General features: G+C 37.5%; 65 protein-coding genes and 1 riboswitch (1 of these 66 cut by a window edge). Of the genes, 59 read left to right on the plus strand and 6 right to left on the minus strand.

Annotated features, from left to right (window positions below; genetic code table 11):
- Both lysA and ACRX5O_RS02980 read left to right on the plus strand, forming a co-directional pair.
- Positions 1-1,036, plus strand: a 1,036-nt coding sequence (gene lysA, locus ACRX5O_RS02975) for a diaminopimelate decarboxylase (RefSeq protein WP_433904543.1), incomplete at its 5' end; no start/stop codon positions are given.
- A gap of 351 nt (positions 1,037-1,387) precedes the next feature.
- Positions 1,388-1,741, plus strand: coding sequence for a GNAT family N-acetyltransferase (locus ACRX5O_RS02980; RefSeq protein WP_119708997.1), 354 nt, complete (start codon positions 1,388-1,390; stop codon positions 1,739-1,741).
- A 20-nt stretch (positions 1,742-1,761) separates the two neighbouring features.
- Here the strand turns inward: ACRX5O_RS02980 and ACRX5O_RS02985 are convergent, their stop codons facing one another.
- Positions 1,762-2,286, minus strand: a complete 525-nt coding sequence (locus ACRX5O_RS02985) for a DUF309 domain-containing protein (RefSeq protein WP_433904544.1) — start codon at positions 2,284-2,286, stop codon at positions 1,762-1,764.
- A 174-nt stretch (positions 2,287-2,460) separates the two neighbouring features.
- Between ACRX5O_RS02985 and ACRX5O_RS02990 the strand changes: the two genes are divergently transcribed.
- The 18 genes from ACRX5O_RS02990 to ACRX5O_RS03075 all read left to right on the plus strand — a co-directional run bounded on the left by ACRX5O_RS02990 (position 2,461) and on the right by ACRX5O_RS03075 (position 19,153).
- The gene (locus tag ACRX5O_RS02990) at positions 2,461-3,204 is read left to right on the plus strand and encodes a segregation/condensation protein A (RefSeq protein WP_433904545.1); all 744 of its coding nucleotides are present in this window, start codon (positions 2,461-2,463) and stop codon (positions 3,202-3,204) included.
- A gap of 8 nt (positions 3,205-3,212) precedes the next feature.
- Positions 3,213-3,800 (plus strand): SMC-Scp complex subunit ScpB, encoded by a 588-nt coding sequence (gene scpB, locus ACRX5O_RS02995; protein WP_433904759.1) that lies wholly within the window; start codon positions 3,213-3,215, stop codon positions 3,798-3,800.
- 124 nt (positions 3,801-3,924) lie between these two features.
- On the plus strand, positions 3,925-4,347 hold the full coding sequence (locus tag ACRX5O_RS03000; RefSeq protein ID WP_433904546.1) for a hypothetical protein: 423 nt from the start codon (positions 3,925-3,927) through the stop codon (positions 4,345-4,347).
- Between the two features lie 59 nt (positions 4,348-4,406).
- On the plus strand, positions 4,407-4,895 hold the full coding sequence (locus ACRX5O_RS03005; protein ID WP_433904547.1) for a YpuI family protein: 489 nt from the start codon (positions 4,407-4,409) through the stop codon (positions 4,893-4,895).
- A 105-nt stretch (positions 4,896-5,000) separates the two neighbouring features.
- Positions 5,001-5,897, plus strand: coding sequence for a superoxide dismutase (locus tag ACRX5O_RS03010; RefSeq protein ID WP_433904548.1), 897 nt, complete (start codon positions 5,001-5,003; stop codon positions 5,895-5,897).
- 103 nt (positions 5,898-6,000) lie between these two features.
- Positions 6,001-7,134, plus strand: coding sequence for a D-alanyl-D-alanine carboxypeptidase family protein (locus ACRX5O_RS03015; RefSeq protein ID WP_433904549.1), 1,134 nt, complete (start codon positions 6,001-6,003; stop codon positions 7,132-7,134).
- Positions 7,127-7,714 carry a nucleoside recognition domain-containing protein gene (locus ACRX5O_RS03020; protein ID WP_433904550.1) on the plus strand — a complete coding sequence of 196 codons (588 nt, stop codon included), beginning with the start codon at positions 7,127-7,129 and terminating at the stop codon, positions 7,712-7,714. Before ACRX5O_RS03015 ends, ACRX5O_RS03020 begins: the two co-directional genes overlap by 8 nt.
- Positions 7,715-7,722: 8 nt before the next feature.
- Entirely contained in the window at positions 7,723-8,256 is a 534-nt protein-coding gene (locus tag ACRX5O_RS03025; RefSeq protein WP_433904551.1) for a spore maturation protein, read from the plus strand.
- 147 nt (positions 8,257-8,403) lie between these two features.
- On the plus strand, positions 8,404-9,126 hold the full coding sequence (gene rluB / locus ACRX5O_RS03030; RefSeq protein WP_433904552.1) for a 23S rRNA pseudouridine(2605) synthase RluB: 723 nt from the start codon (positions 8,404-8,406) through the stop codon (positions 9,124-9,126).
- A 115-nt stretch (positions 9,127-9,241) separates the two neighbouring features.
- Entirely contained in the window at positions 9,242-9,769 is a 528-nt protein-coding gene (resA, locus tag ACRX5O_RS03035; protein WP_433904553.1) for a thiol-disulfide oxidoreductase ResA, read from the plus strand.
- 19 nt (positions 9,770-9,788) lie between these two features.
- The gene (gene resB, locus ACRX5O_RS03040; RefSeq protein ID WP_433904554.1) at positions 9,789-11,435 is read left to right on the plus strand and encodes a cytochrome c biogenesis protein ResB; all 1,647 of its coding nucleotides are present in this window, start codon (positions 9,789-9,791) and stop codon (positions 11,433-11,435) included.
- Entirely contained in the window at positions 11,432-12,619 is a 1,188-nt protein-coding gene (gene ccsB, locus ACRX5O_RS03045) for a c-type cytochrome biogenesis protein CcsB (RefSeq protein ID WP_433904555.1), read from the plus strand. Before resB ends, ccsB begins: the two co-directional genes overlap by 4 nt.
- An 87-nt stretch (positions 12,620-12,706) precedes the next feature.
- Positions 12,707-13,423, plus strand: a complete 717-nt coding sequence (locus ACRX5O_RS03050; protein WP_433904556.1) for a response regulator transcription factor — start codon at positions 12,707-12,709, stop codon at positions 13,421-13,423.
- Positions 13,420-15,195 (plus strand): ATP-binding protein, encoded by a 1,776-nt coding sequence (locus ACRX5O_RS03055; RefSeq protein WP_433904760.1) that lies wholly within the window; start codon positions 13,420-13,422, stop codon positions 15,193-15,195. Before ACRX5O_RS03050 ends, ACRX5O_RS03055 begins: the two co-directional genes overlap by 4 nt.
- Positions 15,196-15,376: 181 nt before the next feature.
- Positions 15,377-15,904, plus strand: coding sequence for an RNA polymerase sigma factor SigX (gene sigX, locus ACRX5O_RS03060; protein WP_391557932.1), 528 nt, complete (start codon positions 15,377-15,379; stop codon positions 15,902-15,904).
- Positions 15,901-17,097: a hypothetical protein gene (locus ACRX5O_RS03065; RefSeq protein ID WP_433904557.1), complete on the plus strand. Its 1,197-nt coding sequence runs from the start codon at positions 15,901-15,903 to the stop codon at positions 17,095-17,097. The genes sigX and ACRX5O_RS03065 overlap by 4 nt, the downstream gene beginning before the upstream one ends.
- Positions 17,098-17,327: 230 nt before the next feature.
- On the plus strand, positions 17,328-18,269 hold the full coding sequence (locus tag ACRX5O_RS03070) for a peptidoglycan DD-metalloendopeptidase family protein (RefSeq protein ID WP_433904558.1): 942 nt from the start codon (positions 17,328-17,330) through the stop codon (positions 18,267-18,269).
- Between the two features lie 71 nt (positions 18,270-18,340).
- The gene (locus ACRX5O_RS03075; protein WP_433904559.1) at positions 18,341-19,153 is read left to right on the plus strand and encodes a histidinol-phosphatase; all 813 of its coding nucleotides are present in this window, start codon (positions 18,341-18,343) and stop codon (positions 19,151-19,153) included.
- Positions 19,154-19,342: 189 nt separating this feature from the next.
- Here the strand turns inward: ACRX5O_RS03075 and serA are convergent, their stop codons facing one another.
- Both serA and ACRX5O_RS03085 read right to left on the minus strand, forming a co-directional pair.
- A complete protein-coding gene (gene serA / locus ACRX5O_RS03080) occupies positions 19,343-20,917 on the minus strand; it encodes a phosphoglycerate dehydrogenase (RefSeq protein WP_433904560.1) in 1,575 nt (524 codons plus the stop codon).
- 175 nt (positions 20,918-21,092) lie between these two features.
- On the minus strand, positions 21,093-22,028 hold the full coding sequence (locus ACRX5O_RS03085; protein ID WP_433904561.1) for a manganese-dependent inorganic pyrophosphatase: 936 nt from the start codon (positions 22,026-22,028) through the stop codon (positions 21,093-21,095).
- Positions 22,029-22,183: 155 nt separating this feature from the next.
- Positions 22,184-22,319, plus strand: a riboswitch (FMN riboswitch).
- A 163-nt stretch (positions 22,320-22,482) separates the two neighbouring features.
- Here ACRX5O_RS03085 and ACRX5O_RS03090 point away from each other — a divergent pair.
- Complete coding sequence (locus ACRX5O_RS03090) at positions 22,483-23,067, plus strand: ECF transporter S component (RefSeq protein ID WP_433904562.1); 585 nt, start codon at positions 22,483-22,485, stop codon at positions 23,065-23,067.
- 41 nt (positions 23,068-23,108) lie between these two features.
- Here ACRX5O_RS03090 and ACRX5O_RS03095 read toward each other — a convergent pair whose 3' ends face one another.
- Complete coding sequence (locus ACRX5O_RS03095; protein ID WP_066047499.1) at positions 23,109-23,357, minus strand: ferredoxin; 249 nt, start codon at positions 23,355-23,357, stop codon at positions 23,109-23,111.
- A gap of 245 nt (positions 23,358-23,602) precedes the next feature.
- On the opposite strand from ACRX5O_RS03095, the gene ACRX5O_RS03100 reads away from it, so the two are divergent.
- The 12 genes from ACRX5O_RS03100 (at position 23,603) to ACRX5O_RS03155 (ending at position 34,200) form a co-directional block, all read left to right on the plus strand.
- Positions 23,603-24,652 carry a YpbB family protein gene (locus ACRX5O_RS03100; protein WP_433904563.1) on the plus strand — a complete coding sequence of 350 codons (1,050 nt, stop codon included), beginning with the start codon at positions 23,603-23,605 and terminating at the stop codon, positions 24,650-24,652.
- Positions 24,649-26,148, plus strand: coding sequence for a RecQ family ATP-dependent DNA helicase (locus ACRX5O_RS03105; protein ID WP_433904564.1), 1,500 nt, complete (start codon positions 24,649-24,651; stop codon positions 26,146-26,148). Before ACRX5O_RS03100 ends, ACRX5O_RS03105 begins: the two co-directional genes overlap by 4 nt.
- Positions 26,141-26,743 carry a CPBP family intramembrane glutamic endopeptidase gene (locus ACRX5O_RS03110; protein ID WP_433904565.1) on the plus strand — a complete coding sequence of 201 codons (603 nt, stop codon included), beginning with the start codon at positions 26,141-26,143 and terminating at the stop codon, positions 26,741-26,743. The genes ACRX5O_RS03105 and ACRX5O_RS03110 overlap by 8 nt, the downstream gene beginning before the upstream one ends.
- Positions 26,736-27,431: a LysM peptidoglycan-binding domain-containing protein gene (locus ACRX5O_RS03115; RefSeq protein ID WP_433904761.1), complete on the plus strand. Its 696-nt coding sequence runs from the start codon at positions 26,736-26,738 to the stop codon at positions 27,429-27,431. The genes ACRX5O_RS03110 and ACRX5O_RS03115 overlap by 8 nt, the downstream gene beginning before the upstream one ends.
- A 96-nt stretch (positions 27,432-27,527) precedes the next feature.
- Complete coding sequence (locus ACRX5O_RS03120) at positions 27,528-27,986, plus strand: YpbF family protein (protein ID WP_433904566.1); 459 nt, start codon at positions 27,528-27,530, stop codon at positions 27,984-27,986.
- 79 nt (positions 27,987-28,065) lie between these two features.
- Positions 28,066-28,698: a CBS domain-containing protein gene (locus tag ACRX5O_RS03125; protein WP_433904567.1), complete on the plus strand. Its 633-nt coding sequence runs from the start codon at positions 28,066-28,068 to the stop codon at positions 28,696-28,698.
- Between the two features lie 62 nt (positions 28,699-28,760).
- Entirely contained in the window at positions 28,761-29,153 is a 393-nt protein-coding gene (locus tag ACRX5O_RS03130) for a hypothetical protein (protein ID WP_433904568.1), read from the plus strand.
- A gap of 17 nt (positions 29,154-29,170) precedes the next feature.
- The gene (locus ACRX5O_RS03135) at positions 29,171-29,953 is read left to right on the plus strand and encodes a metallophosphoesterase (RefSeq protein ID WP_433904569.1); all 783 of its coding nucleotides are present in this window, start codon (positions 29,171-29,173) and stop codon (positions 29,951-29,953) included.
- An 82-nt stretch (positions 29,954-30,035) separates the two neighbouring features.
- A complete protein-coding gene (locus tag ACRX5O_RS03140; protein ID WP_433904570.1) occupies positions 30,036-30,944 on the plus strand; it encodes a MerR family transcriptional regulator in 909 nt (302 codons plus the stop codon).
- An 84-nt stretch (positions 30,945-31,028) separates the two neighbouring features.
- Positions 31,029-31,607: a genetic competence negative regulator gene (locus tag ACRX5O_RS03145; RefSeq protein ID WP_433904571.1), complete on the plus strand. Its 579-nt coding sequence runs from the start codon at positions 31,029-31,031 to the stop codon at positions 31,605-31,607.
- Between the two features lie 274 nt (positions 31,608-31,881).
- Positions 31,882-33,159 carry a Glu/Leu/Phe/Val family dehydrogenase gene (locus ACRX5O_RS03150; RefSeq protein ID WP_119708969.1) on the plus strand — a complete coding sequence of 426 codons (1,278 nt, stop codon included), beginning with the start codon at positions 31,882-31,884 and terminating at the stop codon, positions 33,157-33,159.
- A 75-nt stretch (positions 33,160-33,234) separates the two neighbouring features.
- Positions 33,235-34,200, plus strand: coding sequence for a YpdA family putative bacillithiol disulfide reductase (locus ACRX5O_RS03155; protein ID WP_433904572.1), 966 nt, complete (start codon positions 33,235-33,237; stop codon positions 34,198-34,200).
- Between the two features lie 31 nt (positions 34,201-34,231).
- On the opposite strand, the gene ACRX5O_RS03160 is transcribed toward ACRX5O_RS03155, so the two are convergent.
- A complete protein-coding gene (locus tag ACRX5O_RS03160; RefSeq protein WP_433904573.1) occupies positions 34,232-35,200 on the minus strand; it encodes an asparaginase in 969 nt (322 codons plus the stop codon).
- Positions 35,201-35,341: 141 nt separating this feature from the next.
- Between ACRX5O_RS03160 and prsW the strand changes: the two genes are divergently transcribed.
- The 9 genes from prsW (at position 35,342) to fni (ending at position 43,316) form a co-directional block, all read left to right on the plus strand.
- Positions 35,342-36,034 carry a glutamic-type intramembrane protease PrsW gene (prsW, locus tag ACRX5O_RS03165; protein WP_433904574.1) on the plus strand — a complete coding sequence of 231 codons (693 nt, stop codon included), beginning with the start codon at positions 35,342-35,344 and terminating at the stop codon, positions 36,032-36,034.
- Positions 36,035-36,163: 129 nt separating this feature from the next.
- Complete coding sequence (sleB, locus tag ACRX5O_RS03170) at positions 36,164-37,183, plus strand: spore cortex-lytic enzyme (RefSeq protein ID WP_433904575.1); 1,020 nt, start codon at positions 36,164-36,166, stop codon at positions 37,181-37,183.
- Positions 37,184-37,196: 13 nt separating this feature from the next.
- A complete protein-coding gene (gene ypeB, locus ACRX5O_RS03175; protein ID WP_433904576.1) occupies positions 37,197-38,549 on the plus strand; it encodes a germination protein YpeB in 1,353 nt (450 codons plus the stop codon).
- A 101-nt stretch (positions 38,550-38,650) separates the two neighbouring features.
- Positions 38,651-39,313 (plus strand): flagellar brake protein, encoded by a 663-nt coding sequence (locus tag ACRX5O_RS03180; RefSeq protein ID WP_433904577.1) that lies wholly within the window; start codon positions 38,651-38,653, stop codon positions 39,311-39,313.
- Positions 39,314-39,367: 54 nt separating this feature from the next.
- Complete coding sequence (locus ACRX5O_RS03185; protein WP_433904578.1) at positions 39,368-39,550, plus strand: YpfB family protein; 183 nt, start codon at positions 39,368-39,370, stop codon at positions 39,548-39,550.
- A 148-nt stretch (positions 39,551-39,698) separates the two neighbouring features.
- Positions 39,699-40,376, plus strand: a complete 678-nt coding sequence (gene cmk / locus ACRX5O_RS03190; protein ID WP_433904579.1) for a (d)CMP kinase — start codon at positions 39,699-39,701, stop codon at positions 40,374-40,376.
- Positions 40,373-40,954, plus strand: coding sequence for a lysophospholipid acyltransferase family protein (locus tag ACRX5O_RS03195; RefSeq protein ID WP_433904580.1), 582 nt, complete (start codon positions 40,373-40,375; stop codon positions 40,952-40,954). The genes cmk and ACRX5O_RS03195 overlap by 4 nt, the downstream gene beginning before the upstream one ends.
- A gap of 163 nt (positions 40,955-41,117) precedes the next feature.
- Positions 41,118-42,254, plus strand: a complete 1,137-nt coding sequence (rpsA, locus tag ACRX5O_RS03200) for a 30S ribosomal protein S1 (protein ID WP_433904581.1) — start codon at positions 41,118-41,120, stop codon at positions 42,252-42,254.
- A 12-nt stretch (positions 42,255-42,266) separates the two neighbouring features.
- Complete coding sequence (fni, locus tag ACRX5O_RS03205) at positions 42,267-43,316, plus strand: type 2 isopentenyl-diphosphate Delta-isomerase (RefSeq protein WP_433904582.1); 1,050 nt, start codon at positions 42,267-42,269, stop codon at positions 43,314-43,316.
- A gap of 27 nt (positions 43,317-43,343) precedes the next feature.
- Here fni and ACRX5O_RS03210 read toward each other — a convergent pair whose 3' ends face one another.
- Entirely contained in the window at positions 43,344-43,487 is a 144-nt protein-coding gene (locus ACRX5O_RS03210; protein ID WP_119708959.1) for a YpzI family protein, read from the minus strand.
- Between the two features lie 106 nt (positions 43,488-43,593).
- Between ACRX5O_RS03210 and ACRX5O_RS03215 the strand changes: the two genes are divergently transcribed.
- The 17 genes from ACRX5O_RS03215 to aroC all read left to right on the plus strand — a co-directional run.
- Complete coding sequence (locus ACRX5O_RS03215) at positions 43,594-44,202, plus strand: YphA family membrane protein (protein WP_433904583.1); 609 nt, start codon at positions 43,594-43,596, stop codon at positions 44,200-44,202.
- Entirely contained in the window at positions 44,199-45,086 is an 888-nt protein-coding gene (locus ACRX5O_RS03220) for a YIEGIA family protein (protein ID WP_433904584.1), read from the plus strand. Before ACRX5O_RS03215 ends, ACRX5O_RS03220 begins: the two co-directional genes overlap by 4 nt.
- A 1-nt stretch (position 45,087) precedes the next feature.
- The gene (locus ACRX5O_RS03225; RefSeq protein ID WP_433904585.1) at positions 45,088-45,273 is read left to right on the plus strand and encodes a capping complex subunit for YIEGIA; all 186 of its coding nucleotides are present in this window, start codon (positions 45,088-45,090) and stop codon (positions 45,271-45,273) included.
- 226 nt (positions 45,274-45,499) lie between these two features.
- The gene (gene der / locus ACRX5O_RS03230) at positions 45,500-46,810 is read left to right on the plus strand and encodes a ribosome biogenesis GTPase Der (protein ID WP_119708955.1); all 1,311 of its coding nucleotides are present in this window, start codon (positions 45,500-45,502) and stop codon (positions 46,808-46,810) included.
- A gap of 18 nt (positions 46,811-46,828) precedes the next feature.
- Positions 46,829-47,881: an NAD(P)H-dependent glycerol-3-phosphate dehydrogenase gene (locus ACRX5O_RS03235; RefSeq protein WP_433904586.1), complete on the plus strand. Its 1,053-nt coding sequence runs from the start codon at positions 46,829-46,831 to the stop codon at positions 47,879-47,881.
- 228 nt (positions 47,882-48,109) lie between these two features.
- A complete protein-coding gene (locus tag ACRX5O_RS03240; protein ID WP_430773005.1) occupies positions 48,110-48,310 on the plus strand; it encodes a DUF2768 domain-containing protein in 201 nt (66 codons plus the stop codon).
- Between the two features lie 38 nt (positions 48,311-48,348).
- Positions 48,349-49,056: a YphF family lipoprotein gene (locus tag ACRX5O_RS03245; RefSeq protein WP_433904587.1), complete on the plus strand. Its 708-nt coding sequence runs from the start codon at positions 48,349-48,351 to the stop codon at positions 49,054-49,056.
- 189 nt (positions 49,057-49,245) lie between these two features.
- A complete protein-coding gene (gene spoIVA, locus ACRX5O_RS03250; protein ID WP_119708952.1) occupies positions 49,246-50,724 on the plus strand; it encodes a stage IV sporulation protein A in 1,479 nt (492 codons plus the stop codon).
- A gap of 343 nt (positions 50,725-51,067) precedes the next feature.
- A complete protein-coding gene (locus ACRX5O_RS03255; RefSeq protein ID WP_066047575.1) occupies positions 51,068-51,340 on the plus strand; it encodes an HU family DNA-binding protein in 273 nt (90 codons plus the stop codon).
- 203 nt (positions 51,341-51,543) lie between these two features.
- Positions 51,544-52,110 carry a GTP cyclohydrolase I FolE gene (gene folE / locus ACRX5O_RS03260; protein WP_251514661.1) on the plus strand — a complete coding sequence of 189 codons (567 nt, stop codon included), beginning with the start codon at positions 51,544-51,546 and terminating at the stop codon, positions 52,108-52,110.
- 64 nt (positions 52,111-52,174) lie between these two features.
- Complete coding sequence (gene mtrB, locus ACRX5O_RS03265; protein WP_066047579.1) at positions 52,175-52,414, plus strand: trp RNA-binding attenuation protein MtrB; 240 nt, start codon at positions 52,175-52,177, stop codon at positions 52,412-52,414.
- Positions 52,415-52,565: 151 nt separating this feature from the next.
- On the plus strand, positions 52,566-53,384 hold the full coding sequence (locus ACRX5O_RS03270) for a heptaprenyl diphosphate synthase component 1 (RefSeq protein WP_433904588.1): 819 nt from the start codon (positions 52,566-52,568) through the stop codon (positions 53,382-53,384).
- A gap of 5 nt (positions 53,385-53,389) precedes the next feature.
- Entirely contained in the window at positions 53,390-54,091 is a 702-nt protein-coding gene (gene menG / locus ACRX5O_RS03275) for a demethylmenaquinone methyltransferase (RefSeq protein ID WP_433904589.1), read from the plus strand.
- A 39-nt stretch (positions 54,092-54,130) separates the two neighbouring features.
- Complete coding sequence (hepT, locus tag ACRX5O_RS03280) at positions 54,131-55,093, plus strand: heptaprenyl diphosphate synthase component II (RefSeq protein ID WP_433904590.1); 963 nt, start codon at positions 54,131-54,133, stop codon at positions 55,091-55,093.
- A 92-nt stretch (positions 55,094-55,185) separates the two neighbouring features.
- Positions 55,186-55,632, plus strand: coding sequence for a nucleoside-diphosphate kinase (gene ndk, locus ACRX5O_RS03285; protein ID WP_433904591.1), 447 nt, complete (start codon positions 55,186-55,188; stop codon positions 55,630-55,632).
- A gap of 166 nt (positions 55,633-55,798) precedes the next feature.
- A complete protein-coding gene (locus tag ACRX5O_RS03290; protein WP_433904592.1) occupies positions 55,799-56,575 on the plus strand; it encodes a CheR family methyltransferase in 777 nt (258 codons plus the stop codon).
- A 114-nt stretch (positions 56,576-56,689) separates the two neighbouring features.
- A protein-coding gene (gene aroC, locus ACRX5O_RS03295) for a chorismate synthase (protein WP_433904593.1) crosses the window boundary here: on the plus strand, positions 56,690-57,671 show its 5' portion. The gene runs 182 nt beyond the window's last position; 982 of the gene's 1,164 nt are visible here — the first part of the coding sequence; the start codon lies at positions 56,690-56,692; the stop codon falls past the right edge of the window.

Below are 57,671 nucleotides of genomic sequence, written 5' to 3' on the forward strand. Positions count from 1 at the left end.
AATAGCAGCTGAATTCCCTGTGGAGCGAATTCATTTTCATGGAAACAACAAAAGTCGTGAAGAACTTGAAATGGCATTAAACTATCAAATCGGCTGTATTGTTGTTGATAACTTTTATGAATTAGAACTATTAGATTCCATCTGTGCGGAGAGAAAGCAATCTGTCTCTATTTTGCTTCGAGTCACACCAGGGATTGAAGCTCATACACATGACTATATTCTAACGGGCCAAGAAGACTCGAAATTTGGTTTTGATCTACAAAATGGACAAGCGGCAGAGGCGCTGCAAAAGGCTATGGAATCTGAGTATTTAGACCTACTTGGAGTGCATTGTCATATCGGTTCACAAATATTTGAAACAACTGGATTTTTGTTAGCAGCAAGAAAAATATTTTCTAAGCTTCATGAGTGGAAAGAAATGTTTTCTTTTGAATCAAAGGTACTAAATTTAGGTGGTGGCTTCGGTATTCGTTATACGAGTGAAGACGAGCCAATTCCTGCTTCGCAATATGTAAAAGAGATTATTGAAGAAGTAAAGCAGCAGGCCGGGGAGTTCTCAATGGCAATGCCAGAAATTTGGATTGAGCCAGGTCGTTCCCTTGTTGGTGATGCGGGGACCACACTTTATAAAATTGGTTCAAAAAAGGATGTTCCCAATGTTCGTAAATATTTAGCCGTAGATGGTGGAATGAGTGATAATATTCGTCCTGCATTGTATGAGGCAAAATATGAAGCGATCCTAGCGAACAAACCACTTCAGCCAGTCGAAGAGACGGTTTCTATTGCAGGGAAATGCTGTGAATCGGGAGATATGCTGATTTGGGATTTACCGTTACCGAAGACGGACAGTGACGATCTTCTAGCCGTTTTCTGTACCGGGGCTTACGGTTATTCGATGGCAAACAACTACAATCGTATTCCAAGGCCACCAGTTGTCTTTGTTGAAAATGGAAAAGCGGTATTAGTTGTTCGTAGGGAGACGTTTGAAGATATTATTAAACAAGATTTGCCATTTGTACAGCGAGTAAAAAGCTAATTTAGAGAGCTGTCGCGATTGGGACAGCTTTTTACATTACATAGATCTTTTGGAGGTATTTGTGAAAAAAAATAATGCGCTTTTATTTATTTTCATTTTACTTATTTCGCTCATTTGGGGCGCGTATTATTGGTTATTCTTATCACCAGGGCTGTAAAGAAAAAAGACTCACTTTATGATCCAAAAGTTGTTGAATTTGAAAATACATTGAAGAAATGTAGAGAATCTTGTATGATAATATCGTATTGAGGAATATACATTGAAACAAATAGAAATAATTGACATATAATACAAATGTATTTAAAGGAAATTTAACTCCTTAAAAGCTCAGGATATGATGAGGGATCACTTATGTTAATTCGCTACAAAAAAGCTTTTGAAAAGATTGCGATGGGCTTACTGTCATTTATGCCTAATGAAAAAGACCTGAAAAAGCTACAGCAAACAATGAAGCAGTATGACCAATCTGAGGACTGGCAATTGTTTCTTTGGAAAGAAGAAGATATTATCGGTTTAATTGGGGTAACGACAGTGTCAGAGGACATGCTAGAAATTCAACATATTTCAGTGAATCCTTCGCATCGGCACCAAGGAATTGGAAAAACGATGATAAAGGCATTAAAAGAGTTTTTCCCTGGAAAAGAGATACGAGCTAATGAAGAAACTTCAGCTTTCTTTGAAAAGTGCGACTCTCTTTTATCATAAATAGAAAAAGGAAACAGTGATTAGTCACTGCTTCCTTTTTTTTGTTTTAATGCGTGTAATCTGCTCTTGATGACCTCTGAACGATCTCTCATCGAGTGTCGATGAATAATTTCACTGTTTGTTAAATTGCTATCAACACCCCAAATTAGACCAGCTTTTTCGGCTTGACGCTCGCAAGTGCTTAATAATGAGGCATCGTTTATAGGAAGGTGCATGCTTTTATAAGGAAGTGTAAACTCAATCTCTTCTTTTTTTCTTAAAATGGCCTCAAGTAGCTTATCCTCATCAATACCGTACTCTTTGATTGACTGTTTATGGACGGTTAGTATCGATAATGCTTTTTGTATCGTGCGCAAAGCTCCAGCAAAATTTCCTCGACGGTGGTGATATTGACTGACTGCTAGTTGAATCCATCCAACTAAAATAGATTCCTTATTACGCGCATCTACATCCTTCCAGTGTTCTTCTAGAATCTCATGACATTCAAAATAATCTCTGTCACTATGAAAATGAACTAAGTAATTAATGAAATCTGTTGTAAACATAGATACGCTCCTTTCATACTTAATTTTACCATGTTTTCTATCTATACGCTTTTCACGTTGCTTGCATGAAGAAATAGGAACAAACTTTCAGAAAGAATCTTGGATTAACGCAATCTTTCCTCTATACTAAGTATAGTTATTTTAAGAAATTAAGAAAGAAATTTTGGTGGGATTATGCACTATAATGTGAAGATCGATGCATTTGAGGGACCGTTAGATTTATTACTGCACCTCATTAATCGACTAGAAATTGATATTTATGATATACCAGTAGCACAAATTACAGAGCAATATTTACTATATATCCACACAATGAAGGAGCTACAACTAGATGTAGCAAGTGAGTATTTGGTCATGGCAGCCACTTTGCTAGCCATTAAAAGTAAGATGCTACTTCCAAAGCATGAGGAAGAGCTTGAAGATGATATGGAATTTGGTTACGAAGAAGACCCGAGAGAAGAATTAATTGAAAAACTAATGGAATACAAAAAATATAAAGAAGCAGCTGACGATTTAAAGGCTTTGGAGCAGGAGAGAGGACTAATGTTCACGAAGCCCCCTAGCGATCTTTCGGATTATTCGAAAGAGGAGGAAATAGATAGACGACATCTGGACGTGTCGTTGTACGATATGCTGGGTGCTTTTCAAAAGCTCTTGCGAAGAAAAAGGCTTCAAAAACCGTTATCTACTAAGATTGCAAGACAAGAAATTCCTATTGAAAAACGAATGGATGAAATCATGGGTAAGCTACGAAAAGTGAAGGGAAGAATTAGCTTTTATGATTTATTCCCAATCCAGGAGAAGGATCATATTGTCGTAACTTTTCTTTCTATACTAGAGCTAATGAAAAGGAAAGAAATATTTGTAGAGCAAGAAAGTAATTTTTCTGAGATTTTTGTCATTGCGAAGGGAGTATAACATTGTCATTGGATATTATTAATTGGAATGGAATAGTGGAAAGTCTCTTGTTTGCAGCAGGGGATGAAGGCTTAACAATTAAGCAAATTTCAACGGTCCTTGAAATCGAAGAGGTCGAAGCGGAACGAATTGTCAGGGATTTAATGGATGAGCTTTCTAAAAATGAAAATCGAGGAATAGCGGTTGTTCAACTGGCTGGTACCTATCAGCTCGCAACAAAGAAGGAGAATTCCGTTTACTTAAAGAAACTGGTTGAATCACCAAGTACATCAACGCTCTCACAGGCTGCATTAGAGACGCTGGCTATCATCGCTTATAAACAGCCAATCACCAGAGCAGAAATAGAAGAAATAAGAGGAGTAAAGACCGAGCGACCACTACAAACACTGGTTGGAAAAGTGCTTGTAAAGGAAGTTGGGAGAGCGGAAGGAACCGGTAGGGCAATTCTTTATGGTACAACAAAAGAATTCTTAGATTATTTTGGTTTAAGGAGTTTAGAGGAGCTGCCTCCATTGCCAGAGAAAGTGGATGATGAGTTTGTGCAAGAAGAAGCGGACTTGTTTTTTGAGAAATTTCAAGAAAATCTGGAATCATAAGTTTTCTTACGCATATATTCATTATTTGTGATAAAATATAATTAATTTTCAGGGAAATGCTTCTATTTAGGGGCATTTTTAACACAATTTGCACCTGCCTCATTAGGAGGTAAGAAAGGGATGTATGAACGTGTTAATTAAAAGCTGTGTAGGGTATGAGCTGGAAAAAGAAAAATCTAACACTTCGGAGGATTTTTTCAACCGAAGCGAAGTGACTTTTGTAGAAGAGAATACGGAGAAAACGCTAGCAGTTCTTTATGTCCGTTTTTTTGAGGAAAAGTTGAATGAGTTCACTCCATTTTCAGCGAATCCAATCTTTCAAGAGGATGGGCTAGAAGTTCATTTAATGGAAATAGTTGCTCTCGTATTATTAATTAAAAATCCAGGTTTTAGACATCGAAAAAGAGTGTATATCAATAATCAGAATGAATTTGCTGCTTATTTTCAAGACATTGATTTTGATAAGATTATTGAAGTTGTTAAAAAGGTAAAAAGTAATCAGGCTTGCCAGCTTCCTTCTCTGTTGGAATTTACGGTGCAAGCATAAAATTAGTTATCCAATAAACCAAACATTCAGAGTTATTACAAAGGGCAGGGGTGTAGACAGTGGGTAATTCAATGGTGAAAGTTCAAGTAATGGACGTAAAGTCTTTTTTAACAAATACAGTAACTGGTTTAGAGTCTTTCTTAAACAGTACAACGATTGATGGACTATTGTCAGAAAAACAAGGCGACAAAGAATACTATAAACGAATCTTAGGTAATTTAAGAAAGCTGCTTGTATATTGTGAAGAGGGATTAGATGCTTGTGCGGTGATTTTACAGTCAGAGTCTTTTCCAAAAGGAGCAGCTGAAAAGACGCTTTATAGTATTTATCATAAATGTATTGAAGAATTTTTCTCACCAAAAAATGATGTATGGTATGAAGATAGCCGATCGGCATATACGGGTAAAAACTCAATCAAATTTCAAGTAGACGTTCCTGACAGTGTTCTTCAGCTGCTAAAAGGGTTTGAAGGGGAATTCCAGAAGATCCGTGAAGAGTTAGAGTACTACGAAACAGATTATCGAACAAAAATGACACAATCGAAATAACGACCAATAGGTCGTTATTTTTTTGTACATTTATTATTAATGGTGTCAACCGGCCCATTCCCTCATATGCTTTAAGGTAAACCCAATAGTTCTGAGGTGATGATAATGAATCGGTTTGAACAGTATGTTAAGGACGTTATCAGCTACAACGAAGAGCTTAAACGATTTCTAGAGCAAGAGCATGTTCCAGAAGAAGATGGATTATGGGGTAAGCTTGATCATTTTAGTGAAATTATGGATCATATTACGCGGAGCGGAGATTTAACTCAGGAAGAATTTACGACTGTTCAAGAAAAGGTTGAAGAATTACATGATGAAATGGAGGCATATTTTTCAAAGAGGCAACAGATAGGATCTATTTATTTGCAGGAACCTTCTTTAAAAGCAGGAGAGCATATTTTGCCAAAACTACCTTACAGGTATGATGCATTGGAACCTTATATTTCGGAAAAGATTATGGAATTACATCATAGTAAGCATCATCAATCCTATGTTGATGGGTTGAATAAAGCGGAGATCAAGCTTAAGGAAGCTCGAGAAAAGAGTGATTATTCGTTAGTAAAGCATTGGTCAAGAGAGCTAGCCTTCCATGGATCAGGACATTACTTACACAGTCTCTTTTGGGAAACGATGAAGCCGAATGGTGGGGGTCAGCCGACAGGGAAGCTACTTGAGGAAATCAACAAATATTTTGGCAATTTTAATGCTTTTAAAAAGCATTTTACAGAAGCAGCAAAAGCAGTAGAAGGAAGTGGATGGGCCATTTTAGTTTGGTCACCAAGAGCACGCCATCTAGAAATCCTTCAATCAGAAAAACATATGAATTTGACGCAATGGGATACCATTCCACTCCTGCCGTTAGATGTATGGGAACACGCATATTATTTGCAATATAACAATAATCGAGCTGATTACGTCTCCAATTGGTGGAACGTAGTGAATTGGAGAAAAGTGGAGGAGAGACTTTCACAAGCATCACAAATTAAATGGAAACTATTATAAATGGAAGAGTCCATCGCTTTTATGCTGGTGGACTCTTTTTGGCATATTCATTTTTATCACGCATAAACTTGTACAAACATAACTAGGAGACGAGGGTTGAAGAATGGCTAGAAGTAAAAAGGTATTTGTGTTAATAATAATCACCTTTTTGATTCTTTTTCATATTCCAGTGAGTGCTAACACAAATATCAATGTTAGCTCACAATATGCTGTTCTGATTGAACAAAGCTCAGGGAGAGTATTATTTGAAAAGGGTGCACATGAAAAAAGGCGAATCGCCAGTATCACAAAGATAATGACAGCAGTCCTTGCCATCGAGTCAGGAAAACTAAATGAGATGGTAAAAGTCAGTAAAAATGCGACTAGAGCAGAAGGGTCTTCCTTATATCTGAAAGAGAACGAAGAAATCAAGCTAGAAGATTTAGTGTACGGTTTAATGCTTCGCTCTGGCAATGACGCTGCGGTTGCGATTGCTGAGTATATTGGAGGCAGTGTGGAGGGGTTTGCGTTCTTAATGAATCAAAAAGCAGATGAAATCGGAATGTTACATTCTCATTTTACCAATCCACATGGCTTAGATGATTCAAATGATCATTATTCCACAGCATATGACATGGCTATTTTAACAAGATATGCAATGATGAATGATACTTATAAATTGATTGCAGGAACGGAAGTACACAGAGCCCCTAACCCTACAGAAAGCTGGGACCGGGTATGGCGTAACAAGAATCGTTTGCTAACAGAGTTATATGACTATAGTACAGGTGGAAAAACGGGCTTTACAAAGCTAGCAAAAAGAACATTAGTGTCCACTGCTACGAAAGATGGAATGGATTTAATAGCTGTTACATTGAACGGGCCAGACGATTGGAATGATCATATTAATATGTTCGAAACAGCTTTTAAGACGTATGAAATGGTACAAGTTGTTGAAAAGGGGTTCATCTCTGGAATTGAATCAGACAAGTATAAAAATAAGGCTGTAGTGAAACACGACTTTCAGTACCCTGTATTAGAAACAGAAAAAGATGAATTTGAGCTTGAGTATAAATTAAAACAACTTAAGGGAGAAAGAAATATTCCTGAAGTAATAGGGGAAGTAATCATTACCTTTGATGATAAGCCAATCAAAACGATGCCAATTTATTATAATAATGAAAAAGAAGAAACGAGCTTTTTTGAATCTTTTAAGAAAGTATTTACTACGATGATAGGCGTGAAAGCTCATGGTTAATATTATATGGGTTTGCTTAACCGTAATTGGAATTGTATTTGCAATGGTTAATGGAACGATGTCTGAGGTAAACGAAGCTATATTTAGTGGAGCCAAGGAAGCAGTTACACTATGTATTGGTCTCATTAGTATTCTTGTGTTCTGGCTTGGAATGATGAGGATAGCGGAAGATGCAGGACTACTAAATAAATTATCAAATTTATTTAAGCCGATAGTTACTAGACTATTTCCAGAAATACCTCATAATCATCCAGCAATGGGATATATCCTTTCAAATATGATGGCAAATATGTTTGGACTAGGAAATGCAGCTACTCCTCTTGGTATTAAAGCAATGGAAGAAATGAAAAAAATAAATGGAGGTAAAAATGAAGCAAGCCGCTCCATGATTACATTTCTGGCCATTAATACTTCAAGTATCACGCTCATTCCAACGACGGTAATCGCTATTCGGATGAATTATAATTCAGCCTCTCCTACGGATATAGTCGGTCCAACCTTGATTGCAACTATCTGTTCCTCCATAGGTGCAATCCTCATTGATCGTTTTTATTACTACCGAAGAAGCCGTAAAGGATGATGTAGAAAATGGGTATTGTTACAGCTATTTCATTATGGTTTATTCCCGTATTGATTGCTGTTATTCTATTATATGGAACGTATAAACAAGTTCCTACATATGAAAGCTTTGTTGAAGGCGGGAAAGAAGGAATAAAGATAGCCGTATCAATCATTCCCTTTTTAGTTGGAATGCTTGTAGCTATTTCCGTTTTTCGTGCATCAGGTGCGTTGGAGTATTTTATGGGATTTCTAAAACCGGTCCTTGAAGCAATCGGTGTACCTCCTGAGATAGTGCCGCTAGCCATTATTCGGCCAATCTCTGGAACAGCCGCACTGGGGATGACGAGTGATTTAATGGCACAGCATGGACCAGACTCGTATATTGGAAGACTAGCCGCCACTTTACAAGGAAGTACAGATACTACCTTCTATGTGTTAACTGTCTACTTTGGTGCTGTTGGAATAAAAAAAATGGGGGATGCCCTAAAAGTTGGGCTTCTCGCTGATTTAGTAGGAATTATCGCTGCTATTGTGGTAGTTACAATCGTATTTGGGTATTAATTAATAGAGGATACTCTTCACATTATGTGGGGAGTATCTTTTTTTACAATTGTTATTTCGTACAGGTTACTTTGAAATCATGAAAATATATGTCATAATGCTAGAGGAGTAAACACTACAGGAAACACACATTATGAGGTGACATAGATGGAAAGATTACAGAAAGTAATTGCACACGCAGGGATTGCGTCAAGAAGAAAAGCAGAACAATTAATTGAAGAAGGACATGTTCGAGTGAATGGGAAGGTTGTAAAGGAGCTAGGAATAAAGGTTTCTTCCTCAGATAAAGTAGAAGTTGATGGAATTCCTCTAGAAAGGGAAGAGCCGATCTACTTTATGCTTTATAAACCTAGGGGAGTTATCTCCAGTGTTAACGATGATAAAGGGAGAAAAGTAGTAACAGATTTCTTCCCGATGATTGAACAACGAATTTATCCAGTTGGAAGGTTAGATTATGATACATCTGGTCTATTAATTCTAACGAATGATGGCGAATTTGCTAATACACTTATGCATCCAAGTAACCAAATTGATAAAGTGTATGTGGCAAAGGTAAAAGGCATTCCTACAAGGGAAGCGTTGAAGGCTCTTGAAAGAGGGGTACGTCTAGAGGATGGAAAAACCGCTCCAGCAAAAGTGAAAATGCATACTGTCGACAAGAAAAAACAAACAGCGATTGTTGAGATTACCATCCATGAAGGAAGAAACAGACAGGTTAGAAGAATGTTTGAAGCTGTAGGGAATCCTGTTCTAAAATTAAAAAGAGAGCGTTATGGTTTTCTGACTCTTCAAGGATTAAAAGTGGGCGATGCTCGAGAGCTTTCTCCTCATGAAGTAAAACAATTACGTGCACTTGCACTAAAAAAATAAAAAAAGTTCATAGAAGTGTCACAGTCTTTTGTTAGCGATAACAATATGGGTATGTTGAAAAATGATATAATAAAGCAAATTGTGCAATTTTGACTGTGAATGGGGGAGGAACCATATGAAAAAGCAGAGGCTGCTAATCAGAACGGTCATTTTACTGCTTCTTGGCGCTGCGGTTGCCTATACACTATACGCCAATTTTACTAAGGATGAAGTACAAAAGGTCGAGGTAGGGAAAAAAGCACCTGACTTTGTTCTTACCGACCTTAATGGAGAAAAACATAAGCTTTCTGACTATGAAGGAGAAGGTGTCCTTTTAAATTTCTGGGCAACTTGGTGCAAGCCATGTGAGAAAGAAATGCCGTTCTTAAATAGCCAGTATGAAGTGTATAAAGATCAAGGTGTACATGTTCTTGCAGTAAACGTTGGGGAATCTAATGTTGCTGTTTCTGATTTTTCTAAACGATATGATTTGCAATTTCCAATTGTTACTGACAAAGACAGTCAAGTAATGACAGCATATGGAGTAGATCCCCTTCCAATCACGTTTTTAATTGATAAACAAGGAAATGTGGTAGAAATACATACGGGTCAGATCATTGCGGAGGCTGATGTTACAGAGATGATGGAGAAGATAAAACCATAGGGTATGAGGAGATTTTGCAATGAATCAAGTTAAATGCGATTGTGGTCATGTTAATCCACATGGCACCATCCTCTGTGAGGCATGTGGGAAGATCATTGAGGATGGTACTCAAATTACAGCAGAACAAGTAATAGACATGCGGTATGAAGGTAGTGCAAGAAGGTCACAAACTTATAATAAGTCAATGATTGATAAGGTTTGGAACTTTTTCTCATCGGTAAAAGTAGGGGTATGGCTTATTATCGTGACACTTATTGCTTCTTCGTTAGGTACCATTTTACCTCAAGAGATGTATATTCCAAACATAATGCCTGTCGCTGATTATTATGAGGATCAATACGGTTGGTTTGGTAGATTGTATTATGATCTTGGCTTTCATAATTTATATAGTTCATGGTGGTATCTATTATTAATTGCTGCCATTGGTGTTTCACTCGTTATTTGTAGTCTTGACCGCGTGGTGCCCTTGTATAGAGCATTAAAGAAACAAAGGGTCATTCGACATGAGAGCTTTTTGCAAAGACAAAGAATCTTTGGAACGACAACTGTTGCTGTAAGTGACCAATCCTATGAATTAGTGAAAGAACAATTAAAAAAGAAACGCTATAATATTCGTGAAGATAATGGAAATGTTTTGGCTGAAAAAGGCCGTTTCTCTAGATGGGGACCTTATGTCAATCACGTTGGCTTAATCATCTTTCTCATAGGTAGTATGCTCAGATTTGTCCCAGGAATGTACATAGATGAAATTCTTTGGGTACGAGAAGGGGAAACAAAAGTGATTCCCGAGACAGATGGGCAATATTACTTAAAGAATGTAGATTTCAAGTTAGAGGTGTATGACAAGGAAACCGATAATGAAGCATTTGGTGATGCATTAGATAATGCAGGAATGGTTGCAAAAAACTATCAATCTGATGTCATACTTTATAAGACAAAGGGGAATACAGTAGCAGGTGAGGAACCTGAGCTAGAGGAAGTAGAATCTAGTAGTATTCGAGTGAATGAACCGTTAAAGTTTGAGAAATTTGCTCTTTATCAAGTTAATTATAAACTTGATGAATTGTTTAAAATGTCATTCTTACTAACAAATAAGAGCACTGGGGAAACCTTTGGTGATATTACTATTAATTTGAACGATCCTGAGAAAATGTATGAACTGGATAACGGTTACTCAGTTGAACTAATGAGTTACTTTCCAGACTTTGAATTTGGTGAAGATGGGAATCCAACAACAAAGTCCAGAGTTCCAAATAATCCAGCTTTCGTATTTAAGATGTATTCACCAGAGAAACCTGAAGGAGAAGTTAGTTTCGTTGCAATCCAGCAAACGATTGAACCTTTAGGTGATAATGAATACAAGATGGCCTTCAATGGAATTGAAACAAAGGATGTGACTGGACTCACCGTTCGTAAAGACTTAACTCTGTGGATCATTGGACTGGGTGGGTTGATCTTCATGATTGGTGTGGTTCAAGGTGCATATTGGAACCATCGTCGCATATGGATTCAGCGTAAAGGAGACGAGGTTTGGGTAGCAGCACATACGAACAAAAACTGGTTTGGACTGAAAAAAGAAATACAGCTGGTTCTTGCGGGGACAGAAATAAAAGAACCGATGGACCAATTGAAGGAAAACCAGGTGGATGAGGGGGAAAAAGATTGATCACTCTTAGTGAAAATCTATTATATATTGCGTTTATATTTTACTTACTTTCTATTCCGTTTTTTGGAGGAGCGATTAAGCAAAAGAAAAACTTAGATCATCAACAAAATAGTAGCAAGTGGGCCACTTTTGGGATCGTCCTTTCCATTATTGGATTTGCTGCACAGCTTGGTTTCTTTTTTACAAGATGGTCAATCGCGGGACATGCTCCTGTGAGCAATCTCTTTGAATTTACAACTTTTTTTGGAATGTGTTTAGTTGGTGCTTTTATCATTATCTATTTCATCTATAAGACACCTTTATTAGGATTGTTTACAATGCCAATTGCCTTATTGGTGATTGCTTTTGCAAGTATGTTCCCAACAGACATTTCTCCACTAATTCCGGCTTTACAAAGTGATTGGCTTCATATACATGTAACAACTGTGGCATTAGGTGAAGCTATTTTAGCCGTTAGCTTTGGAGCCGCATTAATTTATTTAGTAAAAGTGATTGATCAAACAAAAAATAGTAAAAGTACTACCTGGTTAGAGGTAGTTATGTATGGATTAATCGCTACATTGGGATTTGTCATCGTTGTATCAGCATTTTCCTTTGCTGATTATAAAGCAGAATTTAATTGGGTTGATAAAAATGACAATGAAGCGAAAGTGGAGTATCATTTGCCAGCTCTAGTTGGTCCAAATCAAGGAGAACTTCTAACAGACGGAAAAATGGAACCACTTGTATCAGTACCAGGCATTATCAATGCGAAAAAGCTGAATACGGTCATTTGGTCATTTGGTGCAGGCCTTCTTCTATATGGTCTTTTGCGTATGGTCTTAAGAAAAAGAATTGGGGCAGCATTGAAACCATTTACAAAAAATATTAATCTAGACTTAGTAGATGAAATCAGCTACCGTTCAGTGTTAATCGGGTTTCCAGTGTTTACATTAGGGGGACTTGTTTTTGCAATGATCTGGGCACAAATCGCTTGGACCCGTTTTTGGGGTTGGGATCCTAAAGAGGTTTGGGCACTCATTACTTGGCTTTTTTATGCAGCATTTTTACATCTGCGACTATCTAAAGGATGGCATGGAGAAAAATCTGCGTGGTTAGCTGTTATTGGATTTATTATTATTATGTTTAATTTAGTTGCTGTCAATCTTGTGATTGCAGGGCTTCATTCTTACGCAGGATCCTAGAAAGAAAGATTTCGGATAGCCCTTCACTTTTCGTGAGGGCTGTTTTCTAAACACACTTACGTAATTAAAAGCTAGGGGGATTGTCCAATGGAAAAGGAAGTTAAGATTCTAGTTGTAGATGACGAGGAAAGAATTCGCCGTTTATTGAAAATGTACTTAGAGCGTGAAAATTATATGATTGATGAAGCAGAAGATGGGAATGAAGCATTGACGAAGGCGATAAGCAATGAATATGATGTCATCCTTCTTGATTTAATGATGCCTGGTAAGGATGGTATTGAGGTTTGTCGTGAACTTCGTGAAAAGAAGGCGACTCCTGTCATTATGCTTACGGCTAAAGGCGAAGAAGTGAACCGTGTCCAAGGATTTGAAGTGGGGACAGACGACTATATTGTCAAACCGTTTAGCCCAAGAGAAGTCGTATTACGAGTAAAAGCACTTCTACGTCGTTCTTCTAGCACGAGTTATCTACACACAGAAACAACGGCTAAAGATGTGATTGTTTTCCCTCATTTAACCATTGATAATGATGCACACCGTGTTTTAGCAGATGGAAAAGAAGTGAGCCTTACACCAAAAGAGTATGAGTTATTATATTTCTTAGCTAAATCTCCAGATAAGGTGTTTGATCGTGAACAATTACTTAAAGAGGTTTGGCATTACGAGTTTTTTGGAGACTTACGAACTGTTGACACCCATGTAAAACGTTTGCGAGAAAAGTTAAACAAAGTATCTGAGCAAGCGGCTAGAATGATTGTTACTGTATGGGGTGTTGGCTATAAGTTCGAAGTAGTCAATGAATAATGTTTTGGCGTAGTGTTGTTGGGAAACTATGGTTCACTATTCTCCTGCTCGTATCATTTGTGCTTTTTATCTTAACGGTATTGTTACTAGAGTTTTTTGAGAACTATCATATAAACGAAACAGAGGGGAATTTGACCAATCTCGCTTCGAATATGGCTCATTTTGTAGAAGATCAGGAACTAGAGATTGGTTTGCAGATTTCATGGGAGCTACTAGACGATGTTACAGGGGCCATGGTGATTAAAAATGAGGATGAATTGTTCTATTCACCAGATATCCCAGAATCCCTAGAGCTGCCGGTAAGTTTCTTTCTAAAAGATACAGAGTTATCCAAAGTTTTGGAACAGCAGGAAATAGCGAAAAAAATAGTCGAGATTCCTTTTTCTGAAACACAAGGAGACTCAAGTATTTTAATTATTGGAGTACCGATTGGAAATCTAGACGGAGAAAACGGGGCCGTTTATATTTTTCAATCATTACAGGCTCTTCAAGAAACAACTGAATCAACAACGAAGTTTATCCTCTTAGCTGCTGGAATTGCGATTATCTTAACTACTATCTTTGCTTTCTTCTTATTAACTCGTATCACAGCCCCGCTACGAAAAATGAGGGAGGCTGTTGTAGAGGCGGCAAGAGGAAAGTTCGATACGAAGGTTCCTATACTTACTAGGGATGAAATAGGAGAGCTAGCAACTGCTTTCAATCAGATGGGAAGGCAATTAAAGTTTAATATGAATGCCTTAAGTCAGGAAAAAGAACAATTATCCAGTATTTTAAGTAGTATGGCTGATGGAGTAATTACGTTTAATAGGGATGGAACAATATTAATCACAAACCCCCCTGCCGAACGCTTTTTACAGCATTGGTATTTTACACTAGAAGGAAAATCTGTTCAGGCAGAAGCGGTTCCGCAGGATGTCATGGAGCTTTTTCAATGGGCAGTAGACATGGAACAGGAACAAGTAGGGGAATTTTCCGTTCAAGGTCGTCATTGGGTGGTCATTGTTAGTCCTCTTTATAACAATACATTCATACGTGGTGCAGTGGCTGTCGTTCGAGATATGACGGAAGAGAGACAGCTTGACAAGCTTAGGAAAGATTTTATTGCGAATGTATCACATGAGCTGCGAACGCCTATTTCTATGCTTCAGGGATATAGTGAGGCGATTGTGGATGATATTGCTGAGACAACAGAGGAAAAGAAAGAAATGGCACGAGTGATTTACGATGAATCACTAAGAATGGGTCGTCTAGTGAACGAACTGTTAGATCTAGCCCGTATGGAGGCTGGACATATTCAACTAACCAATGATCACGTTGAAATCGACTCCTATGTTCAAAGGATCATACGTAAGTTTCAAGGGCTTGCAAAAGAAAAGGGAATTCAGCTACTTTACGAGCATGATCTAAAATACTCGACCATTATGTTTGATCCAGACCGTATTGAGCAGGTTCTAACGAATCTCATTGATAATGCGATTCGACATACACCAGAAGGTGGAACGGTTAAGTTAATAGCAAAAATTGATGATCAAAATTTCCATGTGGAAGTAAGTGATTCTGGTTCTGGAATTTCTGAAGAAGATCTCCCGTTTGTGTTCGAGCGTTTTTATAAAGCAGATAAAGCAAGAACAAGAGGGAGATCTGGTACCGGATTAGGATTGGCGATTGCACGGAATATTATTCAAGCCCACAAAGGAGATATCACGGTGCAAAGCAAATTAGACCACGGTACGACATTTAGCTTCCAAATTCCTCGAATAAGTGGATAATTTGCTAAAGAATGCCGAAAATTCTTGATTCACGGGAAACATGCCTTATTGAATATTTGTGTATGATGGGAAGGATTTAAGTAAATAAATCCTTCCTTTTTATTTAGATAGATAATATATTTAAAGTGTAACTTTCTATACATAAAGAACGACTAATTAGATGAACGGGGAGGGGAACCCGGTGAACTCGATTTTTGACGAGTTGTACGATAAATATCATCAAGACGTATTTCAGTTTTTGTTTTATATGGTGAAGAATCGAGAGCAAGCTGAGGATCTTGCTCAAGAAGTATATATAAGAGTTCTGAAAGCGTATAAAAACTTTGAAGGAAAAAGTAGTGAAAAGACATGGCTTTTCTCTATTGCCAGAAATGTTGCGATCGATTCGTTCAGGAAGCAAAAAGGATGGAAGCAAAGAATCATTGAGAAATTTGATTGGTCAACGCAGCAAGTGAAGGATATGCATCCAATTCCGGAAGAGATTGCGATGCAAAGGGAAGAATATCAATATATTTACCAATGCTTAGATCATTGTACAATTGATCAGCGTATCGTAATTATTATGAGGTATATTCAGGAGCTTTCAATCGCCGAAACCGCAGAAGCTTTAAACTGGACCGAAAGTAAAGTAAAAACAACTCAACACCGTGCGTTAAAGGTTCTTAAAAAGGAAATGCAACAACTATTAGAAAAGGAGGGGAATCGATGAAAAAGATAAGTGATGAACAACTAGAAGAATGGTTACGCGAAATGCCAAAGCTTAAAGATCATCGTGATCCTCATAACATATACGAAAATATTTCAAAAAAACTAGAAGAGCGACCGAGGAAAACGTGGATTATTCCATCGTTTGCAACCGCAGCAGCTGTATTTTTAGTAGCTATTCTCTCCTTTAATTTGTTTGATGGAGCTAGCTCCAACCATTCAGCAGATAAAAACCTGCAAGAGGAAGCTGTAACTGAACAAAATACTTCGTTAAAAAAGGAAGAATCTACTGCCGAAAATGAATCAAGGATGGACGTTGGTAGCGAAGAAAACTCAACTGATATGAATGATATTACATTCCAAGCGACCGAAGACCCAACAACTGCCGTTTATGCTGAGGATTTGGGAGCAATGCAGGTTTTTATGTTAGCTATTCCAGACAGCCAAGTACAAAATATTATTCCTGTTAGCTTCTTGATTGAACCATCAGACCAAATTGATCAACTGGCTCAATTAGAAGAGGTAATGGCAAGCATTGACGAACAAGAGTGGGGACTAGATGATTTTTACCCGTTAGAGGCAGATTTAGGGATTGATGCGAATAGTAGCACATTGAATGTCAATGTTGCGGCTGATCATCCGTATCAATATGGAACTGCTGGTATACCATTTTTAAACGCCATTCAGCAATTACTACTCAACCTTAATCTAGAAAAAGCAGTTTTTACAACGAATGAAACAGAAAAAGGAATGTCAACGGGTCACGATTTTATCACTGAACAATCAATAGAAAAGATATCAAATCTCGCATTTTATTTATATTATCCAAATAATGAATCAACAAAACCATACCTTGTTCCATATACAGAATCATATTCAACAATTGAAGAAGCCTTTGAAGCAATGAAAACAAATATAGATACACATAGCCTAAGAGCACCATTATTGGTCGATCAAATCAATTCAGTTGCTATAGATGAAACCAATAAAAGTGTAACCATTACGTGGAACAAAGGGATAAACATAGAGGATACACCTGAAATCTCACAATCAATTGAAGCCATTCTTTTGACAGTGAAAAGCTTTGGATATGAAAAAGTGAAATTTAGTAATCCACCGATTGATTATGTCGGAAGATTTTCATTACAAGAAGAAATCCAAGTGCCAATCGCAGCAAACAAAAAATCTATCGACTAAAAACAGAGGAGATCAGCACAAGTTGCTGATCTTTTTTCTATATTTCATGAATAAAAGAAAACACTTCGTCCAAATAATAACAAATGTGTTTTTATTAATCGCTCGCTATTTAATAGTGAGGATATATAAAAGGAGGCTGCTTCCTAATTTGTACTTTTTAGATAGAGGTCTTTTTTTAGACATGCTGTCATAGAGTGAGAAAGGAGAGTACAATAACAAGGAGGAAAAAAATGCGAGACTACATAAAACGTTTTTTGATTGCGGGTTTAATGGCATTATGTGTCACATTGCTATTTCTCGGAGGAAAACACTCTCAAGCAAGTATGAATATTAGCCAGGAGACCGCTGACTGGATTTGGCCGGCTGATGGAATGATCACCGATACATACGGAACAAGAAGAGGAAGCCACAAAGGGATCGACATAGCATCTTCGATAGGTACACCCATTTACTCCGTTGATGGCGGAGTCGTAACTAAATCTTATTATTCGGGTTCATATGGACATGTTATATTCGTTAAACATCAAAATAATATTGAAACGGTTTATGCTCATTTAAAAGCAAGGTTCGTGAATGCTGGAGATACGGTAACAGCAGGGCAACAGCTTGGTGAAATGGGAAGCACCGGTGACTCGTCAGGTGTCCACTTGCACTTTGAAGTTCATCTAAACGAATGGACTGTTGATAAAAGAAATGCTGTTAATCCAGTGTTAGCATTAGGTGAAGTAAAAGTGGGACAAGAAGTAGCGGTACAAAAAAGGGAAGAAGACTCTAGTGTACTAGAGACAGTTGCCAAAACGAGACTATATGAAGGACACGGAAAAACTTATCAGGCAGATGAAGAGTCTGAGAGCGTAGTGTTGTCGGCGGAAAAAGTAGAATCAAACACTACCCATACGGTAAAAACTGGGGAAACGCTATCATCTATAGCGGAAAAATACAATATAAGTATCAATGCCATTAAGTCTGCCAATCATCTTACTAGCGATACGATTGTTGTCAATCAAACGCTAACAATCGACGAATCATATACAAATAAATATGTTGTCCAAGAAGGCGATACACTTGAAGACATTGCTCATAAAACAGGTAAGTCTGTCCAGCAGCTAAAACAGGTGAATCAGTTACAAAATGATATGATAGTACCAAGACAAGTATTGCAATTAGAATAATATGAATTGTCATTGCGAGAGTCTCTGAATCAGTATATAATAGAAAGAAAATTCTAAAAGAGGCTGGTTGGATGTTAACAGATTATCATAATCATTTGGAAACAGGGACATTAACGTTAGATTATTTAAAGAAATTTACGGATGAGGCAAAGGCGAAGGGAATCGGGCAATTTGGTATTTCTGAGCATGCCTATCATTTCTATCAAACAGCAGATATTCTTCAGAATCCATGGGTAAATGAACGTAGATACTATGATATGAAAGACTATGTGAATTTATTTCATGAGGCATGGAGTCATGAGATTGATGTGAAAATGTCAATTGAAATGGACTACACTCCTGGAAAACATGCGGAGATGGAAGCTTTTATTAAGAGCTATGATTTCGATTATGTAATTGGTTCGATTCATTGGGTAGATAACTTTGGAATTGATTTAAAGGAATATATTCATGAATGGGAAAAGCGTGATCTGCATGAAGTCTATCGAAATTACTTTCAACAGGTCGTAACATTAGCGGAATCAAATCTATTTGATATAGTTGGTCATTTGGATTTAGTAAAAATCTTTAAATACATACCGAAGGAAGAAGAGTTTTTACTAGAGCAATATGATAAGGCTACAACAGCACTTGCGAACTCAAAAACATGTGTAGAAATTAGCACAGCGGGGTTACGTAAGCCCATTGGTGAATTGTATCCTGACAAACGATTATTGCAGATGTGTTACGATAAAAAGATACCGATCGTATTGTCATCAGATGCCCATTTTCCAGAGCATGTAGGTGCTGATTATGATCAGGCGTTGGTGCTTGCAAAAGAGGTAGGATATAAAGAAATTATGACGTTCTCAAAAGGAGAGCGTAAAATACATCCACTAGGATAGGAAAAAGATCGGAGGAAAAAACCTCCGATCTTTTTTATAGGTAAGAATGTATAAGTTTTTGAACTTTGAGTTGTGTCTAGCTCCAGCGCCTAGCTCCTCGGGTCATAAGCCAAAGCCCTACAGAGGTCAGGACCTCTTTCGGTCTCCGTCTTATGTCTGTCGGAGCTTACCAAGGCGCTTGCGCTTTTCTTATAGGTTGATTCGATTAATTGACACGATATCTTCAACCGCTGCTAGAGTAGTTATCTGTTGATCGTCTAATGGCTTATCAAATGATAATACCATGATAGCTTCTCCACCTGCTTGCTTTCTTCCCACTTGCATCGTTGCAATATTTACCTCTTGATCACCTAGGATTTTACCAACTCTACCAACGACACCTGGGCGGTCCATATGCTGAATATAAAGCATATTTCCTTCAGGTAGGAAGTCGATTACAAAGTCATTTAAGTACACAATTCTTGGTCCATAATGGTCAATAAAGGTACCTCTTACCGTAAACTGATGGTTTTCTGCCTTAGCTGTGACAGTAATGCTATTTGCATACCCAAAAGTATTCGTTGATATTTTCTCACCAACGGTAATTCCTCTTTCTTTGGCAGCTAGTAAGGCATTTACTTCATTGACGTTCACGTCTATTCTATTCTTAAAGAATCCAGAAAGGACCGCTTTTGTTAAGTAAGATGTTTCTAGATCTGTTACTGTACCAGAGTAAGTAATAGAGATTTCATTTACTCCCTGTTTCATGCACTGTGATAAAATAGTTCCGATTTGCTTAGATAACTGGTGGAATGGTTTGATCTTTTCAAAAATATCTTTAGACATTGCTGGTAGGTTAATAGAGTTTAACACCGGTTTGCCTTCAAAATACATACGAACTTCTTTAGCAACCTGTGTAGCAACATTAAGCTGAGCTTCCTTCGTAGACGCACCTAAATGCGGTGTGACGATCACATTATCAAACTTAAATAACGGATGTTCTCCAGGTGGTTCTACTTCAAATACATCGATAGCAGCTCCGGCTACATGACCATTGCCAACGAACTTCGCTAAAGCTTGTTCATCGATAATTCCCCCACGTGCGCAGTTAAGGAAGTATACACCTTTTTTCGTTTTACTTAATGTTTCTTCGTTAATGAGTCCTTTAGTTTCTGGGGTTAATGGAGTGTGAACAGTAATAATATCTGCCTCTGCCAATACTTCATCCAAACTACCATGAGAAACACCCAGCTTTATTGCACGCTCTTTGGTTAAGAAAGGATCGTATACTTTTACATTCATGCCGAACACTTTTGCTCTTTTAGCTAATTCAGAACCAATACGACCCATACCAACGATACCAAGAGTCTTTCCATAAAGTTCAGTTCCGATAAATGCATTTCGTTTCCACTCAAGATTTTTAACCGACTGATGGGCTTGTGGGATATTTCTCATTAAGGATGCCATCATGGCAAAAGTATGCTCAGCTGTAGAAATCGTATTTCCATCTGGAGCATTGACGACGATGATTCCTCGTTTCGTAGCCGCATTTACGTCGATGTTGTCGACACCAACACCAGCACGTGCAATAATTTTTAATTGAGGCATTTTTTCGAGCAGTTCTTTTGTAACAGTTGTAGCACTTCGAACTAGAAGCGCATCAATTTTTTTTAAATTTACTTCTGGATCATTAATTTTTTTCTGAATTAAAGTTCCTTCATTAAAATCTAATAAGGGAGAAAGTCCTTCCTCATTTATTGCATCGGCTACTAAAATTTGAAACATTCAAAACACCTACCCAATTATCAATTTTCTGATTATTTTACAAAATGAACATTTATCTGTCAATGGACTAAAACGTTTAGATCGCACAATGTAAACGCTTTAATACTTTAAAGTCACGAATTTGTTATATTTTTTAACAAAAAGCGCAAACTTTCAAAAGTTTGCGCTAATCATACTACATTTTTGAATTGAATAGATCTGTAAGAACTGGTACGATTTGTTTTTTACGTGATACAACACCTTTTAACAAGGCTTTGTTATTTTCTAATGTTACACCGTATGCTTCTTCAACAGCTGATCGTGCATTTCCTAATGCAAGAGCTGTTGAATCATTTGTTAAGATGTCTGTTACTACAAATAAGAAGAGGTCTAGTCCTTTTTCTGAAATGATGTTTGATAACGTTTCTTCTAGTTCAGCTTGTCTTGAGTATACATCGTTAATATCTACTGCATTCACTTGAGCAATTTCTACTTTACTAGCTCCCATTTGGAATTCTTTTGCGTCAAGGGATACAAGCTGCTGAATGGATTTGTCGCTTAAATCTGCTCCAGCCTTAAGCATGTCCAATCCATAGCTTTCTGCATCTACACCAGCAATTTCAGCTAATTCTTTTGCTGCAGCTACATCCTCCGCCGTACATGTAGGGGACTTGAATAATAATGAATCAGAGATAATTGCAGAAAGCATGAGACCAGCAATCTCTGGGCGAATTTGAACATTATTTTCTTTATATAGCTTGTTTAGAATAGTTGCCGTACAACCAACAGGTTCACAGCGGTAGTAAAGTGGATCACTCGTTTCAAAATTTGCAATACGGTGATGGTCAATTACTTCTAGAACACGAACTTGATCAATATCACCTACACTTTGTTGTCTTTCGTTGTGGTCAACTAGGATAACGCTGTTAACTTCACCAGCAACTGTTTCAACGAGTCTAGGAGCTTCTGCTTTGAACGTATCAAGAGCAAATTGTGTTTCACCACTTACTTCCCCTAATCGAACCGCTTCCACATCCATACCAAGAGCTTTTTTTAATTCAGCATAAGCGATTGCTGAACAAATTGTGTCAGTATCAGGATTTTTATGACCAAAAATAAGAACTTTTTCCATGATTATCTCCTTTTAAATTAATCAATATCGTATGTATATATACTTTAATAATTTAACACAATTACAAAAGAAGGACAAAAAAAATTCATTCAGAATGCAAACTTCTTCACAATTCAAACGAACTAAGCTATAATTATGTGGAAAATATAATATTGGTCTATCTTCGGGGCAGGGTGTAATTCCCGACCGGCGGTAATGAGTGTAATACTCTAAGCCCGCGAGCCTGATTTTTGGGCAGGATTTGGTGTGATTCCAAAGCCGACAGTATAGTCTGGATGGGAGAAGATGGAGGTTCTGCAGACGTTTAAAAATGAAAGTTTTGAACGTTTATTAAGCGTGACTTCTAAATAATCTCCCTCAAGCGACTCGCTTGGGGGTTATTTGTTAATATGGTTACGTGATGCTGAACCTTTCTTCTTTAGGTGAGATGGATCCTAAAAAAGGAGAGAGGGAAATGAAAAGTTTAAACGTAAGAACACTTGTATTGATTGGAATGTTAAGTAGCATCTCGTATGTATTAATGCTTCTTAATTTTCCACTTCCACCTTTTCCACAGTTTTTAATGGTGGATTTTAGTGATGTGCCAGCTTTGATTGGTGCTCTAATACTCGGACCAGTAGCTGGGATATTGATTGAACTTCTAAAAAACGTACTTGATTACTTTTTAACAGGAAGTGCAACGGGAGTTCCTGTTGGCCACGTAGCAAATTTTGTTGCGGGTATCCTGTTTATTTTGCCAACATATTATATTTATCAAAAAGTGAAATCTTCAAAAGGTATGACATTTGGATTGGTAGTAGGTACAATTTCTATGGCCGTTCTAATGAGTGTGCTTAACTATTTCATTATTTTACCTGCTTACACATTCTTTTTAAATACGCCTGCTATGTCAGGAGAAGAAACAAGGCAAATGATTGTTACGGCTATACTTCCTTTTAACCTAGTTAAGGGGATTTTAATATCAGTTATTTTTATGCTTTTGTTTGCAAGAATGGGAACATGGATGAACAAACAAAAAGTGCAAAGCAGAGCAGCATAGTCAAAAAAAAGCAACGGCGTAGCCGTTGCTTTTTTTATTTACTATTCGAATTTAAGTGCGTCTCCATCAAATGCTTCATCCGCCACTTTAATAGAATCTGTTGGGCAGCCTTCGAACGCATCCATCATATCGTCTAATAGTACGTCTGGAATTTCAACGATACCTTGGTTATCGTCAAGAGTAACGAATGCAATACCTTCATCATCGTAATCGTAAATGTCAGGTGCAGCTGCTCCGCAAGCACCACATGCAATGCAAGTTTCTTTGTCTACAATTGTGTATTTTGCCATGTAAAATACCTCCCAAAAATTAAACAAGTATATTTTATCATTCCCAAAATGCATTAGGAATGCATCCCTCATTTCTTATTGTAAAACTGAATGGTCAACATTTCAATAGAAAAAGTATTGAGAATGCTTATCATATAAGGGTTTGACCATTTATTGCATTTTTTATTCATTAAATGCGACTCATTTCATGCTACAATAATAGACATAAAAATACAAAAAATCCTACGTAGCGAAGGTGAATTAAATTGATAAATATTCTTGAACAGGTCGTTCTATATTGTTTATCAAAACTGGGTAAAGAACGAAGCAGCTCAAGTGTGTTTCATTTATTAAATGGTAAAAAATCATCTCAAACCATTCAGGACTCACATCTTTTTCAAGTAGAATCCTTTTTTCATACAGCGCATCATTTAACAAGAGAGCAATATGAGAGCATCATAAGCAAACTAATAAAACATGAATTTATTTATTTTTCTAGCAATCAGCAGATTGTCATTAGCGAAAGTGGACAACTTTTAATCAATGAATTGTATTCAATGTATCCATTCTTGAAAAACTTGCAAGGAGGAAAATATCACTATTGTATGCAATTTTGGGAAAGATTATCTTTACTCATTCAAGTATGCTCTAATCAAGTCAATAAACAAACAAGCTATATACCAGTTCAGAAAAATAGAGATACTCAAAATTGGATTAAGCATTTATTCGCAACATCGGTAGGAAACAGCAAAGATTTTCCTTGTAAGTTACTAAAAGAATTACAATCATTATTGGAGTCTTCAGAACTAGAGGTTGACCCAAGCGTATTAGTTGCAAGATTTTCGGGATTTCAATCAATTGGGTTAACGGAAATGCAAACGATAGAAATGCTTGGGATTGAAGAGAACTCCTACCGATTTCAATTTCAAGCCTTGCTTCATTATTTAATGAGGTCAATCGAGGAAAACCCTTCAGCCTATCCGTTATTAGCTAGAATGGCAGTTACAGATGAGCTTCATCAACTAACAGCTTCTGCCAAAAAAACATTCGAATTAATAAAGAAAGGAAAAGGAATTGTAGAAATCGGCCGAATAAGAAAACTAAAAGAAAGTACGATTCAAGATCATATAGTTGAGATTGCGCTTTTTGTTAACTCGTTTAATATTGACCGATTTGTTGAAGAGCCACTTCAGGATAGGATTAAAGAAGCGATTCAAAAAGCATCGTCAAAGCAGTTGAGGAAAATACGAGAAATAATAGATGTAGATTATTTCCAAATTCGGTTAGTGATTGCGAAATTTGGTGACCTACTATGATGTTAGAGTATGAATTAAAAACACATTTTGGATACGATCAATTTAAAATGGGCCAAAAAGAGATTATTGAAGCATTATTACAAGGAAAGAATGTCCTTGCAATGCTCCCAACCGGAACTGGTAAGTCACTTTGTTATCAACTACCCGCTTATCTTATGGAAGGTGTAGTGGTAGTGGTTACTCCATTGCTTTCATTGATGCAGGACCAAGTTGAACAGATGATGGCACGAGGTGAAAAACGAGTAGTAGCGATCAATTCTTTTCTAGAACGTGAGGAGAGAGGCAGTGTATTTGGTCGTTTGCATATGTATAAGTTTATTTATATCTCACCTGAAATGCTAATGAATGAATTTGTTGTTTCACAGCTAAATAAGTTAGTAATCAGCCTATTTGTGGTAGATGAGGCACATTGTATTTCGCAGTGGGGTTATGATTTTAGACCGGATTATTTAAAGTTAGGTGACATTCGTGAAGCTCTTGGAAGTCCTCAAACGATTGCTTTGACAGCCACAGCAGATCAGGAGGTTCGGTCCGATATTGTAAGAACATTAAAGCTAGATAAGTGGGAGGAGTTTGTTTCCTCTGTTGACCGTCCCAACATTAAAATGGTCGTAGACTATGTCAATGATGCAAGGGAAAAGCTTGATAGGCTGTTGGAGTGGGTATCTTTTTTACAAGGTCCAGGGATTATCTATTTTTCTAGTAAAAAATTAGCCGAAGAAGTAGCCGTTATGCTACGAAACAGTGGAGTTCCAAGAGCAATGGCGTACCACGGTGGGCTTGACCAGGAAAGTAGAATACTTATTCAGCAGCAATTTATTAAAGGGCAGCTTGATGTGATTTGTGCAACTAGCGCTTTTGGAATGGGAATCAATAAAGAAAATGTGCGGTTTGTGATCCATTTTCATATGCCCTTACAGCTAGAGTCTTACTTACAGGAGATCGGCAGAGCGGGAAGGGATGGAGAGAATAGCATATCCATTCTTTTGTATTCTCCTTATGATGAGCAACTTCCATACCAACTAGCAGAAGGAGAACTTCCTACAGAATATCAAATTCGTTGGCTGTTTCAACATTTTGGAGACCAACTGCTTTATGAGTGGGAAGAAATGGAGGAAAACATCCAGCATATTGGGGGATTTACGGATACTTCCTGGAGATTAACAAAAAATTTTCTCCGTAGTCTAACTAACAGTATGGATTTAAAAATTGAGGAAGAACGGTTTATAGAATATGTTGACAATAGAAAAAAGCATAAAAGGAAAAAGATAGTGGAGATGTTGAACTGGATTCAGTCGAAGGAGTGTAAGCGCAAGAAAGTTCTTTCATATTTTGGAGAAGTTACCCACGGGACTGTTGACGATTGTTGTTCTGTGTGCGGAATTGTTTACGATCACTACAAAATCAAGTGTTCAGAAGTAGTAGAGTATACGCCTTTTCAGTGGAAGGATTATTTGAGGGGTTTGCTTACGAAGAGTGGGACTAGTTATGAATAATAAATATGAAGAGTTGATTGACGAATTATCAGATAAGGAATTGTTAAAACATCTATACATGACACAAGTCATACTCGTAGTCCTTTCCATAGTTATAGGGTATTTTTTATTTGACAGTCTGAAGTCCTTTCTCGAACTTTTTGACTGGAAAGACCCTTTTATCTGGTGGGTAGGAGTTCCCACAGGATTACTTATCGTTTGTATTGATGCAACGTTTATGAAATTTCTTCCCTCCTCTTATTATGACGATGGAGGGTTAAATGAGAAATTGTTTTCAAACAGAAAAGGGTGGGAAATTCTCTTTATTGCAGCAATTGTTGCCACTAGTGAAGAGATTCTATTTCGAGGGATCATACAAACTCATTTTGGACTAATTGTATCTAGCATTATTTTTGCTGTCATTCATTACCGCTATCTATTTAATTGGTTTCTCTTTTTAAATATCACTCTGCTCAGTTTCTTTATTGGAGTAGTATACGAGTGGACAGGAAATCTCCTAGTGACTATTGCGATGCATTTTGTCATTGATGCGTTATTGGGATTTATTATCAAAAGAAAAGAGAGGATAAGAGAGGAACGTGAAAGAAATGAATAAAGAAGAGCCTATTAGAGATCAAGCAGAAAAACTTCGTAAAAGGATGAAGGATGTTGATCTAAAAGTAGATTCGACACAAGATGGAAAGACTACCCTTTCAAATGAAAAGCTTCCACCAAGGAGTAGAGTTCATAAACAAAAACAATTGAAAAAAAAGACAAAAATAAAAGTAAAGTATCCTCTTATTCGCTTGCTAGGTATGTTTTTTATCTTACTACCAATCGTGATTTTTAGTATTTATACGTATAATGACTCACAAAAATCATCGGTTAGTACGACGGTTGAAGAAAGTAAGGGAGCAGAAGCTGTTTATTATACGGATACAGAAGAGGAGATAGCGGAAAAAGAGGAAGAAAAAACGGTAACAGAAGAAGCCGTGACTGAAGAGAATGTGGAAGCAGAAGCAGGTACAGTTGAAGAATCTGCAAATGCGGAACAGGCCAATAGTAGCGAAGCTGCTCAAGAAACAACAACTACTCCTGAAAGCACAACTAACTCAAACACAAAAGCAGAGCCGGTAGATCAATCCGTTGTTTACCATAAAGTTCAGCCAGGAGAAACTGTATTTAGACTGGCTATGAAGTATTATAAATCACAGTCTGGTATTGATATTATTAAGAAAGCAAATTCATTATCATCAAACGAAATAACAGTAGGACAAACCTTAACCATACCGCTAAGTAAGTAATTGGGCTGAGCCATATAGATGGCTGAGCTCTTTTTTTTGAATCATCATAAAACGTCAGACAAGTTCATATTTATTTGATAGGGGGAGGGTAGAATAATGGAATCTGAAATTTTATTATTGGACGATCGAACGGATCAGGCTACTAGGCAAATGTTACAGAAAGTGGTAGATAAAAAAAGGAAGTTTGATAAATTAAAGCTTCGTCATTTACTTGTGATGTGGACGACCATTTTTCTCTGTTTTATTTATTTTTACTATCTTTATAAAGTAGTATTAACTCCTTACTCGTATTCTTTTGCAGCCATGTTTTCAGTATTTGTTGATCAATCAAGTAATCTCTATATGCTAGTCATCATTGTTGGATTATATGGACTTATGAATTTACTTCGAGAAAAGCGTGAGAAAGCCGAAAAGGAGTATCATGCACTTCGATGTGAAATCATTGATAAAAGTAAGGACCTTTGGAAAAAAGAAGATGAGTGGAAAAACCGTCACAAAGTATTTGAAATGATGAAGAAAAATTTTGACATAAACCTTTATCATGAAAGTAAGTAGGGCTTGACGAAAAAGTATTCTTTGCCCCTATTGTCGAATAATATATGGAAGACATTTACTCTTTCCTGAGGTGATTGACATGTTCGTAAAAAGTATTATGATACCAAAGCATCATTGTCATGTTGTTTCTTATCAAGACTCTCTGTTAAGTGCGCTTACTAAGCTTGAGGAAGAACAAATTGATGGGTTGCCCGTGTTAGATGGACAAACTTATGTAGGAACGGTTACAAGATACAGCATTTATGAAAATTATTTTAAAAGCCAGCAGACAAAAGATGAGTATTTAACAAATACAACCGTCTCACAAATTGCAACACATCAAGATCGCTTTTTGGAAGGAAATGAAATCTTCGAGAATTTATTGTTAGATTTGAAGGATTACCCTTTATTGTCGGTAGTTGATGTTAATCGAAAATTCTTAGGGGTTGTCACACGCTCCGATTGTTTAGAGCAATTCGGTTCAGCGTTTGGTGTACATCGCTCAGGAATTCGTATTGCATTTACCTCTGTAGAAACAGAGGGCAGGATTGCAAAACTTGCAGAAATTGCTCATCAATTCCATGAGCAAATTATTTCATTAGTAACTTTTGATGAAACGGATAAATTAGTTCGAAGAATTGTCTTGAAAATTGAAAAGAACAATAATGTTGATAAGTTTGTTAAAAAGCTAGAGGATTTTGGTTTTCGTATTCTAAACATACATGAAGATTAATTGTAAGATAAATGTGTAACAAGATTGATTCCTCTCATACATTGTTTATGGGAGGGATTTTTGTGTATGTGAAGAAACTCATAAAACTTTTGTTCGGATATATTTGTGGATTATTATTTATAGTATGGATACCTATCCATTTTCCAAATAATTTATCAGATATTATTGTAGAGGTTGTATTAAGTCCTGTTCCTTTTATTGCTTCTATTTTAGCGTTTTTTATTGGGTTTTTAATAAATGCTGACTTAATTAAGAACGGTATTGAAATGATGGTGGTTAGCAATGGGCGGGGGAAGTTGTTAAAGCTTGAATGTCTTTTGCTATTTTGTGTGTGTTTAAGTTTTTATTTCCTATCATTGGTCTCTGTATGGCCAGCGGTTGCTTTTTTTTGTTTCTCATTGCTTTATGGTATGATTTCATTAGATTACGAGCTTCTTCGTGAAAGTAAAGAATAATATAAAGTGGAGGATATATGGAGTTCCTATTTTATGCGTTAGTTTTAGTAGCAGTCTCGCTACTTGTTTTTATGTACAAAGAGGCATTTCGAAATAAAGTTCAAACCCATCATTTTACTTTTTCAGAGTTTCCTAAGAGCTTTGGTGAACTAAAGCTTTTTTTTATATCCGATATTCATAAGCGCCCTATCTCTGACAAAATAATACAGGATGTGAAAGCAAAAGGACAGGTAGACCTAGTAATCATTGGTGGTGACCTTCTTGAAAAAGGAGTCGATTTTCAAAGGGTAAGACAAAATCTTACCCTTCTCAAACAGTTGGGACCATTGTATTTTGTTTGGGGAAATAATGATTACGAAGTTGACTATCATGAGCTAGATGCTTTGCTTCTTGATAACGGAGTGAAGATATTAGATAATACAGCGGTTTCCTTTGAATCAGAAGCAGGGGAAGTGATGGTTCTCCTTGGAGTTGATGACCTTCAATTAAAGAGAGATCGGTTGGACTTAGCACTTCAGGATGCCCAAGCGGAGGGTTTTCGTATACTCGTCAGCCATAATCCGAGAATTACGGAAAAAATACAGGTACAAGACCGGATTTCGTTAGTGTTGAGTGGACATACTCATGGAGGTCAAATTAGAATATTTGGGTTCGGACCGTATGAGCTAGGGGGATACCACCCAAAAAAAAATACCTCTCTTCTTGTAAGTAATGGCTATGGAACGACAGCTGTGCCACTAAGGCTAGGAGCAAGAGCTGAAACGCATTTCATTTCCATTTCCAATAAAGATCAAGAGTAAGTGTCAGCCTATACAAAGTTTACACATTTTTTATATGAACTGTATAATGTGAGTATGTTACGAGTTATACGGAGGAAAGACAATGGCGACAGAAGAAGGAAAATATAATATAAAAGCGGTCTCAAAAATGTTAGGAATTCAAGCAGGAACGCTACGTGCTTGGGAAAGGCGCTATCAGATGGTAGCGCCAAAAAGAAACGAATCGGGACATCGTCTTTACACGGAAGAACATGTAAGAATATTAAGGTGGCTTCAAGACAAAGTGAATAAAGGCTTTACCATTAGCCAAGCTGTTACTTTACTTGAAAACAATGAGATTGAAGAAAAGGAAGGTCTCCTACATGTTCAAACAGGTGGAGACCAATCAAGTGCCATGGCGGACAAGTTACTTCAATCACTACTTGCTTTTGACGAAAAAACTGCACATGATATCATTAATCAAGCATTTAGTTTGTTTACAGTAGATAAGGTAATGGTAGATATTTTGGGCACATTGCTTGTAAAAATTGGTGATTTATGGGAAAATTCTAAGATCACTACCGCACATGAACACTTTGCCTCATCTATTCTCCGATCAAGAATTGGTATGATTTTGCACTCCTTTCCGCATAATCCGATGATGCCAAAGGCCATAGCAGTTTGTGGGCCAGGAGAGTGGCATGAACTCGGCCTGCTCATCTTTACGTTATTTTTAAGACGTAAAGGATTTGAGGTAATTTATTTGGGAGCAAGTATAGCTGAAAAAGATATCGATGAGGTTATTAAGATTGTAAAGCCAAAATTTATCTTCTTTTCCTGTACAATGAAGGAAAATGTTAGCGGAACACTACAACTCACAGAGAAATTGGTAAAGAACTACGAAGACATACATATTGGATTGGGTGGGTTTGCATTTGACACCATTACTGAAAAAGAAAAGGTCAAATATCATGACCACATTATAGGTGCCTCACGTAATGAGTGGGACAGTTGGTTAAAAACCAGAATGTAAGAAGGAATATCGATTAGACAATTCACCTTCCTGCTAGAATTTCATACACTAAACAAACAGTTGTTCACAGCAGGGGGCTTTATAATGCGCTTAGAACGATTAACGTACAATAAAATAAAAATTTTTTTAACTACTGATGATTTATCTGAAAGAGGATTAACAAAAGAGGATATATGGAAAGATTCTTTAAAGTGGCATCAATTGTTCCATGAGATGCTTGAAGAAGCAAGTGAACAATTTGATGTGGATATACAAGGAACGGTTGCAGTAGAAATCTTTACGATGCATACTCAGGGTATGGTCATGGTTGTCACGATGGATGAGGAAGAAGAAGATAGCTCCTTAATGGATTCCTTTTATGATTTACAGGTAAGTGTAAAGGAAAAGCAGGACCTCATTTATGAATTTACCAATTTTGAGTATGTGATTCAAGTGTCCCATCAGCTTAAGGTACTCGGCTTTACTGGGGGAAGCTTATATGTAATGGATGACAGGTATTATTTTTGTATAGAAAATGTAGAGGACTGTAACTTAATGTTAGTGGCAGTTGTTCTATCTGAATACTCAAACCCTACTCTTGAAAGTATTCATCGCATAAAGGAGTATGGGAAAACAGTGATTGATCAAGAAGCGGTTGAGACAATTGTTCATTACTTTAAGTAATGGACTGTCTCTGCCGTTTTTTTCTAAAAGAATATCTTGAGGCGAAAAACAGACACTAGTAAATAGTATTTAAATAGAAGGTGAAACGCCCCATTTAAGGCTGATAAGGGATGGGTAAAAATACAGAAAATTCCCTAAATAACAACAATGGTAGCGTTTACAGAAAATATCGTAAAAATGTCAAAAAATTTTCATTTATTATTGCATAAATTACCTAAAAGTGTATACTATGTCATGAATGGGACAACATTGTTAGTGATTTTAGGAGGGTAAAATAGTGGCCGAAAAAGGGACTACAAACATAAACCATGAAGAAAAGCTTGATGTGCTAAGATCGACTCAAACCGTTATTCACAGTGCATTAGAAAAGCTTGGCTACCCTGAAGAAGTATATGAACTATTAAAAGAACCAATGAGAATGTTAACAGTAAAAATCCCAGTAAGGATGGACGATGGGTCAGTAAAGATATTTACAGGGTATCGTGCACAACACAATGATGCTGTTGGGCCTACAAAAGGAGGAATTCGTTTCCATCCTGGTGTAACAGAAAAGGAAGTAAAGGCACTTTCTATTTGGATGAGCTTAAAATGTGGAATCGTTGACTTACCATATGGCGGAGGTAAGGGGGGCATTGTGTGTGACCCTCGTGATATGTCATTTCGTGAACTTGAACGCTTAAGTCGTGGCTACGTTAGAGCAATAAGTCAAATTGTTGGACCAACCAAAGATATTCCGGCGCCAGATGTGTTTACAAATTCACAAATTATGGCTTGGATGATGGATGAGTATAGTCGAATAGATGAATTTAATTCTCCAGGATTTATTACTGGAAAACCACTCGTATTAGGTGGTTCACATGGTAGGGAATCGGCAACAGCAAAGGGTGTAACTATTTGTATAAGAGAAGCTGCTGCGAAGAAAGGTATTAATATTGAAGGTGCGCGCGTGGTCGTCCAAGGGTTTGGAAACGCAGGCAGCTATCTATCAAAGTTTATGCATGATGCAGGTGCAAAAGTAGTGGGTATCTCCGATGCTTATGGAGCATTACATGATCCAAATGGATTGGATATAGATTATTTATTGGATAGACGTGATAGCTTTGGAACTGTTACGAAGCTATTTAATAATACGATCACTAATAAAGAGTTGCTTGAATTAGACTGTGACATCTTGGTTCCTGCGGCAATTGAGAATCAAATCACAGAAGAAAATGCCCATAATATTCGCGCGAAGATTGTTGTTGAAGCAGCAAATGGTCCAACGACACTCGAAGCGACTAAGATCTTAACGGACCGAGGGATTTTGCTTGTACCTGATGTGCTTGCCTCTGCAGGTGGAGTTACCGTTTCTTACTTTGAGTGGGTCCAAAATAATCAAGGGTATTACTGGACGGAAGAAGAAGTGGAAGAAAAATTAGAAAAGGTTATGTGTAAATCCTTTAATAATATATATGATACTGCACAAACAAGACGCGTAGATATGCGATTAGCAGCATATATGGTTGGTGTAAGGAAAATGGCCGAAGCATCAAGATTTAGAGGTTGGATTTAATGATTTATATTTGAAAAGCAATAAAAAATCTCCTATCATAAAATGATGGAGATTTTTTATTTAGGAGAGAGAGCGATGCAAATAGAAGATGTAATTATAATTGGTGGAGGACCGTGTGGGCTGTCAACGGCAATCGCATTGAAAAAAATTGGGAAGAATCCGCTTATTATTGAAAAAGGAAATATAGTGAATGCGATTTATCATTATCCTACACACCAAACATTTTTTAGTACGAGTGAGAAATTAGAAATTGGAGAAGTTCCTTTTCTAACGGAGGAATACAAACCTAGAAGAAATCAAGCATTGGTTTATTACCGGGAAGTAGTAAAAAGGAAAGGTTTACGGGTTCATCCTTTTGAAAAAGTAACAAGTGTGAAAAAAGAAGCTAATGAGTTTATCGTTCGGACGGATAAAAAGGAGTATGCTGCAAAGTATGTGATTGTCGCAACCGGTTATTATGATCATCCAAATTTGATGGGAATTCCAGGTGAGGATTTACCAAAGGTTTCTCATTATTTCAAGGAAGCCCATCCTTATTTTGATCAGGATATTGTTGTCGTTGGAGGGAAGAACTCAAGCGTTGATGCTACGATTGAGCTTGTAAAAGCAGGTGCAAGAGTAACCGTCATTTATCGTGGAAAAGAATACTCTCCTTCTATTAAACCATGGATTCTTCCTGAATTTGATTCACTCGTTCGAAATGGTGTCGTAAAGATGGAATTTGAAGCAGAGTTAAAGGAAATTGAATGTGATAAAGTAACTTATCTCAAACATGGCAAAGAGTATAGCATAAAAAACGACTTTGTTTTTGCTATGACGGGTTATCATCCAGATCATAGTTTTCTTGATCAAATGGGTATAGAAATTGATAGAGACACTGGAAGGCCAAGGTATGATGGAGAAACGATGGAAAGCAATATTGATGGCATTTATATTGCAGGTGTATTGGCGGCTGGAAACAATGCGAATGAAATTTTTATTGAAAATGGCCGCTTCCATGGAGAGCAAATAGCTCAATCAATAGCTAATAAAGAATCGTAAGAAATACCGGGCGAATGTTTGCCCGGTATTTTTATTGAAACATGTGATCCAGTTTTTTTATATCGGTAGTTGATTCTAGAGCAATCATCAACTTAATTCTAGCCTTCTGCCCATTTAGACCTTTAGAGAAAATGACACCTAAATCCTTAAACTGCTTCCCGCCGCCTTCATAGCTATAGACATCTTCTGCGAGACCATTAAAGCATCTTGATACAAAAACAACTGGTATTTTGTTTTCGAGCAGAAGCTTAATACCATGAATAGTTGCTGGAGGAAGATTTCCTTGTCCTAACGCCTCAATGACAACTCCGTTAAAATGTAAATCGTTTATCGCATAAAGAAGGGAGGAATCCATTCCGGCATGAGCTTTAATTAGTACCACACGTTTAGAAATGTTCTCCACATGATACATCTCTCTTTTCTTTGGTGAGTGGTGAAAGAAAACTCCTCTTTTTGTCACAGTCCCAATCGGTCCATACTGTGGGCTTTGAAAGGTAGATACATTGCTTGTATGAGTCTTCGTTACATTTACTGCCGTGTGTATTTCGTCGTTTAATACAACTAGAACTCCATTTCCAACCGCTTCCTCACTATTTGCTACTTTTAAAGCGGAAAGTAAATTATATAGACCGTCTGAACCAATTTCGTTACTTGACCTCATGGCCCCTGTCAAAACAATCGGTATGCTTGTCCGAATCGTTAAATCTAAGAAATAGGCAGTTTCCTCTAATGTATCAGTGCCGTGTGTAATCACGACTCCGTTAATTTTGTCTTCCTTTATATAAGATTCAATAATTGTTTTCAATTGGAGCATTTCTTTTGCCGTAATATGGGGTGAGGGCAGCTGGAAAGGCTCCTCAATGATTAAATTAGCAACGGACAAAAGCTCCCTTGTTTTATCGACAATTGGATTTTTTTCGCCCGGTTTTACAGCTCCTGTTTCCGTATCCTCACTCATTGCTATCGTTCCGCCTGTGTGGATAACAAGTAGATTTTTCATAAGAACCTCCTGTTAGATCATCCTGTTAGAATCATACCTATATGAAAGCCACTTCGTCTACATGAAACGTCAAAAATATAGATTTTCTTTCTTAAGAACTCATGATACGATGGAAGAAACGAATGGAAAAGAGGATAGCAAATGCTAGGGATTTTTTCTGCTGGGATAGCTCCTGGCTTAGCTCTTCTTAGTTATTTCTACTTAAGGGATGAGTACGGGTCAGAACCAATCTCAGTGGTATTACGTACATTTATATACGGTGCACTGCTTGTTTTTCCAATTATGTTTATTCAATATGTTATTGATGTAGAGCATTTAGTTGTTTCTGATTTTTTAAATGCCTTCTTTACTACAGGGTTTTTGGAAGAATTTTTCAAGTGGTTCATACTTTTTTATGCAATTTATCAACATGTTGAATTTGACGAACCGTACGATGGAATTGTGTATGGTACCTCGGTAGCACTAGGGTTCGCAACAAGTGAAAATATATTGTATTTATTGGCTAATGGCGTCGAGCACGCTGTGGGTCGAGCGCTATTACCTGTTTCAAGTCATGCGCTTTTTGGTGTGTTAATGGGCTACTATTTAGGAAAAGGAAAATTTACGAAAGAGAATAAAGGGAAATGGCTCTTATTTTCACTGTTTCTTCCTGTATTTTTTCATGGTATTTATGATTATATTTTAATGTCCTTCGAATACTGGCTGATCTTTATTTTGCCATTTATGATTTTTTTGTGGTGGCTTGCTCTCCGTAAGGTGAAGAGTGCGAGACACTTGAGCGGAATAAAGGCAACTAATGATGATATACACATTCAAAACCCCCTTCAATTATAAAATTGAAAGGGGTTTTTTGTCTTTTGATTCTTACTTAAAGAAGTTTCTAGTAGCTTTTTGCATAAAAAACCAACCTCTACAAAAAATAGGATTAATGTTAATAAGATTTACATCTGGGGGTTGCAAACGATGAACAAAAAAATTTTATTAATGAAAGTTGCTACAATCTTCTTTCTAACACAAGTTATTATCCCCTTTACAACAAAGGTGGATCAGGTTGATGCCTTCACCAATCAAGTGATTCAACAAGGGGCAGTAGGTGAAGATGTTATTGAACTTCAATCACGTCTTCAGTACATCGGTTATTATAATGGGAAAATTGACGGTGTATTTGGATGGAAGACGTATTGGGCTCTAAGAAACTTTCAGTACGAATTTGGACTGCCAATCGATGGACTTGCTGGACCAACAACAAAGCAAAAATTAGTAAAAGCAACAAAGTACAATGAACAATTTGTTAAGGAACAAATAAATAATGGAAACAAATTTACTCATTATGGTGGAGTAGATTTAGCAAAGCAAAAGAAGCCAAACCCGAAAGTAACTAAGGCACAGCCGAATAAGAATCAAGGAACGGCAACAGCAAAAAAACCAACAACAAAAACTCAAGCAAAAACGCCAACTGCACAACAACCGAAACAGAATACAACAGCAGCTAAGAAGCCGCAAAATAATAATACGGCAGCAAAGAAACCCACCGCACCACAAGCAAATGCTGGAAAACAAGCTGGCCCGAAAGCAACAGCTGCAACTCCACCAAAAAAACCTACAGCTGCTAATGTACCAAGTGGGTTTTCACAGAATGATATTCAATTAATGGCAAACGCTGTGTATGGAGAAGCAAGGGGAGAACCTTATATTGGTCAAGTAGCGGTGGCGGCTGTCATATTAAACAGGGTGCAAAGTGCTACATTTCCTAATACGGTTTCAGGTGTTATTTTTGAGCCAAGAGCGTTTACTGCCGTTGCGGATGGCCAGATTTGGTTAACCCCAAATGAGAACGCAAAAAAGGCGGTTCTGGACGCAATGAACGGTTGGGATCCGACTGGTAATGCCATCTATTATTTTAACCCTGACACGGCGACAAGTGGATGGATATGGTCTAGACCACAAATTAAGCGCATCGGAAAGCATATATTCTGTAAATAGGGGTGAGGTCGAATTGATTAGAACAATCTTAATAGGTGTTTTGGTGCTCGGGGTAGCAGGAACAGCTTTTTGGGGCTACCAAGAGCATCGTGAAAAAAATGCCGTACTCATTAATGCTGAGAACAACTATCAAAGAGCGTTTCACGATCTAAGCTATCAGGTAGATTTACTGAATAATAAAATAGGAACAACATTAGCCATGAATTCAAGGGAATCATTATCGCCTTCTTTAGCAGAGGTTTGGAAAATTACATCTGATGCTCATAGTGATGTTGGTCAACTTCCATTAACGCTTCTACCTTTCAACAAGACGGAGGAGTTTCTCGCGAAAATAGGTGATTTTAGTTACCGTACCGCAATTAGAGACTTAGAGAAAGAACCACTAACCGATAAAGAGTACCAATCATTGCAGGACCTGTATAAGCAGTCAGCAGAGATACAAGGTGAATTGCGAAAGGTACAGCATATGGTTTTAGAAAATAACTTACGCTGGATGGATGTTGAACTGGCTCTAGCATCATCAGAAGAGCCTTTAGATAATACAATTATTGATGGCTTTAAGACCGTTGAGAAAACAGTTGAAGGATATGGAGACACAGATTTTGGACCTGCCTTTGTGTCTTTAAGTCAAAAAGAAGACAACGAGTTTAAATACTTGCAAGGGAAACAAGTTAAAGAAGAAGAGGCCGTCCAAATCGCAAAAAAATATGCAGCCTTTGGAAATGATGTGGCTGTAAAGGTTACGGAAAGTGGGAAAGGTGCAAGTACTGGTTTTTATAGCATTTCTGTACAAAAAAAGGGTACGAATGAAGAAGCAAATATGGATGTTACGAAAAAAGGTGGTTATCCAATTTGGTTTATCTACTCTCGTGATGTGAAAGAGCAAAAAATAAGTCTAAATGATGCAAGTACGAAAGCAGTTCAATTCTTAAAGGATACGGGCTTTGAAAATTTAGATCTATTTGAAAGCACGCAGTACGATAATATTGGAGTATTTACCTTTGTTACAAATGAAAATGATGTTAGAGTGTATCCTGATGCTATTAATGTAAAGGTAGCATTGGATAATGGAAATATTTTAGGTTTTTCTGCTGATGATTATTTACGCTCTCACCATGTTAGAGATATTCCAAAGCCAACTCTAACGGTGGAGGACGCACAAAAGAAAATTAACCCAAGTGTTAAGGTGATGGAAAATAGACAAGCTATCATTATTAACGATATGAACGAAGAAGTACTGTGTTATGAATTCATGGGAACACTAGGTGATGACACGTACCGTATTTTCATTAACGCTAATAGCGGGATTGAAGAAAAGGTCGATAAGCTAGAAAATGCCGAGGAAGTATATGAGGATGTTGTATAAGGAAAAGCACCCGCTTTTCCTTTTTTTTAGATTCATATTGCGTCAATGAATAAGTTCATGTCATAATTTGTGGTGACAAGTTTTGACAGGATGTGGATCGTATGTTGAGAATAGGTACTGTAATTATGCTTGAGTTAAAATATGGAGATAAATTAGATAAATTTAAGTGTAAGGTTGTAGAGCAAAAAGAAAATCAAATCTATATCGATTATCCAATCAATATGGCAACTGAAAGAACGGTCTTTTTAATTGATGGGACACAGTTAAAAGGTTCATTTGTCTCTCAGGACAATAACTCGGTCTTTTTGTTTGAATCCGAGGTATTAGGTAGAACCAAGCAGAATATTCCCATGCTTATTCTATCTTATCCTGGTGACGAGCACTTGGTAAAGATACAAAGACGTCAATATGTAAGGGTCGAAACTACTACAGACGTGGCAGTACATCCTACAAATTCAGAGTTTAAGCCATTTACAACTGTTACAGATGATATTAGTGCAGGCGGTGCAGCAATCCTTATCAACGATAAACATGGAATCCTCGCTGGTCAAACCCTTCAATTATGGGTGGTACTTCCTATGCAAAGCGGAGAAATTCATTATTTAAAAGTAAAGAGTAAAGTAGTAAGACTCATTCCTTTAGATGACAGTCGTATGAAGGCATCGTTACAATTTGTTGATATGAGTTCACAGGACCGTCAACTTTTGCTTCGTTTTAGCTTTGACCGCCAGTTGCTTATGAAGAAGAAGGGTCTTGAATCGTGAATAAAATAGCCATAATTTCCCTATAATAGTACTGATATTATGGGAGGAAGTGAAATGGTGAAGACGTTTGAGCGTATTATTGTTAAGATCATTCTCATTCAGTTTCTTTTCCTTATCGGAACACAGTTTTTCTTTCATCAGTTAAGCATCTTTCCTGAGTTGAAAATCATTACAAAATACGAAGGTGTAAACAAAAATAATTTTGCGGATTTTCTAGAAACCTTTAATGGGAAATGAAAAGCAGGGAGCTCCTGCTTTTTTTGTTTTTTACAATATAATTAACAAGCAACGAACAAGTATATGCTAAAATATATAAGGAATCATTCGTTTACGATTCAAATTGAACAAACTAACAATATTGAAGTTCAAACAACTAGGAGGACATATGAGTAAAATATCTATCGCAATCGACGGTCCTGCTGCTGCAGGAAAAAGTACGGTTGCCAAAATAATAGCTGAGAAACTCTCATATATTTATATTGATACAGGTGCTATGTATCGTGCAATTACATATAAAGCTTTACAGTCTAATTGTGAGCTTACCGATGAGAGCGCCCTTAATGAGCTTTTAGCACATACAAAAATTGACTTGTTGCCAGGTGAAAAAGGACAACTTGTATTCCTTGACGGACAAGAAGTAACAAAGGAGATTCGATCTGCCGAAGTGACAAATCAAGTCTCTATCGTGGCAAAACACCGTTTGATTCGAGAAGAAATGGTGAAAAGACAACAGCAATTCGGGGCGAATGGGGGAGTGGTCATGGATGGTCGAGATATTGGCACACATGTCCTTCCTCACGCTGAAATAAAAGTGTTTCTTCTGGCAAGCGTTCAGGAAAGAGCGGAAAGAAGATATCAAGAAAACCTTGAAAAAGGCTTTCCAGCCGACTTAGAAATGCTAAAACAGGAGATTGCCGCTAGAGATAAACTAGATTCTGAACGAGAAGTAGCACCTTTAAAAAAAGCGGAGGATGCAGTAGAGATAGATACCACTTCCTTATCGATTGAAGAAGTGGTTGAGAAAATCTTAGCATTAGCAGAGGAAAGGATAGGATCCTATTGACGATATATACTTTTGCACGATCCGTTGTAAACATGATCTACAAGCCTTTGTATCGTATAGAGACAATTGGCCAAGAAAATATTCCTAAAGTAGGATCGGTTGTGCTTTGTTCCAATCATATTTCTAATCTTGATCCAATTGTCGTAGGAACAACAACTCCTCGCCCAGTCCATTTTATGGCTAAAGAGGAGTTGTTTCGTGTACCTGTGGTTGGGAAACTTTTTCCTCATTTGAATGCATTTCCTGTCAAAAGAGGGATGAGTGATCGTGAGGCTCTTAGAAAGGGCTTAGCCGTCCTTAAGGAGGGGGAAGTTCTTGGATTATTCCCTGAAGGTACTCGCAGTAAGACTGGAGAGCTAGGAGAAGGGTTAGCGGGTGCCGGATTTTTTGCCACAAGGTCTGAAGCACTTATAGTTCCTTGTGCGGTTGTTGGTCCATATAAAGCTTTTAATAGGCTAAAGGTGGTTTATGGAAAGCCTGTTGATTTTACAGTATACCGAAAAAACAAGATATCAGCAGATGAAGCAACAAAAATTATTATGGAAGAAATCAGAAAACTGATAATTGCGAACAAATAGGGAAGTATCTCGCTTGACAAAAGTGGCTATTTATAAGAAGTTTAATTAAAGAGATTTTTTAGATTATTCTCTAAGTATGGTCAGGTGCCATTGTTTCAAATGGTGGTGGGAACACCACTTTTTTATAAAAATGGAGCAGTCAATGGATTAAGGAGGAGTACATATGTCTGAAGAAATGAATCAAGTGGAAGTTATGGATTTTCAAGTGGGTGACAAAGTAAGCGGACAAGTAACAAAGGTGGAGGAAAAACAGGTTATTATCTCAATTCCTAACAGCAAGCTTGATGGAATCATTCCAATAAGTGAGTTATCAAGTCTGCACATCGAAAAAGCAAGCGATGCGGTTAATGAAGGTGACCAGCTTGAATTAGAAGTCCTAAAGGTAGAAGAAGATGCCCTGATCCTTTCAAAGCGAAAAGTAGATGCTCAAAATGCATGGCAAGAGCTTGAGCAAAAGTTTGAATCTGGTGAAGTCTTTGATGCTGAAATTAAAGATGTTGTAAAAGGCGGACTTGTAGTCGATCTTGGAGTAAGAGGTTTTGTTCCTGCTTCTTTAGTGGAAGCACACTTTGTTGAAGATTTCTCTGATTATAAAGGTAAAACGATGGCATTTAAAATTGTTGAACTAGACAAGGAGAAGAATCGCCTTATCCTTTCTCATCGTGCCGTTATTGAACTTGAAAAAGGAAGACAAAAGAAAAACATCTTAGATTCATTAGCTCCTGGTCAGATTCTTTCAGGTACCGTACAAAGAATTACTGATTTTGGTGCATTTGTAGATATTGGTGGAATTGATGGATTGGTTCACATTTCTCAGCTGTCTCATGAGCATGTTGTTAAGCCGACGGATGTTGTTCAAGAGGGACAGCAAGTTCAAGTAAAGGTTCTAAGTGTTGACCGTGATAATGAGCGTATTTCTTTATCGATAAAAGAAACATTACCTGGTCCATGGGCTAATATTTCTGAAAAAGCAGCAAAAGGAACAACTTTAGAAGGGGTTGTAAAACGCCTGGTTTCTTATGGAGCTTTTGTTGAAGTGTTCCCAGGAGTAGAAGGGTTAGTTCATATTTCACAAATTTCCCATAAGCATATTGCTACACCAAATGAAGTATTAAAGGAAAATGAAACGGTGAAAGTGAAGGTTCTCGAAGTAAATGAACAAGAACAAAGACTTTCTCTAAGTTTGAAAGAACTAGCTGAAAAGGAAGAAGAAGTGAAGGATTATGAACTTCCTGAAGAGTCAAAAGGCTTTCAGTTAGGTGAAATGATTGGAGATCAACTGAAGAATTTAAAGAGATAATGGTGATGATCATTGACTAGATCGAAACGAAAATGGGACCATATACAATTTGCCCTCTCCACAGGGCAATCTAGAGACACTGGTTTTGATGATATTACATTTATTCACCAAAGCTTGCCTGACTCCTCAACTGAACAGGTGAGTCTTGATACGATGATTGGCGAACTTTCTTTGAGTTCGCCTCTTTTTATCAATGCCATGACCGGCGGTGGTGGAAAACGAACAGAAGAAATAAATGGACAGCTAGCCCTTGTCGCAAAGGAAACAAGAGTTGCAATGGCAGTTGGCTCACAGATGTCATCAATAAAGAACCCCAGTGAGATAGGCACTTATAAAATTGTTAGAAAAGAAAATCCGAATGGATTGATATTCGCAAATTTAGGTAGTGAAGCATCAGTGGATCAGGCGCTTCAAGCGGTTGATATGCTAGAAGCAAATGCGCTCCAAATCCACGTAAACACGATTCAAGAACTAACTATGCCTGAGGGAGATCGTGATTTTGCTGGTGCACTATGGCGCATTGAAGATATAGTAAAAAAATTACCTGTACCTGTCATTGTCAAAGAGGTCGGTTTTGGCATGAGTCGTGAAACAGCAAAGAAGCTCACTCAAGTGGGGGTTTCTATTGTCGATGTCGGTGGTTTTGGTGGGACAAACTTTGCTAAAATCGAAAATGAAAGACGAAATCGAATGCTGTCGTTTTTTAACTCATGGGGAATTCCTACAGTTGCTTCTATTGCAGAGGTAAAATACAGTTTCCCTGACTTAACTGTATTAGGTTCAGGTGGCATACAGTCTAGCTTAGACGTTGTTAAGGCATTGTCTTTAGGAGCATCCGCAACAGGGTTAGCGGGGTATTTGCTCCAAATCCTTTTAGCTGAAGGAGTAGAGGCAAGTATTACAGAAATTGAAGAAATTAAGATGGAAATTGGGTTTATGCTGACCGCTCTTGGTGCAAGAACTATTAAGGATCTTCAGAAGGCACCTTTGGTAATCGAGGGAAAAACTCATCATTGGCTTAATGAACGAGGAATAAACACAAAAATCTATAGTAATCGATAAAGCTCCCGGATAAGGGAGCTTTTTTCATTAATATCTTTTATTATTATTTAGCTCTCTAGCCTCTTCTGGGCTGGATAGTTTGGTTGCCCCTTTTTTCTCCAACTCTTGATCTCGGTCGGACTCGACACGACCACTTGCTTTTAATTTGCTTTGTTGACGATCTTTACCCATGATTCCCACCTCCTCCTAATTAACATGAATCATTTTTGAAAGTTTATACATCTTACGGTTAAAGTACATACTGAAAAGCCATAATGGAGATGATAGGAGGGTTGACATGGAAGGAATATTCTTTTATTGGACATTTTGGGCTCTTTGGATTTGTACGACCTTTTTTATGAGTAAAACGAATCCGAAACGAGTGAAGTACACAGTCATCATATTATTTTCGATTATTTTGTCTTCTCAATCCATACACTTGTTTGGGCTAGAAGTGTCTGTTGTTTCAATTTTCTTTTTAATCCTAGCCTATTATGAGATTGGGAAAATGAAAGGAAAATCAATGGTTTACTTTTTGATCACGTCATTTATTCTAATGCTTGCCTATGGCAGTTTTCAATTATTTGAGCTTTTTGATCCTGTTTGGTTAATCCTTGATAGAAATTTGATGTTTGCCGTCGTATTAACGTATATGACCATTATGATGCATAATGAGGTTTTTAAACGGGTGATAGCGCTTATTTTTGGGAGTATCCATGGAGAATTTGTTTATTCTCTAGTGTTGGATGTATATTCAATGGAAATTCCAATCGGGTCACTTCAGTTTTTAGATGTTATTTCCATATCCGTTTGTCTCATTTTGGCCTGGAGCGGTTTTGAAAAGCTAACTAGCCTGTTTGAAGGACATGTTTATCAACTAGAAAAGGGGAGAGGAAGACAATCGTGAGTGAGTACACTTATCCTATTTTATTTGGAGTGGTTGTTGGAACGGCAACAAGAATTTATATGCTACGAACGGATTATCGACAGTATCCCACATACCTTCATGGGAAAATCATTCATGTGGCTTTAGGGTTTATCGCTGCAGGACTAGGAACTGTTGCCATACCATCTATACTTGAGGAAGAGTTTACTGCCATCACCTTTTTAACTTTGGCTGCCTCACAATTTAGAGATGTGAGAAATATGGAAAGAAATACATTAAATGAACTGGATAACTATGAATTAGTACCACGAGGAAAAACGTATATTGAAGGCATTGCCATAGCTTTTGAAAGTAGAAATTATTTGGTTATTTTTACTTCCTTTCTATGTACGCTTGGATTTCTCCTTTTTAATATTTTGGGAGGGATCATTGCAGCAGTCATTGCCATTTTCATTTCTACCAAACTAATGTCTGGAGGCAGGCTTGGTGATATTGTTGAAGTAGAGTATTATGAACCTCGTTTTGATGGTCCAGGCTTGTATGTGGACAATATTTATATCATGAACATCGGTCTACCGGAAAGACAAAAGGAAGTACTTAGATATGGGATGGGGTTTATCCTTAAACCGAAAAATTTTGATGCAAGAGCGACAATTGCGAATCTTGGGCAGCGCCAGGCTATTCTACATGATGTATCCAACGCATTAGGAGTGTATCGAGATTCTGGTACACCAGCTCTCGTTCCCTTGGCGAAAAGAGACCTAGATGATGGGAGAGTGGGGGTATTTATTCTTCCGCAAGAAAATGATATTGAGAAGGCGAAGAAAATTATTGAAAAGGTTCCAACTTTAGAAAATGCAATCCGAATGCCTAAAGAGAGAGAGAAAAAACTAGAGGAGAGATAAAATGGATATTGAAAAATTTATCCTTGCTGCAATTACGACGAATCCTAAAAAAGTTCCATGTGGGGTGGCGGTTTTTCATTGTGATGATAAAGAGGAGATGGAAAAAATCACGACGAATCTAGAAGCAATTTTGGATGGAATTGCACATTCTCTTACAGATGAATTGTACATCATTGTAAAACATTAAAGTGGTTTCTTCTGATTTTATTTGCTAGTACATGACCACTTTGATAATATAATAAAGTTAGACCCTTCTGTTTGTAGAAGGGTTTATTTACTAAATGCTGATTTACACCATAATTAAATGAGATGTTTGTAATTTCAACTGTTCTTGCACGGATACATAACTTTGCTTATACATTGTCTGAATAATTGTTGATATCTCTTTTATTATTTTAGAAAGGATGAAAAAAATGGTAAAACCTGTAATAGCGATTGTAGGTCGTCCTAACGTTGGAAAGTCTACAATCTTTAATAGAATAGTTGGTGAGCGGATCTCGATTGTTGAAGATATACCTGGCGTTACTCGAGATCGAATTTATAGTTCTGCTGAGTGGCTTAGTCATGATTTCAACATTATCGATACCGGTGGAATTGATATCGGAGACGAACCATTTCTAGAACAGATTCGTCAACAAGCAGAAATTGCGATCAGGGAAGCAGACGTAATTATTTTCTTAACAAACGGCAGAGAGGGAGTTACCTCTGCAGACGAAGAAGTAGCAAAAATTCTTTATCGTGCCAAAAAACCAGTGGTCCTTGCAGTAAATAAAATTGATAACCCAGAAATGAGAGATCTAATTTACGACTTTTATGCCTTAGGGTTTGGAGAGCCGTACCCTATCTCAGGATCACATGGACTAGGTCTTGGCGATCTTTTAGACGCAGCAGCTAAGCATTTTCCAAGCAAGGACGAGAATGACTATGATGACGACGTTATTAAGTTTTCACTAATAGGACGACCAAATGTAGGAAAATCATCACTTGTTAATGCGATGCTTGGAGAAGAGCGAGTAATCGTAAGTGATATCGCTGGTACAACAAGAGATGCGATAGACTCAATGGTAACCGTAAATGGAGAACGCTACGTCATTATCGATACGGCAGGTATGAGAAAAAGAGGAAAAGTGTACGAAACAACAGAAAAGTATAGTGTGCTTCGTGCGCTACGTGCTATAGAACGTTCCGATGTCGTTTTAGTTGTTATTAACGCAGAAGAGGGAATCATAGAACAAGATAAAAAGATAGCTGGGTATGCCCATGAAGCAGGACGGGCTATTGTGATTGTCGTGAATAAATGGGATGCAGTGGAAAAAGATGAAAAGACGATGAAGGAATTCGAGGAAAAAATACGTGCGCATTTCTTATTCCTAGACTATGCTCCAATTGTGTTCCTATCTGCTAAAACAAAAAAGAGAATTCATACATTGATTCCAATGATAAATAAGGCGAGTGAAAATCATTCGATGCGTGTGGACACAAGTGTGTTAAATGATATTATTATGGACGCTGTAGCAATGAACCCTACACCAACAGACAATGGAAAGCGTCTGAAAATTTATTATACGACTCAAGTTTCAGTCAAGCCGCCAACTTTTGTTGTTTTTGTCAATGATCCAGAGCTTATGCATTTCTCATATCAGCGATTTATAGAAAATCGTATAAGAGAAGCTTTCGGGTTTGAAGGAACTCCTATCAAAATCTTTGCTAGAGAAAGAAAATAAGTAAAAGGTTGTGATGCTATGCAAATCCAAAAAGAAAAAATTGCTGTAATTGGAGCGGGGAGCTGGGGAACCGCCCTATCGCTAGTGTTAGCTGACAACGAGCATGAGGTAAGATTATGGGGGCATAATCGTGATCAAATTAGTGAGTTAAATTCCACTCACACAAATAAGAAGTATTTACCTGAGATTATACTTCCGGAAACAATTGTTGGTTACGACTCTCTTGAAGAGGTTTTAAAAGAAGTAAAGACCATCATATTGGCTGTACCAACTAAGGCCATTCGTGAAGTGATAAAAAAGATGGTTTCATTCGTTGAAAATCCGCTAACAATTGTCCATGTTAGTAAAGGGATTGAACCAGATACACTTATGCGCATTTCAGAGATGATTGAAGACGAAATGCCAGAGCATCTTTTACAGGATGTGGTTGTATTATCTGGGCCGAGTCACGCTGAAGAGGTGAGTCTTCGTCAACCAACAACAGTGACTGTCTCATCTAAGAGCATGGAAGCAGCTGAACGTGTGCAGGATTTATTTATTAACCAACATTTCCGTGTATACACAAATCCTGATATTATCGGAGTAGAAGTGGGTGGCGCATTAAAGAATATTATTGCGTTAGCTGCCGGTATCACTGACGGGTTAGGATATGGGGATAATGCAAAGGCAGCCTTAATAACTAGGGGGCTTGCTGAAATTGCTCGTTTAGGTACAAAAATGGGTGCAAGTCCGCTAACATTTTCTGGCTTAACAGGGATTGGTGATTTAATCGTTACCTCTACAAGTGTTCACTCAAGAAACTGGAGAGCTGGAAATTTGCTCGGCAAAGGCCAAAATTTAGATGAAGTGCTGGAAAACATGGGAATGGTAGTAGAGGGTGTTCGAACCACCAAAGCCGCTTATCAATTAGCGGAAAAGTACGGTGTGAAGATGCCGATTACAACGGCTTTATACAATGTTCTATTTAACCATGCAAAACCCAAGGATGAAGTTGATTTGCTCATGACACGTGTAAAAACTCATGAGATGGAAGATCTTGCAAATGTACTTGTTGAAAAGGGATTGGAATAAATATTTTCAAAAATGGGCCTTTCAATGATGCGTTTACATAGATAATTGCATACAATGCAACGAAGCAAACCTGGTAAAATGAACAGGGAGTATGTATATTTAGTCTTACGAGCTAAAGTAAAGTGACGCCCCTCCTTTGCTTTAGCTTTTTTTCGATCTAAAAAACGAATAAGGCAAGCATTGGGACAATTATGATATAATATTTTAGGCAAAGGGAGGGAGTTACAAATGTCACCGTCACTAATGAAAATGTGGATCTCCTTGGCGGGGATGGGCTTTATGTTTATTTCCATTATTTTAATTTATTTAAGCAGATTTAAGTTTTCTAACAAAGTTTTAAAAGCGATAACAGCTATTGTTGCCTATTTTTTAATGATTCTTTCCGGAATAATCATTTTTTTTGTCGTACTATCGGGACCAACAAGTTAAGTGAAATGGAAAATACATAGGTTAAAAGGGTTGAGTGTATGAAAGGCCAAGTATTATTGTTATTGTCCATCGTTATAATGGTGTTGACGGGCTGCATGTATCCGCAGGAAGAGTTAGCTCAAAACCAAATACCGTACGAAGATCAAGTTCAAGCGGTTCAATCTGCGGTTAAGCAATTTCAAGAGGACAATGGTGGTATATTACCTATAAAGACAAAGGAAATGGACACTCCTATTTATGAAAAGTATCCGATTGATTTTAACAGAATCAGTCCGAAGTATTTAGCAGAACCACCTGGAAACGCATATGAATCCGGAGGTGTATTTCAATACGTACTAGTTGACGTTGAGGAAAATCCAACGGTAAAGATTTTTGATTTACGAATGGCGGAAAAAATTAAAGATATTAATCTTTTAATTAGTTTACAAAAATACCCTCCATACAAAGAAGAAATAACAAAAGGTGTATACACAATGGATTTCAAGAAAATAGGTTATGAGGAAGAACCATTTGTTGTTAGCCCATATACGAACCAAAACCTTTCTTTTGTTATAACTGGAAGTGGAGAAGTATTTGTAGATTACAGAAGTGATTTATATCAAGCAATGCAAAGCGGAAGTTGTAAGAAGGCAGCAGGAGAGGATATTCGCGACTGCTTATTGCAGGATTCATTGTTTGTGCCTGCCTTTTCACTGCTATATACAATGGATGAAGAAACAAAAGAACCTATCTTTTTAGTGGATTAGTCATAACCTCTTTCTTACAGAAATACAATGTAGGAGAGGGGTTTTTTTATATTTGTATGGACTATAACAGTTAGGCAAAAAAAATTATAAAAACTGTCATAACGTTGTAGGACAACGTCATACACATATATTGTCTATACATTAGGGTTATTTTATCCCACTATCTCATTGATTTCAGGAGGGGATCACTTGGAAAAGGTAGATATTTTTAAAGATATTGCCGAAAGAACGGGCGGCGATATATATTTAGGAGTCGTAGGAGCAGTAAGAACAGGGAAATCAACCTTTATTAAGAAGTTTATGGAGTTAGTTGTTATTCCAAACATGGCAAATGAATCCGATCGAGCTCGCACCCAAGATGAATTGCCTCAAAGTGCTGCCGGGAAAACGATTATGACAACTGAACCAAAATTTGTACCAAATCAGGCTGCAAGCATACATGTTGACGACGGTTTGGATGTGAATATCCGCTTAGTTGACTGTGTTGGTTATACGGTTCCGGGTGCGAAGGGTTATGAAGACGAAAATGGACCTAGAATGATTAATACGCCTTGGTATGAGGAACCTATTCCGTTCCATGAAGCAGCTGAAATTGGAACAAGGAAGGTTATACAAGAGCACTCAACGATTGGTGTGGTTATTACTACAGATGGTACCATTGGAGAAATTCCGCGTTCTGCATACTTAGAAGCTGAGGAAAGAGTGATCAATGAATTAAAAGAGGTTGGCAAACCGTTCATTATGGTCATTAACAGCGTACAACCTTATCATCCAAATACGGAAAAATTACGTACAGAGCTTTCAGAGAAATACGATATTCCCGTATTGGCAATGAGCGTAGAAGGAATGCGCGAAGGTGACGTCATGAACGTAATGCGTGAAGCACTTTATGAATTCCCTGTGCTAGAAGTAAACGTGAATCTTCCTAGCTGGGTCATGGTACTTAGAGAGGATCACTGGTTAAGAGAAAGCTATCAGGAAGCTGTGAAAGACACAGTTAAAGATATTAAGAGATTAAGAGATGTTGACCGAGTCGTTAGTCAGTTTAGTGATTATGAATTTATTGATCGTGCAGGGCTTGCTGGAATTGAGATGGGTCAAGGAATTGCTGAGATCGATCTGTATGCACCAGACGATTTATACGATGACATTTTAAAAGAAATTGTCGGAGTAGAAATACGAGGAAAAGATCATTTGTTAGAGCTAATGCAAGACTTTGCTCATGCGAAGCAGGAATATGATCAAATCTCTGATGCACTTAAGATGGTAAAGCAAACAGGTTATGGAATTGCTGCACCTTCACTTGCGGATATGAGCTTGGATGAGCCTGAAATCATCCGCCAAGGACCACGCTTTGGTGTACGCTTAAAAGCGGTAGCTCCATCCATTCATATGATAAAAGTGGATGTAGAGTCCGAATTTGCTCCGATTATCGGTACAGAGAAGCAAAGTGAAGAATTGGTTCGATACTTAATGCAGGATTTTGAGGACGATCCACTGTCTATCTGGAACTCTGATATTTTCGGAAGAAGCCTAAGCTCAATCGTTCGTGAGGGAATTCAAGCAAAATTATCACTAATGCCTGAAAACGCAAGATATAAACTTAAAGAAACATTAGAAAGAATCATCAACGAAGGTTCTGGTGGATTAATTGCTATAATCTTATAATGCATGGACTCCTATATGGGAGTCTTTTTTTGTTTGATTTTATTAAATCACGACAAAATTCATCAAAAACCCCGAAAATACTACCATAAATTAGCGAAAATTCTTGATAACCCCAATTTATTATGATAATCTTTTAACAGAATTAGTACGATATGCCGTCAAAGCCTTATAAATAAAGGTTTTTCTTAAAAAAAACGTTGAAAAATTAGTTTTCATCATTTAATATAAGGCATGTCAGAGAAAACAGCTTCAATTACGTATAGAATTCAACTAAATTGTTTACTAATGAAGATAAGAACGTTTTCACTAACTGAATATACCATTTTGGGAGGAGGTGAAAGGCATGAACAAGACAGAACTAATCAACGCAGTTGCTGAAGCGAGTGAACTTTCTAAAAAGGACGCTACTAAGGCAGTTGACGCAGTTTTCGATTCAATTCTTGAAGCCCTTAAAAACGGTGATAAAGTTCAATTAATCGGATTTGGGAACTTCGAAGTTCGTGAGCGTGCAGCTCGTAAAGGACGTAACCCACAAACTGGTGAAGAGATCGAAATCTCTGCTAGCAAGGTTCCTGCTTTCAAACCAGGAAAAGCACTTAAAGATGCTGTAAAATAATTACATAAATCGATATATGTTTATGTTATAGAAAAGGATCTCGTTTAAACGTGATCCTTTTTCTATTTTTTCAGCTCTTTTGTGGCACATTAAAAGAACCTTCTACTTTGCTAGAAAGAAATTGATTGTGCTAATATGTATAAGTATAGTTGGCATGATATGAAAAAAACAGAGGGAACTCATTGCAGTAGGAGGAATTTAGTATGTCAGAAGTTAATCGTACCCAAATAGAGGAAGCGGTGCGTCTTATATTAGAAGCCGTAGGTGAAGATCCAAATCGTGAGGGTGTGTTGGATACGCCTAAACGAGTAGCGAAAATGTACGAGGAAGTATTCTCAGGATTGAATCAAGATCCAAAAGAATATTTCGAAACAGTATTTAGTGAGGACCACGAAGAAATTGTCCTTGTGAAAGATATTCCATTTTACTCCATGTGTGAACATCATCTTGTTCCTTTTTATGGTGTTGCTCATGTAGCTTATATACCAAGAAATGGTCGTGTGACAGGTTTGAGTAAGTTAGCTCGTGCTGTTGAAGCAGTAGCTAAACGTCCTCAGTTGCAAGAAAGAATTACATCCACAGTTGTTGACGCGATTATGGAGAAGTTGGAGCCTTATGGTGCAATGGTCGTTGTTGAAGCAGAACATATGTGTATGACTATGCGTGGAGTGAAAAAGCCTGGTGCAAAAACCGTAACCCAAGCAGTCCGAGGAACGCTTGCGGAGGACGCAACGGCAAGAGCTGAGGTACTTTCCCTGATTAAATACTAAAACATTATAGAGGGGGCTACATAACGGTTAGCCCTTTCATACAAAATGAAGGGAGCGAGAAATAATGGACCAAAAAAATTCGTTAACAAGTGATTATATCGTTATAAAAGCAATAGAAGATGGTGTCAATGTAATCGGTTTAACAAGAGGCACTGATACAAAATTTCATCACTCAGAGAAACTCGATAAAGGCGAAGTGATGATTGCTCAGTTTACTGAACACACATCAGCTATTAAAATTCGCGGAAATGCCAAAATCATTACCTCTTATGGAGAGGTTGAGAGCGAAACAAAAGGTAAATAAATGCGAATCATGTCCATTTGGTAGGCATTTGTGTTATAATGGTCTCTGCCTTTAGTGAGTGGTAAATCGTACATATGCAGTAATCCTCATGCGAAATAATGAGGCTAATCACAATACATATACAGAATTTGGGGATACAAGGGTGATAATTGTGGGAGACTTTCAAAGAAAAATAGCCGATGTGAAGGAAAAAGTAGAGGAAAGGCTCCTTCACCCCTATATGTTCCAATATATAAATACACCAGTGTTAGACGAAGATAAGCTTTTATTGCTTATTTCGATTTTGGATCAATGTAAGTTATCTAATAAAGAGTTGGAGAATTATTCTATAACGACCATGTTGCTTCAAGTAGCCCTTGATACTCATGAACAAGTAACCAACACTCGTGCGAATAATGAGGTATTAAAGCAGCGGCAATTGACGGTATTAGCTGGTGTTTATTATAGTGGATTATATTATAAACTGCTCGCAGATTGTAATGATGTGCATGCCATTCGAATGCTAGCTCAAGGAATAAAAACAATCAATGATAAAAAAATAATTGTATATCAAAAAGATTTTTCAGAAATTGATACATTGATGGATAATGTGAAGTTGATTGAATCATCTCTCATTGATCAATTTACCGAGTATTTTCGTTTAGATGGATGGAATGACATTGTTGAAAATTTATTATTTATAAAGCGCCTTAGTAAGGAAAAGGAAAACTTTGTACAAAAGAAATCTTCGATTGTATTTGACGCTCTTCATACTCTTATTTTTCCAAAACATAACGGTTCACTTAAAGACCTGTCTTTTGAGCAACAAAACTATTTAATATTAATTTGTGACCGATATATAGAGTTTTCTAAGCAATTATTAGAAAAGGCTAAAAAAGGGCTTCCTCGAATAAATGAGCTGTTAGATTCTCGAATCATATCCATTATAAACCAAAAAACGATGGCAAAAACATTTGTGGAAGAAGGGTAACAAGCATGCATCAGTCGAAAGAAGAACGAGTTCATAATGTTTTTGAAAAGATCTCTGATAACTACGATAAAATGAATTCTGTTATTAGTTTTAAACTCCATACTAAATGGAGAGAAGATACGATGAAAAGGATGAATGTACAAAAAGGAAAAAAGGCACTAGATGTTTGTTGTGGAACGGCCGATTGGACCATCGCTCTTGCAGAGGCTGTAGGACCTACTGGTGAAGTGGTAGGACTAGACTTTAGTCAAAATATGCTCAATGTGGGAAAACAAAAAGTTACTGAGGCCAATCTTAACCAAGTAACGCTCATCCATGGAAATGCCATGGAGCTTCCGTTTCCTGACCATTCATTTGATTATGTTACCATTGGCTTCGGGTTAAGAAATGTACCAGACTATCTTCAAGTATTAAAAGAGATGAATCGTGTTTTAAAGCCGGGCGGAATTGCAGTATGTCTTGAAACATCACAACCAACATTGATAGGCTATCGACAGTTATACTATTTTTATTTTCGATTTATTATGCCATTGTTTGGTAGGGTGTTTGCAAAAAGCTATAGAGAATATTCCTGGTTACAAGAATCAGCTAGAGATTTTCCAGGCGTAAAAGAACTTGCTGGTTTATTCAAACAAGCTGGTTTTAAGGACGTCACATATAAGCCATACAGTGGCGGGGCAGCTGCTGTTCATTTTGGTCATAAATAAAATAATCTTCATGTACAGGTTAGGCTAGGTGATTCACGAATGAAGCTGAAAATGATGTATTCATTTTTAAACTCAGATATTAATATAATTGAGAAAACACTAGAGGATACGGTGGAGGCTGAGTCACCTCTTCTTCGTCAAGCATCTCTACACTTGTTGCAGGCAGGGGGGAAGAGAATTCGCCCTGTTTTTGTTTTGCTGTCAGGAAAGTTTGGCGACTATGATATACATGAGATGAAGAACGTGGCAGTAGCGCTTGAGCTTATACATATGGCTTCACTTGTTCATGATGATGTCATTGACGATGCAGAACTTAGACGTGGCCAGCCAACGATTAAAGCGAAATGGGATAACCGGATTGCGATGTATACAGGCGATTATATTTTTGCCAGATCGCTAGAATTAATGACAAATATTAAAAACCCACTAGCACATCAAATTCTCTCTGAAACGATTGTTGAGCTATGTGTTGGGGAAATTGAGCAAATTAAATTTAAATATGACTACAATCAAACGCTTCGTGACTATCTGCTTCGAATTAAGCGGAAAACAGCATTATTGATTGCAGCCAGCTGCCAATTAGGGGCGGTGGCAGCAAACGTAGATGAGGAGATTCACAAGAAGCTGTATCAGTTTGGATATTATGTAGGCATGTCCTTTCAAATCACAGATGACGTGCTAGATTTTACGGGTACGGAAGAGCAATTAGGTAAACCAGCTGGTGGTGACTTATTGCAAGGAAATATCACACTACCTGTATTGTTTGCGATGGAGGATGAATCTTTACGTAAAAAAATTACCGCTGTTCATGAACATACTTCATTAGTTGAAATTGATGAGATTATCACTGCAATAAATAATTCTGGTGCCATTGAGCGTTCGCTTTCTATAAGTGATCGGTACCTACACAAGGCAATTGATGTATTAAATCAATTACCGAATAACCGTGCTAAAAAGACGCTTAGAGATATAGCTGTGTACATAGGGAAACGAAAATTTTAAATGTTGCGAAATCAGTTATAACTATGTTACGATTTTTGTGGATTGTCCATTGGCAATTCATTACATATGCGAATCAAAGAGGAGTGTAACTGATGGAGAAAACATTTTTGATGGTTAAACCAGATGGGGTTCAACGTAATTTGATTGGTGAAATAGTTGGACGTTTTGAGAGGAAGGGCTTTCAATTAGTTGGTGCAAAGTTAATGCTGATTTCTAATGAGTTGGCTGAACAGCATTACGGTGAACATAAGGAACGCCCTTTCTTCGGTGAGTTGGTAGATTTTATCACTTCAGGTCCTGTTTTTGCAATGGTTTGGGAAGGGGAAAATGTAATTGCTACCGCACGCCAAATGATGGGAGCAACAAATCCAAAGGATTCTCAACCAGGAACGATCCGTGGGGACTTTGCCGTGACTGTTGGGAAAAATATTATACATGGATCAGATTCTGCTGCAAGCGCTGAAAGAGAAATCGCTTTATTCTTTAAAGAAGAGGAACTTCTTTCATATAGCAAGCTTTTAAACAATTGGGCTTATTAATACCAAAAGAGACTTGTTTTTTACAAGTCTCTTTTTTGTAACCGCATTCAAATGATAGGAGTAAAAAATACCCAAGTCTTTTTTCACATAAATTTTCTCCTTTTTTATTGAATTTCGCTATAATAAAACTACAGATAGAAAAGTTCAAGTTCAGGGGAGAAAAAGTATGCTGGGAAATGATTATGAACAATTTATAATAAACATTAAGAAAAAGACCGGGATTGATTTGTCCTTATATAAAGAAGCACAAATGAAAAGACGCTTAATTTCTCTCTATGAAAAAAAGGGATTTCGCTCATTTCAGGACTTTTACACAGCGATAAGTCAGGACAAGCTATTATTAAATGAGTTTCTTGATCGTATGACGATCAATGTGTCGGAATTTTATCGAAATGGGAAACGATGGGAAGTATTAGAAACCAAAATTCTTCCTAAACTATTAGAGAAGAATAAGCGTCTGAAGGTGTGGAGCGCTGCTTGTTCAACAGGTGAGGAACCATATACGATTGCAATGATTCTTTCAAACTTTATGCCACTTTCGCAGATTCAAGTTTTAGCTACTGATATCGACGATCATGTGATAGAAAGGGCAAAGATAGGGATGTATGCGGAACGCTCATTAAATGAAGTGCCTCCAGAAATGAAAAAGAAATTTTTCACACAAGATGGAAGCTTCTTTAAGATTTCTGACGAGATCAAAAAGACGGTAACATTCAAAAAGCAGAATTTACTCGCTGATCCATTTGGGGGGTCTTTTGACTTGATTGTGTGTAGAAACGTTTTGATTTATTTTACTGAAGAAGCTAAAGATGTATTATACTATAAATTCAGTGAGGCATTGAGACAGGATGGCATCTTCTTTGTCGGTAGTACAGAACAAATATTTAATCCATCTCTATATGGTCTTGAAACCGAAGACACGTTTTTTTATCGTAAAAAATAGAAGCCATGGATTTGGCTTCTTTTTTTGTAAATTCACAAATTTCTGCTATGTTTATTGAAGGACATATGTTATATTGAGAAATAATCCTTTAATGAGTTGAAGGGGGAAAGAGAAATGAGATATTTAACAGCAGGAGAGTCACACGGTCCACAATTAACAACAATTATTGAAGGTTTACCAGCGGGGATGCCGCTTCTTGCAGAAGACATTGACAAAGAATTGGCAAGAAGACAAAAAGGGCATGGTCGTGGTAGAAGAATGCAAATTGAAAAGGATACTGTACATATTACAAGCGGTGTCAGACATGGAGCAACTCTTGCATCACCAGTAGCGCTCGTTGTACAAAACGACGATTGGAAGCATTGGACAAAGATTATGGGTGCAGAACCTACGGATGACGAAGAAGTTAAGCGAGTGATTACTCGTCCACGTCCTGGACATGCCGATTTAAACGGCGCGCTTAAGTATGGGCATAGAGATATGCGAAATGTACTTGAACGATCCTCAGCAAGAGAAACAACAGTAAGAGTGGCAGCTGGAGCAGTTGCTAAAAAACTATTATCTTGTCTAGGAATCAAAGTTGCCTCTCATGTGGTAGAAATTGGTGGGATTAAATCAGAGGTAAAGGCATACGACTCCATCGAGAGTTTGGCTGAGATCACTGAGAATTCACCGGTAAGATGTCTCGATCCAGTGGCTGAAAAGAAAATGATGCAGGCGATCGATGATGCAAAAGCTAATGGTGATTCCATTGGTGGAATTGTGGAAGTTGTCGTTGAGGGAATGCCTCCGGGTGTTGGTAGCTACGTTCATTATGACAGAAAGCTCGATTCAAAGCTTGCGGCTGCAATTGTGAGTATTAATGCCTTTAAGGGTGTTGAGTTTGGAATAGGGTTTGAAGCTGCTAGAAAGCCGGGTAGCGAGGTTCATGACGAGATTGAGTGGACTGAGGGAGAAGGTTTCCATCGAAGCACAAATCGTCTAGGTGGTCTTGAAGGTGGAATGTCAACGGGAATGCCTATCATTATCCGTGGAGTGATGAAGCCTATTCCAACCCTTTATAAGCCATTACAAAGTGTTGATATTGATTCTAAAG

This window comes from Robertmurraya mesotrionivorans (genome assembly GCF_050971805.1).
In the GTDB taxonomy this organism is placed as follows: Bacteria; Bacillota; Bacilli; order Bacillales; family Cytobacillaceae; genus Robertmurraya_A.

Coding starts and splice junctions, on each gene's coding strand:
- ACRX5O_RS02980 (WP_119708997.1), top strand. CDS start 1,388: ATGTTAATTCGCTACAAAAAAGCTTTTGAAAAGATTGCGATGGGCTTA.
- ACRX5O_RS02985 (WP_433904544.1), bottom strand. CDS start 2,286: ATGTTTACAACAGATTTCATTAATTACTTAGTTCATTTTCATAGTGAC.
- ACRX5O_RS02990 (WP_433904545.1), top strand. CDS start 2,461: ATGCACTATAATGTGAAGATCGATGCATTTGAGGGACCGTTAGATTTA.
- ACRX5O_RS03000 (WP_433904546.1), top strand. CDS start 3,925: ATGAACGTGTTAATTAAAAGCTGTGTAGGGTATGAGCTGGAAAAAGAA.
- ACRX5O_RS03010 (WP_433904548.1), top strand. CDS start 5,001: ATGAATCGGTTTGAACAGTATGTTAAGGACGTTATCAGCTACAACGAA.
- ACRX5O_RS03015 (WP_433904549.1), top strand. CDS start 6,001: ATGGCTAGAAGTAAAAAGGTATTTGTGTTAATAATAATCACCTTTTTG.
- ACRX5O_RS03020 (WP_433904550.1), top strand. CDS start 7,127: ATGGTTAATATTATATGGGTTTGCTTAACCGTAATTGGAATTGTATTT.
- ACRX5O_RS03025 (WP_433904551.1), top strand. CDS start 7,723: ATGGGTATTGTTACAGCTATTTCATTATGGTTTATTCCCGTATTGATT.
- rluB (WP_433904552.1), top strand. CDS start 8,404: ATGGAAAGATTACAGAAAGTAATTGCACACGCAGGGATTGCGTCAAGA.
- resA (WP_433904553.1), top strand. CDS start 9,242: ATGAAAAAGCAGAGGCTGCTAATCAGAACGGTCATTTTACTGCTTCTT.
- resB (WP_433904554.1), top strand. CDS start 9,789: ATGAATCAAGTTAAATGCGATTGTGGTCATGTTAATCCACATGGCACC.
- ACRX5O_RS03050 (WP_433904556.1), top strand. CDS start 12,707: ATGGAAAAGGAAGTTAAGATTCTAGTTGTAGATGACGAGGAAAGAATT.
- ACRX5O_RS03065 (WP_433904557.1), top strand. CDS start 15,901: ATGAAAAAGATAAGTGATGAACAACTAGAAGAATGGTTACGCGAAATG.
- ACRX5O_RS03070 (WP_433904558.1), top strand. CDS start 17,328: ATGCGAGACTACATAAAACGTTTTTTGATTGCGGGTTTAATGGCATTA.
- ACRX5O_RS03075 (WP_433904559.1), top strand. CDS start 18,341: ATGTTAACAGATTATCATAATCATTTGGAAACAGGGACATTAACGTTA.
- serA (WP_433904560.1), bottom strand. CDS start 20,917: ATGTTTCAAATTTTAGTAGCCGATGCAATAAATGAGGAAGGACTTTCT.
- ACRX5O_RS03085 (WP_433904561.1), bottom strand. CDS start 22,028: ATGGAAAAAGTTCTTATTTTTGGTCATAAAAATCCTGATACTGACACA.
- ACRX5O_RS03090 (WP_433904562.1), top strand. CDS start 22,483: ATGAAAAGTTTAAACGTAAGAACACTTGTATTGATTGGAATGTTAAGT.
- ACRX5O_RS03095 (WP_066047499.1), bottom strand. CDS start 23,357: ATGGCAAAATACACAATTGTAGACAAAGAAACTTGCATTGCATGTGGT.
- ACRX5O_RS03105 (WP_433904564.1), top strand. CDS start 24,649: ATGATGTTAGAGTATGAATTAAAAACACATTTTGGATACGATCAATTT.
- ACRX5O_RS03110 (WP_433904565.1), top strand. CDS start 26,141: ATGAATAATAAATATGAAGAGTTGATTGACGAATTATCAGATAAGGAA.
- ACRX5O_RS03115 (WP_433904761.1), top strand. CDS start 26,736: ATGAATAAAGAAGAGCCTATTAGAGATCAAGCAGAAAAACTTCGTAAA.
- ACRX5O_RS03120 (WP_433904566.1), top strand. CDS start 27,528: ATGGAATCTGAAATTTTATTATTGGACGATCGAACGGATCAGGCTACT.
- ACRX5O_RS03125 (WP_433904567.1), top strand. CDS start 28,066: ATGTTCGTAAAAAGTATTATGATACCAAAGCATCATTGTCATGTTGTT.
- ACRX5O_RS03135 (WP_433904569.1), top strand. CDS start 29,171: ATGGAGTTCCTATTTTATGCGTTAGTTTTAGTAGCAGTCTCGCTACTT.
- ACRX5O_RS03140 (WP_433904570.1), top strand. CDS start 30,036: ATGGCGACAGAAGAAGGAAAATATAATATAAAAGCGGTCTCAAAAATG.
- ACRX5O_RS03145 (WP_433904571.1), top strand. CDS start 31,029: ATGCGCTTAGAACGATTAACGTACAATAAAATAAAAATTTTTTTAACT.
- ACRX5O_RS03155 (WP_433904572.1), top strand. CDS start 33,235: ATGCAAATAGAAGATGTAATTATAATTGGTGGAGGACCGTGTGGGCTG.
- ACRX5O_RS03160 (WP_433904573.1), bottom strand. CDS start 35,200: ATGAAAAATCTACTTGTTATCCACACAGGCGGAACGATAGCAATGAGT.
- prsW (WP_433904574.1), top strand. CDS start 35,342: ATGCTAGGGATTTTTTCTGCTGGGATAGCTCCTGGCTTAGCTCTTCTT.
- sleB (WP_433904575.1), top strand. CDS start 36,164: ATGAACAAAAAAATTTTATTAATGAAAGTTGCTACAATCTTCTTTCTA.
- ACRX5O_RS03180 (WP_433904577.1), top strand. CDS start 38,651: ATGTTGAGAATAGGTACTGTAATTATGCTTGAGTTAAAATATGGAGAT.
- ACRX5O_RS03185 (WP_433904578.1), top strand. CDS start 39,368: ATGGTGAAGACGTTTGAGCGTATTATTGTTAAGATCATTCTCATTCAG.
- cmk (WP_433904579.1), top strand. CDS start 39,699: ATGAGTAAAATATCTATCGCAATCGACGGTCCTGCTGCTGCAGGAAAA.
- rpsA (WP_433904581.1), top strand. CDS start 41,118: ATGTCTGAAGAAATGAATCAAGTGGAAGTTATGGATTTTCAAGTGGGT.
- ACRX5O_RS03210 (WP_119708959.1), bottom strand. CDS start 43,487: ATGGGTAAAGATCGTCAACAAAGCAAATTAAAAGCAAGTGGTCGTGTC.
- ACRX5O_RS03215 (WP_433904583.1), top strand. CDS start 43,594: ATGGAAGGAATATTCTTTTATTGGACATTTTGGGCTCTTTGGATTTGT.
- ACRX5O_RS03225 (WP_433904585.1), top strand. CDS start 45,088: ATGGATATTGAAAAATTTATCCTTGCTGCAATTACGACGAATCCTAAA.
- der (WP_119708955.1), top strand. CDS start 45,500: ATGGTAAAACCTGTAATAGCGATTGTAGGTCGTCCTAACGTTGGAAAG.
- ACRX5O_RS03235 (WP_433904586.1), top strand. CDS start 46,829: ATGCAAATCCAAAAAGAAAAAATTGCTGTAATTGGAGCGGGGAGCTGG.
- ACRX5O_RS03240 (WP_430773005.1), top strand. CDS start 48,110: ATGTCACCGTCACTAATGAAAATGTGGATCTCCTTGGCGGGGATGGGC.
- ACRX5O_RS03245 (WP_433904587.1), top strand. CDS start 48,349: ATGAAAGGCCAAGTATTATTGTTATTGTCCATCGTTATAATGGTGTTG.
- ACRX5O_RS03255 (WP_066047575.1), top strand. CDS start 51,068: ATGAACAAGACAGAACTAATCAACGCAGTTGCTGAAGCGAGTGAACTT.
- folE (WP_251514661.1), top strand. CDS start 51,544: ATGTCAGAAGTTAATCGTACCCAAATAGAGGAAGCGGTGCGTCTTATA.
- mtrB (WP_066047579.1), top strand. CDS start 52,175: ATGGACCAAAAAAATTCGTTAACAAGTGATTATATCGTTATAAAAGCA.
- menG (WP_433904589.1), top strand. CDS start 53,390: ATGCATCAGTCGAAAGAAGAACGAGTTCATAATGTTTTTGAAAAGATC.
- hepT (WP_433904590.1), top strand. CDS start 54,131: ATGAAGCTGAAAATGATGTATTCATTTTTAAACTCAGATATTAATATA.
- ndk (WP_433904591.1), top strand. CDS start 55,186: ATGGAGAAAACATTTTTGATGGTTAAACCAGATGGGGTTCAACGTAAT.
- ACRX5O_RS03290 (WP_433904592.1), top strand. CDS start 55,799: ATGCTGGGAAATGATTATGAACAATTTATAATAAACATTAAGAAAAAG.